This window comes from Micromonospora sp. NPDC049060, from assembly GCF_040649055.1.
Lineage (GTDB): Bacteria > Actinomycetota > Actinomycetes > Mycobacteriales > Micromonosporaceae > Micromonospora > Micromonospora reichwaldensis.
This window is the reverse complement of sequence record NZ_JBEZEV010000011.1, coordinates 55,152-102,651: the sequence shown is the minus strand read 5'-3', so window position 1 is coordinate 102,651 and position 47,500 is coordinate 55,152. Positions and strand designations below refer to the sequence as shown.

Genomic DNA, 47,500 nt, shown 5'->3' with positions numbered 1-47,500 from the left:
TGTAGCGGGCGGCCCCCCCGCGCGCGCGGCCCGGGGGCGCCCCCCCCGGGGGGGGGTGTCCCTATGGGTTTCGTCAAGCGGGGACGGGGCTGGTGGGGCGTGGTTGGTAGGGGATCTTGTCGCGGAGCATGGCGTAGAGGACGTCGCAGCGGCGTCGGGCGAGGCAGATGAGGGCGGCGTTGTGGCGTTTGCCTTCGGCGCGTTTGCGGTCGTAGTAGGCGCGGCTGACCGGGTCGGCGAGGGCAGCGAACGCGGCGAGGAAGAACGCCCGTTTGAGCCGCTTGTTGCCACCTCGGGGTGGATGCTCCCCACGGATGCTGCTGCCGGATCGTCGGGTGACGGGGGCGAGACCGGCGTAGGCGGCGAGGTGGCCAGGCGTGGCGAAGGCGGTGCCGTCGCCGACTTCGAGCAGGATCCGGGCTGCGGTCCTGACGCCGATGCCGGGCATCGAGGTCAGGACCGAGGCGAGAGGGTGCGCATCAAGCATCCTTTCGACCTCGCCGGCGACCTGGTCGCGTTGCCGCAGGACATCTCGGAGGCTGTCGGCGAGGCGAGGCAGAATCGTCTCCGCGGCCTGGGTGCCGGGGACGGTGACGGTCTGCTCGTCGAGTGCGGCCATGATCTGCTCGATGAGGCGGTCGCCCATGCGTGGGGCGTGAGGTCCGGCGATGGACAGCAGTTTGCGGCGGCCAGCCTTACGCAGCCCAGCCGGACCGCCGCAACGGGACAGCAATTCCAGGACTGCCTTGTGATGCACCTTCGGGCCGAGGACGCGCTCCAGGGCGGGGTGGATCTGAGTGAGCAGGCCACGGATCCGGTTGGACACGCGGGTCGCTTCGCCAGCGAGGTCGTCATCGAACCCGACCAAGACCTCCAGCTCCGCCAGCGCTTCGTCACCGACGTCGACCCGCCTGAGCGTGTGCGGCAGGGTGCGGGCGGCGTCGGCGATGACGTAGGCGTCCCGGGCATCGGTCTTCGCGTTGCCAGGGTGCAGGTCGGCGATGCGGCGCATCGCCAGCCCCGGCAGGTAGGCAACCTGATGACCGCACGCTCGGGCCACCGCGACCGGCAGGGCGCCGATCGAGGCAGGCTGGTCAACCACCACCAACACCGTGCCGTGACGGGACAACTTGTCGAACAACTGCCGAAGCCGGGCCTCGGTGTTCGGCAACGGCGCATCATGCAACCGTCTGCCGTCCGCAGCCAACCCGACCGCGTGGTGATCGCCCTTGCCGACGTCCAAGCCCAGGAAGACGCCGTAGCCGCCGTGCACCTGCCCGCCTCCACACCTCGTTGCCGCCTCGGCCGCAGTCAAGGGCGTCGGACTGCCGGCAGCCACGTTACGAAGAGACCTACTCCAACACGGGTGGCCGTGTCCCTATCAGCGGTCCGCCGACGCCACCCGACCCGGCGACAACACCCCCCGGATCATCCGAACGACAGGGGCAGGCAGTCATACCGGGCCGGGCGACCGAGGGTCCCCGGCTGGGGACGATCAAAAAGGTAACGGGCGGGCAGGCCGTCCGGTCCCGGCGCGACGGCCGCACGGCCTGCGCGGCCCCGTGCTCAGAAGTCGTCGTCGAAAGCCACCGTGCCGCTCACCCCGACCTGGTACGCCGACACGCGCCGCTCGAAGAAGTTCGACAGCTCCTGGACGTCCTGCAACTCCATGAACGCGAACGGGTTGGTCGACCCGTAGTGGGCGGGGATGCCGAGCTGCGCGAGCCGCCGGTCGGCGACATGTTGCAGGTACTCGCGCATGTCGGCCAGGGACAGCCCGGGCACACCCTGGCCGAGCAGGTCCTCGGCGAACTGGACCTCGCACTCGACGGCCTCGGCGAGCATCTGCCGCACCTGAGCGGCCAGCTCGTCGTCGAACAGGTCCGGCTCCTCCCTACGGACCGTCTCCACCACGTCGAAGGCGAAGGCCATGTGCATGGACTCGTCGCGGAACACCCAGTTGGTGCCGGACGCCAGGCCGTGCAGCAGCCCCCGGGAGCGCAGGAAGTAGACGTAGGCGAAGGCGCCGTAGAAGAACAGCCCCTCGATGCAGGCGGCGAAGCAGATCAGGTTGAGCAGGAAGGCCCGCCGGTCCTCCCGGGTACGCAGCTGGCGCAGCTCGCCCAGCGAGTCGATCCAGCGGAAGCAGAACTCGGCCTTGCGCCGGATCGACGGGATGTTCTCGATGGCGGCGAACGCGGCGAAGCGCTCGGCCTCGTCGGGCACGTACGTGTCGAGCAGGTTGAGGTAGAACTGGACGTGCACGGCCTCCTCAAACAGCTGCCGGGACAGGTAGAGCCGGCCCTCCGGGGAGTTGACGTGCTGGTAGAGGTTGAGCACGAGGTTGTTGGCGACGATGGTGTCGCCGGTGGCGAAGAACGCGACGAGGCGGCTGACCAGGTGCCGCTCGGCCGGGGAGAGCCGGTCGAGGTCGGCGAGGTCGGCGTGCAGGTCGACCTCCTCCACCGTCCACGTGTTGCGGATGGCGTCGCGGAACCGGTCGAAGAAGTGCGGGTAGCGCATCGGGCGCAGGGTGAGATCCATCCCCGGGTCGAGCAGCATGTGGACGGTCCTCGGTTCGCTGGTGGTCTGGGTGGTCACTGGCAGGCCTCGCACGACTCGGGGTTCTCCAGGGAGCAGGCCAGCGCCTCGTCGACGGTCGCCACCGGCGCGACGACGCCGGCGGCACGGGCCGGCCCGACGGGTGCGACGGTGGCCTGCTGGATCCGGGTGGCCGGCCGGGAACGCAGGTAGTACGTCGTCTTCAACCCGGCCTTCCAGGCGTACAGGTACATCGAGGAGAGCTTGCCGATCGTCGGCGCGGCCAGGAACAGGTTCAGCGACTGCGACTGGTCGATGTACGGGGCGCGGGCCGCGGCCAGGTCGATCAACGCCCGCTGCGGCAGCTCCCACGCGGTACGGAACAGCTCCCGCACCTCGGCTGGCAGTTCCGCGACGTCCTGCACGGAGCCCTCGGCGCGCTTGATCGCCGAACGGATCCGCTCCGTCCACAGGCCCCGGGCCTTCAACTCGCGTACGAGGGCGGTGTTGACCTGGAGGAACTCCCCCGACAGGGTCTCGCGCTTGAACAGGTTGGACACCTGCGGCTCGATGCACTCGTAACAGCCGGCGATCGAGGCGATGGTGGCGGTCGGCGCGATCGCCACGAGCAGCGAGTTGCGCAGCCCGTACGCGGCGACGCGCTCACGCAGCGCGGCCCACCGTGCCGTCTGGGTGCCCGTGACGCCCCACAGGTCGGGTTGCAGCTGCCCGCGCGCCGCCCGGGTCTGCCCGTACGCCGGGTGGGCGCCCGAGCGTCGCGCCAGGTCGGCGGAGGTCTCCAGGGCGGTCAGGTACAGCTCCTCGCTGATCCGGGTGGACAGCTCCCGGGCGGCCTGCGAGTCGAACGGCAGCCGCAGCGCGAAGAACACGTCCTGCAGGCCCATCAGGCCGAGTCCGACGGGCCGCCAGCGGGGGTTGCTCGCCGCCGCCTGCGCCGTCGGGTAGTAGTTGATGTCGATGACCCGGTCGAGGTACGTCACGGCGGTGCGGACGGTGGCGCGCAGCCGCTCCCAGTCGATGCCGTCCGCGCCCAGGTGGGCGGCGAGGTTGACCGAGCCGAGGTTGCACACGGCGGTCTCGGCGTCGCTGGAGACCTCGACGATCTCGGTGCACAGGTTGGACAGGTGCACCACGTTGCCCGCCTCGGCGGTCTGGTTGCACAGCCGGTTCGCGGCGTCCTTGAACGTCATCCACCCGTTGCCGGTCTGGGCGAGGGTGCGCATCATCCGCCCGTACAGCTCCCTTGCCGGGACCTGCCGCACGTAGCGGCCCTGCTCCTCGGCGGCCCGGTACGCCGCGTCGAACTCCTCGCCCCACAGGTCCGGCAACTCCGGCACCACGTCGGGGTCGAACAGCGACCACATCCCGTCGGACTCCACCCGCCGCATGAACTCGTCCGGGATCCAGTTGGCCAGGTTGAGGTTGTGGGTGCGCCGGGCGTCCTCGCCGGTGTTGTCGCGCAGTTGGAGGAACTCCTCGACGTCCGGGTGCCACGGCTCCAGGTAGACGCAGGCCGCGCCCTTGCGCCGGCCGCCCTGGTTGACCGCCGCCACCGAGGCGTCCAGCGTCCGCAGCCACGGCACGATCCCGTTGGACTGCCCGTTGGTGCCCCTGATCAGCGCGCCCCGGGAGCGCACCCGGGAGAACGCGATGCCGATGCCCCCGGCGAACTTCGACAGGTTCGCCACCTGCGCGTACCGCTGGTAGATCGAGTCGAGTTCGTCGCGCGGGGAGTCGACCAGGTAGCAGGAGGACATCTGGGTGTGCCGGGTGCCGGAGTTGAACAGCGTCGGCGAACTCGGCAGGTACGCCAGGCTCGACATCAACCGGTAGAACTCGATCGCCTCGTCCGGTGCCTGCGACAGGCCGCAGGACACGCGCAGCAGCCAGTACTGCGGGGTCTCCAGCACCAGCCGGCTCGTCGGGTGGCGCAGCAGGTAACGGTCGTAGACCGTACGCAGCCCGAAGTACTCGAAGCGCAGGTCGCCGCGCGGGTCGACGGCGGCGTCGAGGGCGCCGGCGTGGGCGGCGACGAAGGCCGCGGTGTCGTCGCCGATCAGGCCCTCGGCGTGCCCGTGCCGGATCGCCTCGCTGAAGGAGCCGATGCCCTGCCGGCGGACCTCCTTGTCGACGTACCCGGCCAGCAGGCGGGCGGCCAGCCGCGAGTACTGCGGCTCCTCACCGATCATCTCCGCAGCGGTCTGGATGGACAGCCGGTCCAGTTCGGCGGTCGTCGCCCCGTCGTACAGGCCGCTGATCGTCCTGGTCGCCACCCGCAGCGGGTCGACGTCGGCGAGGTCGTCGGCCCACCGCTCGACCGCGCGGACGATCCGGTTGACGTCGACCGCCTCGGTGCCGCCGTCGCGCTTGCGGACCCGCATCTGCGGTCGCCGCTGGCCCACCACGGCCGCATCGTCGGCCGGAAAAACCTCGGTGACTGTCACCACTCACTCCTCGCGAGCCTTGATCCCAGACGGATTTCCTGGGCACGCGGGGAGCGGACACCGACGACGACGCGCGGCAGGGCAACGCGTCGGGATGGCGTCGGCCGTCCCACGCGGCCTCGGACCGCCACACACCCGGAAGCGGGCGTACGGCGCACTGGCAGGTCTTCGGACTCGCGGGCGCGACCGGACTCGCCGGTCTCCTACTGGCCGTCGCTTCCCAGGCCGCTGGCGGCCCAGTGCTGATGACGGCGGTCGTTCCCACTCACCGCTGCGGGGCAGTCCCGGATTCCCACCGGGTTCCCTCTTGCCTCGACCACTCCGGATGAGCGGGCGAACCAGCTGCGCCGACACCATATATAGGGTTGGCGCCGTTGTCACACCCCACATGTCGGTCCCGGGCGTGTCGTCGGCGGCGCGGGTCACGCCCGTCGATCGCCAGCCAGAAGCCCACGTCGATGCACCGACCCGCGCACCGGCGCACCAGTGGCGCTCTCTGGCTGCGGCGCCCCGCAAACGGTGATCAGGACGCCATGGACCCTAAAGCCGCAGGGTCACGTCCATGGCGTCCTGATCACGTTCGGGTGGATCTGTCGCGCTGGTGGCGGTGGAGGAGGGCCGCGAGGCGTGGCGCGGCGACGCCTGCCGAACGCCCGGCCTCAGCCCGACCGCAGCTCAGCAGCGTTACTAGACCCGGGTGACCCGGACGGCGTCGGCCACCACGTAGCCGGTGGTGCTGGTCCAGCGGCTGACCGCGACCAGGTTCCGGTCCCCGGCGGCCAGCCCGAAGGTGCCCAGCGAGCGCCAGACGCCGCCGCTGGAGCGCTGGTCCACGTTGACCGTGCGGTTGCCCGAGGCGGTGACGACGACGTGCGGGGCCGAACTGTTGTAGCCGGGGTCGGCCGGGTGCCGCACCTCGACGCGGTAGTTGCCGGCCGCCGGAATGTTCACCTTGAACCAGGCGGAGTCGCTGGCCAGAGTGGGGTTGGCGAAGCGGTAGTCGGCCCCGTAGCGCTGGGCGGAGTACGAGGAGGTGCCCCAGTTGGTGCTCGCCGTGAACCGCCCCGCCGTGGTGTTGTCCACGATGGTGCTGAACGTGGGCGGGTTGGGCGCGCTCAGGCCGAGGTAGGCGGCGATGCCCTCGGCGTGGCCACGGGCGGTGGCGGTGATGAAGTCGGCGCGCTTGAGCAGGTTCGAGTCGGCGACGGAGTCGATGAAGAGGTTCTCGGTCAGCACCGCGGGCATGGCCGACTCGCGCAGCATGTGGAAGTTCGCGGTCTTCAGCCCCCGATCGGTGACCCCGCCGATCGTCCGCATGCCACCGATCACCCTCGGGTGCAGGGCGTTGTGCAGATTGACGGTGGCGGCGTCCGACGTCGGGTACCGGTAGCTCTCGAAGCCGGTGCCACCGCCGGAGTTGATGTGCACGCTCACCAGCAGGTTCGCGCCCCACGCGTTGGCGTCGTCGGTGCGGTACGCCAGGCTGCGGGTGATGTCGGTCGTGCGGGACATCCGGACGTCGACGGCCCAGTTGGCCAGCAGAATGTTGCGCAGTTGCAGGGAGATGTCGAGCGTCAGGGCCTTCTCCTGCAGCCCGTTGCCGACCGCGCCGGGGTCGGTGCCGCCGTGGCCCGGGTCGATGTAGACCTTCGGCAGCGCCGCCCACGCGGGGCCGGCGACCATGGGGACGGCCGCGGCACCGGCGACGGCCGCAAGGAGGGTACGCCGCCGCAGCGTCCGGTTGTCGAACATGTGCACCTCGTCATCGGGAGAGATCGACAGTGCCCGCAATATAGTGGCAGATCGATCCCTGATGAAAGATGTCTACGCTAACTGATCTGGACTTCGAAGGTTTCCTCCCCGAGGGTCGCCGCGCCGTCACCACCGGCGATCGAGGGTCCACGCCATCGTCGGACGCGCTCAGGTCAGGGCACAGCCGGACCCGCAGTACGGGCAGAACGCGCGCTTGGCGTTCGACGTCACCTCGACGTCGCACCGTGCACAACGGCCGTTCTCCCACAGCCCCTGGTCGATCCCGAGTCCACCGTCGTAGTAGTCACGGTCGGGCCAGGCGACCAGTTCCACGTCGAGACCCGGCTCGTCCTCGTAGTCGGTGACAGCGGCCAGGGTCAACGTCGTGCGTACGCCGTACTGGTCCTCGGTGAAGTGCGGCAGCACACGCCGCAGGACATCTACGAGTTCACGAACCGGCAGCGCCATCAGCTGCTCGGCGAGACGTTCACGATCCTCGTCGGTGGACACGCGACCGACCATACGTCTCCGCGCACCGCCGCCGCCGGCCGCGTAGATCCCGGTCCACCCAACAGACCGGACGACGAGAAGTGATCTACGGTGCCGCGGCTCAGCACACCGACGCCCGCCACTTGGCGTTGTATTGATCGAGAGTGAAAGGCATAGCAGGTCAACACGGAAGAGATACCCCTGAGCTGCCCTTTCGTTGATGGTCGGCGGTCAACGTTCGCTGCTTCTGGTCCACCTCTGACGACCTGGAAACGGCATGATTCTTGGGGCTCGCCCCAGGCTCCAACCCCTCGCCTGTAAGAAGTGAGCGCGTTGTCCGGCAGAGCCGTCCCCGTTTTCGGCCTCGGACGGCTGTCCGCGTTCGACAGTCGGTTGCCGCCCTCGTCTCGGCCCGTTGCTGTCAACAGCAACAGGGAGCCGGGCGCCCCCTATAATTGATCATGATTGAACCGGGATTCGAGGGTCCTGCCGTCCTGGCTGGCTCAGTAACCCCGGACCAGCCGACGGTACTTGCGGCGGACACGCCCGGTACCCTGGTCCGGTTGTGCTGGGCAATGGAGAACCAATGGAACTCGGTTCAGCCTGCGCAACTCGTCGGCGTCCAACCCGATCGTCATCCGGTTAGTCACTCAAGCGTTTGCTTGCGGCTCTGTTCCCTCACCTCTGCCGCGCAACTGAGCAACGACCTAGCCAGCGCCTCCGCCCGGTCCGCCGACAACCACAACGAGCCGTGTGGCACGTCGTCATCGGGACCGGCCAACCCTTCCGTCAGAGTCTCCGCTGGCACTTCGACGTCAAGTCGAACGAAATGATGCCCCCTGCTGTAGTCGACGAAGGCATCCAGGTACCGGTCATCATCGAAGGTCACCGCCGCATGCTGCCACGACAGCGATGCCACCTCACCCCTCAGCCTCGACCGCTTCGTCCGAAAGGTCGATGAGCTGCGAGAAAGCGAAACTCGCACTACGGCGTACCGGGTACGCGTCACTTGGCGTTGAAGTAGCTCGCCTCCGGGTGGTGCACCACGATCGCGTCCGTCGCCTGCTCCGGCATCAGCTGGAACTCCTCCGACAACTGCACACCGATCCGCTCCGCACCCAGCAGCTCCACGATCTTCGCCCGGTCCTCCAGGTCCGGGCAGGCCGGGTAGCCGAACGCGTACCGGCAGCCCCGGTAGTCGGTGCGCAGCAGACCCGCCAGGTCCGCCGGGTCGTCGTCGGCCACCGTACGGCCGCCCGGCAGGGTCAGCTCGGCGCGGATCCGGCGGTGCCAGTACTCCGCGAGGGCCTCGGTGAGCTGTACGGACAGCCCGTGCACCTCCAGGTAGTCGCGGTACTCGTTGCGGGCGAACATCTTCGCCGTGTACTCGCTGATCGGCTGCCCCACGGTGACCAGTTGCAACGCCACCACGTCCAGCTCGTCGCCGCGCGGGCGGAAGAAGTCGGCCAGGCAGAGCCGCCGCTCCTGCCGCTGCCGGGGGAAGGAGAACCGCGCCCGCTCGGAGTGCCCGTTCTCGTCCAGCACCACCAGGTCGTTGCCCTCGGCGTACGCCGGGAAGTAGCCGTACACCACGGCCGCCTCCAGCACCTGGTCGGCGATCAGCCGGTCCAGCCAGTAGCGCAGCCGGGGCCGGCCCTCGGTCTCCACCAGCTCCTCGTAGGACGGTCCCTGCCCGCTGCGGGCGCCCCGCAGGCCCCACTGCCCGAGGAAGGTGGCCCGCTCGTCGAGCAGCGCCGCGTAGTCGGCCAGCGGCACGCCCTTGACCACCCGGGTGCCCAGGAACGGCGCGGCGGGCACCTCCACGTCGGTGGCCACGTCGGAGCGCACCGAGGCGTCGTCCAGCTCCGGCAACGACTCGCTGACGATCGCCCGCTGCCGCTCGCGGCGCGCCCGCCGGGCCGCCAGGGCCGCCTCCCGCTCCGCGTCGATCACGGGCGCCCCGCCGCGCTTGGCCGTCATCACCCGGTCCATCAGCGACAGTCCCTCGAAGGCGTCCCGGGCGTAGTGCACCTGGCCGGGGAACATCGCCCGCAGGTCGTCCTCGACGTACGCCCGGGTCAGCGCCGCGCCGCCCAGCAGCACCGGCCAGCGCTCCGCGACCCCGCGCGACGCCATCTCGGCGAGGTTCTCCTTCATGATCACCGTGCTCTTGACCAGCAGGCCGGACATGCCGATCGCGTCGGCCCGGTGCTGCTCGGCGGCCTCCAGGATCGCGTTGATCGGCTGCTTGATGCCGATGTTGACGACCTCGTAGCCGTTGTTGGACAGGATGATGTCCACCAGGTTCTTGCCGATGTCGTGCACGTCCCCGCGCACCGTGGCCAGCACGATGCGGCCCTTGCCGCCGTCCTCGGCGGTCTCCATGTGCGGTTCCAGGTACGCCACGGCGGTCTTCATCACCTCGGCGGACTGGAGCACGAACGGCAGCTGCATCTGACCGGAGCCGAACAGCTCGCCGACGACCTTCATGCCGTCGAGCAGGATGTCGTTGATGATGGACAGCGGGCTGCGCCCCTGCGCCATCGCCGCGTCCAGGTCGGCCTCCAGGCCGTTGCGCTCGCCGTCGATGATCCGCCGCTTGAGCCGCTCCTCCAGCGGCAGCGCGGCCAGCTCCTCCGCCCGCCCGGCCCGCGCCGACGCCGCGTCCACGCCCTCGAAGATCTCGATGAACCTCTGCACCGGGTCGTAGCCCTCGCGGCGGCGGTCGTAGACGAGGTCCAGCGCCGCCTCCCGCTGCGCGTCGGGGATCTTGTTGAACGGCAGGATCTTGCTGGCGTGCACGATGGCGCTGGTCAGGCCGGCCTCGCGGCACTCGTGCAGGAAGACCGAGTTGAGCACCTGCCGGGCCGCCGGGTTGAGTCCGAACGAGACGTTGGAGATGCCGAGGGTGAAGTTGACGCCCGGCCAGCGGCGGGCGATCTCGCGGATCGCCTCGATGGTCTCGATGCCGTCGCGCCGGGTCTCCTCCTGGCCGGTGGCGATCGGGAAGGTCAGCGCGTCGATCAGGATGTCCGCACGGTCCATCCCCCACCGCCCGGTGAGGTCGTCGATCAGCCGCCCCGCGACCCGCACCTTCCAGTCGGCGGTACGCGCCTGCCCCTCCTCGTCGATGAGCAGCGCCACCACGGCGGCGCCGTGCTCGCGGACGATGGGCATCACCCGGGCGTAGCGGGACTCCGGCCCGTCGCCGTCCTCGAAGTTGACCGAGTTGACCACGCACCGGCCGCCGAGCATCTCCAGGCCCGCCTCGACCACCGCCGGCTCGGTCGAGTCCAGCATGATCGGCAGGGTGGAGGCGGTGGCGAAGCGGCCGGCGAGTTCCCGCATGTCCTGGGTGCCGTCGCGGCCGACGTAGTCGACGCACAGGTCCAGCAGGTGCGAGCCGTCGCGGGCCTGGCTACGGGCGATCTCGACGCAGGCCCGCCAGTCGCCGGCGAGCATGGCCTCGCGGAACGCCTTGGAGCCGTTGGCGTTGGTGCGCTCCCCCACCATCAGCAGGGAGGCGTCCTGGGCGAACGGCACCGGGTGGTAGACCGACGAGACGCCGGCCTCGTGCCGCGGCTCGCGGGGTGCCGGGCGCGTGCCGTGCAGGCGCTCCGAGAGGACCCGGATGTGCTCGGGGGTGGTGCCGCAGCAGCCGCCCACCAGCGAGACGCCGTACTCGGTGACGAAGCGCTCCAGCGCGTCGGCCAACTCCACGGGGGTCAGCGGGAAGTACGCCCCGTCGGCGGTCAGCACCGGCAGGCCCGCGTTCGGCATCACCGACAGCGGAATCCGGGAGTGCCGGGACAGGTAGCGCAGGTGCTCGCCCATCTCGGCCGGCCCGGTCGAGCAGTTCAGCCCGATCAGGTCGACGCCCAGCGGCTCGATGGCCGCCAGCGCCGCCCCGATCTCGCTGCCCACCAGCATGGTGCCGGTGGTCTCCACGGCGACGTGGCAGATGATCGGCACCGTCCGGCCGAGCCGGGCCATGGCCCGCTTCGAGCCGACGACGGCGGCCTTGACCTGGAGCAGGTCCTGGCAGGTCTCCACGATCAGCGCGTCCGACCCGCCCTCGATCAGGCCCTCGGCGTTCTCCTGGTACGCGTCGCGCAGGGTCGCGTAGTCGGCGTGCCCCAGGGTGGGCAGCTTGGTGCCCGGACCGATCGAGCCCAGCACGAAGCGGGGCCGCTCGGGAGTGGCGTACGCGTCGGCGGCCTCCCGGGCGAGGCGGGCCCCGGCCTCGGAGAGCTCGCGGATGCGGTGCTGGATGTCGTACTCACCCAGGTTGGCCAGGTTGGCCCCGAAGGTGTTGGTCTCGACGCAGTCCGCGCCAGCGGCCAGGTACGCCTCGTGCACCCCGCGCACGACGTCCGGTCGGGTGGCGTTGAGGACCTCGTTGCAGCCCTCGTAGCCCTCGAAGTCGTCCAGGGTGAGGTCGGCCGCCTGCAGCATCGTGCCCATCGCGCCGTCGGCGATGAGAATCCGGTCTGCCAGTACGTCGAGCAATGAGGTCCGCACAGGATCAGGTTAGTGCCGTCGCCGGCCGATGGATTCCCCCGCACGTGCCTTCCCACATTGTGTCAGCGGGATCACGCTGTCCGGTTCATCGTGGTATGGCCGGCCGGAGCCGGGCTCGACCGGCGCGGCCGACGGGCCGCATCCCGCCCCGACACGTAGGCTGACGGACGTGAAGGACAACAGCGACAGCACCACGCCCGGCGGGCGGACGACCGGGTCCGGTCCCGGCGCCGCCCCCGACGAGCAGGGTGAGGTGACGGCGTGACCGAGTTCGACGGACTGCCGGTGCTGCGGTCCCCCGTGGCGATCGCCGCGTTCGAGGGCTGGAACGACGCCGCCGACGCCTCCACCGCCGCCGTCGAGCACCTGGAGCAGGTGTGGCAGGCCCGGCAGGTCACGGAGCTCGACCCGGAGGACTTCTACGACTTCCAGGTCAGCCGCCCCACGATCACGATGGCCGAGGGCGAGACCCGCCGGGTGGAGTGGCCGACGACGCGCTTCATGGTGGCCAGCCCCGAGGGCACCGAACGGGACGTCGTGCTGATCCGGGGCATCGAGCCGAGCATGCGGTGGCGCACCTTCTGCGAGCAGGTGCTGGAGATCTGCCACAGCCTGGAGGTCGAGCGGGTCGTCGTGCTCGGCGCGCTGCTGGCCGACGTGCCGTACACCCGGCCGCTGCCGATCAGCGGCAGCGCCTCCGACGCGGAGGCCGCCCAGCGCTACCAGCTCACCCCCACCCGCTACGACGGGCCGACCGGGATCGTCGGCGTGCTGCACGACGCCTGCAACAAGGCCGAGGTCGACGCCGTCTCGTTCTGGGTGCACGTGCCGCACTACGCCAACAACCCGCCCTGCCCGAAGGCCACCCTCGCACTGCTGCACCGGGTCGAGGAGGTGCTCGACCTGCCGGTGCCCATGGCCGACCTGGCCGAGGAGGCCGCCGAGTGGGAGCAGCGGGTGCGCAGCGCCGCCGAACAGGACGCCGAGCTCGGCGAGTACGTGCGCGAGCTGGAGGAACGCGTCGGCGACGCGGGCATCACCCCGCTGACGGGTGACGAGATCGCCCAGGAGTTCGAGAAGTACCTGCGCCGCCGCGGCGGCTCCGCCGGTCCCACGGCCGGCTCCTGGTAGCACTCTCCCCTGCCGCACCGGCCCCGGACGCGTGTCGTCCGGGGCCGGTCTTTTGCGTGTCCGGGGTGGCGCGGTCACCACCCCTAAGGCATCCTAGGAACCTAGCTGTCATCGAGGAGGCGGGTATGCAGATCAACCCGGGGGCGGCCGAGTTCCCGCACCGGCAGATCGCCGCGCAGCTGAAGACCCAGATCCGGCGCGGCGACTGGGCACCGGGCGAGCGGCTGCCGTCCATCCCGGCCATCGCCGAGATGTTCGGCGTGGCGAAGCAGACCGTGCAGCGCGCCGTCGACCAGTTGCGGGTCGAGGGCATCCTGATCACCAAGCCCGGCTCCGGGACGTACGTCCGAGGCACCCGGCGGCGGCTCAACCGGCTCTCCCGGGGCCGCTACGGTGGCTTCCGCGGCTACCACACGGACCTGGCCGCGCGGTACCGGCAGCAGCTCGTCTCCGTCGGCAGGGCCCCCGCCCCGCCGGAGGTGGCCGACGCGTTCGGGGTCGCCGACGGCACCGAGCTACTCTGCCGCCGCCACCTCGTGCGCACCGAGGACTCCCCCGTCGAGGTGGGCGCCTCGTGGTTCCTGCCCGCCGACACCGCCGGCACCTCGCTGGAGCGCGCCGAGGCGTTCGGCCGGCCGCTCTACCAGGAGGCCGAGGAGGCCACCGGCCGGCGGTACGTCTCCGCCACCGACACCATCAGCGCCCGCCAGCCCAGCCGGGATGAGGCCGAGATCCTCCAGATCCGCCCCGACACCCCGGTGCTGCACCTGCTGCACGTGGCCTACGACGGCCACCGCAAGCCGATCGAGGTCGCCCAGGCCACCTGGCCCGGCCCGGTCACCACGCTGACCGAGGAGTACAAGATCCCCGCCCCGGCCCCCGACCCCACCCCGGACCCGGGCCTCGTCCTCGGCTGACTGTCCCCTCCGCCCCACCCTCGCACCCCGCCCCGTCGATCATGCACTTCAGGTGGGCAACTACCGCCGTTACGCACCTTTTGCGAGGCACCACAACTGCATGATCGACGTCGCGAGGGGCGGGCCCACGGCGGGGCGGCGGACGAGGGTGAGGGGCGAGGGGGCGAGGGCGGGCGGCTGTCAGAGGCGGAGGCCGAGGAGGGCGTCCAGGGTGGCGGCGAAGAGGGCGGGGGCGGCCGGGTCGTCGGCGGTGCCGGCGAGGGTAGCCTCGGCCCACTTGTCGGCCAGCGCCAGGGCGCCCGGCGAGTCCAGGTCGTCGGCGAGGCGGGCGCGTACGCCGGCCAGGAACTCCTCGCCCGACGGGCCGGCGGGCGCGGCGGCGGCCCGCCGCCAGCGGGCCAGCCGCTCCAGCGACGTCGCGAGCAGCTCGTCGGTCCAGGCGCGGTCGGTGCGGTAGTGCCCTGAGAGCAGGGCCAGCCGGACCGCCATCGGGTCGACCTGGTCGGCGCGCAGCCGGGAGACGAAGACCAGGTTGCCCCGGGACTTCGACATCTTCTCGCCGTCGAGGCCGATCATGCCGGCGTGCACGTAGTGCTGCGCGAAGGGCGCGGCGCCCGTGAGCCGCTCGGCATGCGCGGCGGAGCACTCGTGGTGGGGGAAGATCAGGTCGTTGCCGCCGCCCTGCACGTCGATCCGGTCGCCGAGCAGGTTGAGCGCGATGACCGTGCACTCGATGTGCCAGCCGGGACGGCCGGCCCCCAGCTCGCCGCCCGGCCAGGACGGCTCGCCCTCGCGGGCGCCCCGCCACAGCAGCGGGTCGAGCGGGTCGCGCTTGCCGGCCCGGTCCGGGTCGCCCCCGCGCTCGGGGAAGATCTCCAGCATCTGCTCCCGGGTCAGGTTGGACTCGTAGCCGAAGCGGGAGGTGGCGGCGATGTCGAAGTAGACGTCGCCGGTGCCGTCCTCCAGGCGGTACGCGGCCCCGTCCTTGAGCAGCAGGAGGACCTTGTCGGCGATGTCGGGGATCGACTCCACCGCGCCGACGTAGTGCGCCGGCGGGATGATCCGCAGCGCCTCCATGTCCTCGCGGAACAGCGCGGTCTCCCGCATCGCCAGGACCTTCCAGTCCTCGCCGTCCCGCTCGGCCCGCTCCAGCAGCGGGTCGTCGATGTCGGTGACGTTCTGCACGTAGTGCACGTCCCGGCCGGCGTCCCGCCACACCCGCTGCACCAGGTCGAACGCGATCATGGTGGCGGCGTGGCCCAGGTGCGTGGCGTCGTACGGGGTGATGCCGCAGACGTACATGGTCGCGGTGCCGGCCGGATCGCTCGGGTGGGCGCCCTGCCGCGCCGAGTCGAACAACGACAGCGGCTGGCCCCTGCCCGGCAGCCGCGGCACCTCATGTCCCGCCCAAGAGTCCATGACCGTCAGCCTAACCAGCCGGCGCGGCGCGGCAGGCCCGGCCCACAGTGATCAACATGACAGCGCCGCGGGACGGACCGGGCGCGCTCACATGGGGGGCCAGGGCACCGCCGGCCAGTCCTGCGAGGGCTGCGGGAACAGGCCGGTGTGCCGCAGCCGGTCGACCCGGGCCGCCAGCTCGGCGACCTCCCGGATGGTCAGGTGCTCGGCCAGCTCGTCGCCGAGTGCCCCGGAAAGCTGGCCGGCGAGCGCGTCGAGCATCTCCACGGCGTCCGCCGGCAGCTGCCGCCCGGCCCAGCCCCAGAGCACCGTGCGCAGCTTCTCCTCGACGTGGAAGCTCACCCCGTGGTCGACGCCGTAGATCCGGTCGTCCGGACCGACCAGCACGTGCCCGCCCTTGCGGTCCGCGTTGTTGATCACCGCGTCGAGCACCGCGAGCCGGGCAAGCCGCGGATCGTCGGCGTGCGCCAGCGCGTACGGTGTGCCGTCGTCGTCGCGGGCCGCCGCGATCGGGAACCACCGGGGCGGCAGCGCGTCGGCCGGCACGAACCCGACCAGGGGCTCGGCCTCCTCCGGCTCGTCGATCCAGAGCTGACACGATCCCGGGCCGAACGGGCCGTCGCGCAGCACAGTCGGCGGCACCAGGTCCCAGCCGGAGGCCCGGGAGACCACGTACGCCGAGACCTCCCGGCCGGCCAGCGTGCCGTCCGGAAAGTCCCACAGCGGGCGCTCGCCCCGCACCGGCTTGTAGACGCAGCGGGCCGTCACCCCCTCGAGGGTCAGGATGCCGCGCAGGGTGGTGTTGGAGGCGTCGACGAGCCGCCCCTCCAGGTCGAGGTGGCCGTCACGCAGCAAGCGGAGCGCGGCCTCGCCGTCCTGTCGGGGCTGGAGATCCGACGACGTCACCGGTGATAGCCGTTGTGGCGCGGACAGAGATGACCGGCGGGATCGAGGGGCTGGCCGCAGAGCGGGCAGGGCGGCCGACCGGCGTTGACGACCCGCCGGGCCCGCTCGATGAACTGTCGGGTCGCCTCGGGGGTCAGCCGCACCCGGAGCCGGTCGAGGTCCTCGTCCGGCTCCTCGTCCTCGTCCTCGGCGTCCTCATCGTCGTCGTCGTCGTCGGGCTCGCCGAGCTCGACCTCGACCTCCGCCTCGCCCACGGCGATGGCCTCGATCACCACGGTCGCGGTGTCGACGTCGAACGCCAGCCCGAGCGTGCCGACCCGGAACTCCTCGTCGACGGGCGTGTCCAGCGGGTCGTTGTCGCCGACGGCGGCCACCGGTTCGGGCAGCTCCACCCCGAAGCGGCGCTGCGCCTCGGAGAGCAGCTCCTCGAGCTTCTCGGCCAGCAACGACACCTGGACCTTCTCCAGCGCGACGCTGACCAGCCGGCCACCGCCGCGCGCCTGGAGGAAGAACGCGCGCTCCCCCGGCGGCCCGACCGTCCCGGCGACGAACCGCTCCGGCGGCTCGAAGGCGTGCACCTGGTGGGTCATACCCACGACCCTATCCGGCGCGCCACAGCGCCGTGCACCCCACCGACGCGAATCGCCGTACCCCCGCCGCGCCCGGCACACCGTGTGCCGCACCCGGGCGTGGCGGCCGGCGAGACCCCGGGCCCGCGCCGCCGCGTGGTCGCGGACGGGATGCTCGGCCCGCACCGGCGCGCGGACTCCTCGTCGGCCGGGGCCGGCGTCGCCGACGGGACGGGCGTCGCGGACGGCCAGCGCGCCGCCGGACGCGCCGCCTTGCCGCGAGGCCGTGGGTCGGGGCGCCGCCGGCCGGTCACCGGCCCGCCCCCGCGCCGCCGCCGACCGGCGCGTCGGAGTCGCCCGCGCCGGCCGGCTTCGCCGCCCCCCGGCGCCGCTTGCGCGGCGGCGGCACCAGCCCGGCCAGGTCGCCGCCGGTGTCGTTGAGCCGCATCAGGAAGGGCCGCAGCGGCGTGTAGCGGATCGCCGTCACCGAGGCCGGGTCGGCCACGATCCGCTGGAACAGATCCAGGTGCACGCCGAGCGCGTCGGCCACGATCGCCTTGATCACGTCGCCGTGGCTGCACGCCAACCAGACGGCCTCCGGGCCGTGCTCGGCGGTGATCCGCGCGTCCCAGGTGCGTACGGCGGCGACCGCCCGCGCCGCCATCGCCGCCATCGCCTCGCCCTGGGGGAAGACCGCGGCGCTCGGGTGCTGCTGGACGACGGGCCAGAGCGGGTCCTTGGCCAGTTTCTTCAGCGGCTGCCCCTCCCAGGCCCCGTAGCCGCACTCGATCAGCCCCTCCTCCACCACCGGGGCGACCCCGGGCAGCGCCAGCTCCAGGGTCTGCCGGCAGCGGATCAGCGGGCTGGTCACCACCGCCGCGAGCGGCACCGCCCGCAGCCGCTCGCCGACCGCGCTCGCCTGGGCCCGGCCCGTGTCGTCCAGCTCGACGGGCTGGCGGCCGGCCAGCCCACCGTCCGCGTTCGCGGTCGTCCGGCCGTGTCGCAGAAGCAGAAGGGTCGCCACGGGACCACCCTATGACCTGTGTCCGGCCACGGGTTGCCTCCCCGGGTGCGCGGTAAGACCCACGCTCCCCCATCTCGGCCTTAGCGTCGGCGTCGGCGTCGGCGTCGGCGTCGGCGTCGGCGTCGGCGTCGGCGTCGGCGTCGGCGTCGGCGTCGGCGTCGGCAGATCTTGGAACGAGAGTGCCCCAGGGGCCGATCCTCGCCAAGATCTCGCAACCGGGGTCGGTCCGACAGGCTCGGCTGACTGTTGACCATGGGTCGGGGCCACCAACGGACATCACCCACATGTCCGGTTCATTCCCTGGCGCGCGGCTTCGCCACCCCACCACCCCGAGCGGTCGGCCTGTCCGGAACGCTCAGCACAACCCGCGCCACACCCACCCGAGACGAGTCGACAACGAGACGCATGTCCGGTTTCGAGGTGTGACCGGGGGCATCGTGGGGGCGGAATCGTGGCCGGCCCCGGGTCGTTACACCATGCGTACGACCGAGTAAGGGTACGCCCCGCCTCGCGGGCAGGTGGCCGGCCCGGGCCGGCCCCGGAATGATGGCGGCCGGCCGGTCGTTACACATGGTCCCGGCCCACGTGCAGGGCATCCCCCTCCGCCCCACACGGCCGACTCTGATCTTTCCTCCGGCAGGACGCCGGAGGTTCCCCGTTGTTCATCGAGCGCCGGACGGTGCTTGCACCCGCACGCAGAGCCGATCCCCCTTCGGTGTGCGGTGCCAACCCCCGAATGGAGCGTCCCCATGAACACGTTCATCCGTAACAGCGTTCTCGGCATTGCTGGTCTCGCGTTCGCCGGTGGCGTGGCCGCCGGCCCGATGACCGACAGCACCCCGACGACTGTCGACACCACGCCCGTGGCGGCTGTGGCCGTGCAGGCTGACAAGCCGGCCGTGGACAAGGCCAAGCTGGTCCCGCACGGCGTGCAGGGCGCCCAGTCGCACGTCGACCTGTCCGACGAGCAGGTCGCCAACGTCAAGGCCATCATCGCCGCGACGAAGAAGGCCGGCATGGACGAGCGCGCCGCCGTCGTCTCCATCGCGACCGCGTTGCAGGAGTCGAAGCTGGAGAACCTGGGTCACCTCGGTGACCGCAACGACCACGACTCGCAGGGCCTGTTCCAGCAGCGCCCCTCCAGCGGATGGGGCACGATCGAGCAGATCACCGACCCCGAGTACTCCACCACCGCGTTCCTCAAGGGCCTCAAGCAGGTCGACGGCTGGCAGGACATGCCGCTGACCAAGGCCGCCCAGACGGTGCAGGTGTCGGCGTACCCGGACCACTACGCCCAGTGGGAGCAGCAGGCCGCCGACCTCGTCGCCGAGCACTGGAACAGCTGACACACAGACTTTCCACCACAAGGGGGATCGCTGGCCGGCACCCGAACACGGGGTGCCGGCCAGCGGCACATCCACCCCCGCACACCCCACGGCCGGCACCCCGACAGGGGCGCCGGCATCTCCGCCACCAGATCTTGGACAGTTGCCGCTCACACCCGACGGCAACCGTCCAAGATCTCGACGTATGGACCGCGAGCACGCGATCCGGCGAGACAAAATGCGCTCCTCGGCCCTTCGGATCGCCGGGGTTGTGGTCCGGGTGCGGATCGCGGTGCCAGACGCCACAGTGCCAAGGCGCCATGCAGGCAGCGGCGGCCGGCGGCGGATCGGACACGGGCCGGCCCCCGTCCGCTGCTGCGGAACGAGGGCCGGTGCGGAGGTGGGTGGCGGATCAGGTGGCGCTGATGGTGCCCGTCATCAGCAGGGCGAGCACGAGGGTGCCCACCGCGACCCGGTACAGCACGAAGACGTACAGGGTGTGGTGGGCGACGTAGCGCAGCAGCCAGGCGATGGCCGCGTACCCGACGCCGAAGGCGATGATCGTGGCGACGACCATCTGGACCACGGTCGGCACCGACGTGCCGGGCGCCGCCGGCTCGAAGACGTCGCCGACGCTGAAGATCCCGGACATCACCACCGCCGGGATGGCCAGCAGGAACGAGTAGCGCGCCGCCGCCTCCCGGGTGAGGTTGAGGAACAGCCCGGCGGTGAGCGTGCCGCCCGAGCGCGACACCCCGGGGATGAGCGCCATCGCCTGGGCGAAGCCCATCACCACGCCGTCGCGCATCTTGAAGTTCACCAGGGTGCGGGTCTGCCGCCCCCAGTATTCGGCGAACGCCAGCACGAACGCGAACACGATGAGCGTGGTCGCCACCAGCCACAAATTCCGGCCGGCGGTGCGGATCTGGTCCTTGAACAGGAAACCGAACAGCCCGATCGGGATCGAGCCGACGATGACGTACCAGCCCATCCGGTAGTCGAGGCTGGAGCGCACCGACCTGTCCCGGATGCCGACCAGCCACGTCCGGGTGATGCGCCAGATGTCCTTGGCGAAGTAGATCAGCACCGCCGCCTCGGTGCCCAGCTGGGTGACCGCGGTGAACGACGCGCCGGCGTCCTGGTCGAAGAAGATCGCGGAGGTGATCCGCAGGTGACCGGACGAGCTGACCGGAAGGAACTCGGTCAGTCCCTGGACGATGCCCAGGACGATGGCCTCGACCCAGGTCACTCGCCGACTCCCGAGAGGTCCAGCGCCTCGGCGACGGTACGCAGGGTGTGCACGCCGCTGTCCCGGTCGGCCGCGAACAGGGTCACGGACAGGGTGGTGACGCCGGCGGCGGCGTACTCCCGCATCCGCTCGGCGATGCGCTCCTTCGGGCCCAGCAGCGAGGTGCGGTCGATGAACTCCAGCGGCACCGCGGCGGCGGCGTCGCGCTGCCGCTTGGCCAGGTAGAGGTCCTGCACCTCGCGGGCGGCGTCGCCGTAGCCCATCCGGGTGGCGAGCTGGTTGTAGAAGTTCTGCTGGCGGCTGCCCATGCCGCCGACGTAGAGGGCCGCGTACCAGCGGACCAGCTCGGCGCAGGTGGCGACGTCGTCGCCGACCACCACGGGCACCGACGGGACGACGTCGAAGCCGGCGAGTTCCTTGCCGGCCTTCGCCCGCCCGGCGCGCACCGACGCGAGCTGCTCCTCGGCGAACTCGGGGGCGTAGAAGATCGCCAGCCAGCCGTCGGCGATCTCGCCTGCCAGTTCCAGGTTCTTCGGGCCCACGGCGGCGAGGTAGATCGGGATGTGCTCGCGCGGCGGGTGGAAGCCCAGCTTCAGCGCCTTGCCCGGGCCGTCGGGCAGCGGCAGCGTGTAGAACTCGCCGTCGTACGCGACGGACTTGCGGGCGACGGCCAGCTTCACGATGTCCACGAACTCGCGGGTCCGCGCCAGCGGCTTGGCGAACCGTACGCCGTGCCAGCCCTCGGAGACCTGCGGGCCGGACACGCCGAGGCCCAGCCGGAACCGGCCGCCGGACAGCGCGTCGATGGTCGCCGCGGTCATCGCGGTCATCGCCGGGGTACGGGCGGGGATCTGCATCACCGCGCTGCCCAGGTCGATCCGCTCCGTCTGCCCGGCCATCCAGGCGAGCATGCTCGGCGAGTCGGAGCCGTAGGCCTCCGCCGCCCACACCACCGAGTAGCCGAGCCGGTCCGCCTCCTGGGCGAAAGCCAGGTGATCGGCCGGTGTGCTCCACGCCGTCTGGTATCCGAGGCTGAGCCCGAGTCGCACTAGGTCCTCCTCCATCCGCACCACAGGTCGCATCAGGTTACGCAATGCCGCAAGTCGACCCGTTCACCGGTCGCCACCACCGGGGGCGGTGCCCGGACGGTCGGAAACGCGACGCGCCCGGCACACTTGACGGGAGCGAGGATATCGGCGGGCCCTCGTTCGAAATAAGGTTCACCCATGCAACAGCGACCGCTCGGCCGAAGCGGGCTGGCGGTTTCGCGGCTCGCGCTCGGCACCATGACGTGGGGCCGGGACACCGACGCCGACGATGCGGCCGCCCAGCTGAAGAGTTTCCTCGACGCGGGCGGCAACCTGATCGACACCGCCGACGTCTACGGCGACGGCGACGCCGAGTCGGTGATCGGGTCGCTGCTGGGCTCCCTGGTGCCGCGCGAGGAGCTGCTGATCGCCACCAAGGCGGGCCTGCGACCGGGCAGCGGTCGGCGTCGGGACGGTTCCCGGGGGCACCTGTTGCGCACGCTGGACGCCTCGCTGCGCCGGCTCGGCACGGACCACGTCGACCTCTTCCAACTGCACGGCTACGACCCCGACACGCCGCTGGAGGAGACGCTCGCGGCGCTCGACCACGCGGTGGCCAGCGGCCGGGTCCGCTACGTCGGGGTGTCGAACTTCGCCGGCTGGCAGACCGCGCGGGCGGCGGCCTGGCAGACCGCCTGGCCGGGGCGCGCCCCGGTGGTGGCGGCGCAGGTGGAGTACTCGCTGCTGGAGCGGGGCGTGGAGCGGGAGGTGCTGCCCGCGTGCGAGGCCCTCGGGCTGGGGGTGCTGCCGTGGTCGCCGCTGGGCCGCGGGGTGCTCACCGGCAAGTACCGGCACGGCCGGCCCGCCGACTCGCGGGCGGCCTCGCCGCACTTCGAGCGCTTCGTCGCCACCTACCTGGAGCCCCGCTGCTCCAGCATCGTGGAGGCGGTCGCCATCGCCGCGGGCGGGCTGGGCGTCTCCCCGACGGAGGTGGCGCTGGCCTGGATCCGCGACCGGCCCGGGGTGGTGGCCCCGATCCTCGGCGCGCGGACGGTCGGGCAGCTGCTCGGCGCGCTCCAGGTCGAGCGGATGACCCTGCCGGAGGAGATCGTCACGGCACTGGACGACGTGTCGGCCGTGCCGGTGGGCTACCCCGAGCGCGACGGCTGACCCGCGCCGCGCGGCGCGAGCGCGCGGTCAGGCCGTGGGGCGCTGGCCGGGCAGGTCGCGTACGGCGGCGAGGAAGCGGGACTGGTCGTCGCGGGTGGCCGGGTTGACGATCCGGATCCAGGACCCGTCGTCGAACACGATGGTGGACGGGAACTGCATGAGGCGGGCCCCGTGCTCGGACTCGATGCGGGCGATGCGCCGCCGCGGCACGCTCCACAGCACCTGGGGGCGCCGCCGGTCCTCGCGGTCGGGGTCGGGGCGGCGGCCCATCCGCAGCAGGTGCAGGTGGGTGTCGGTGACCGCCAGCGGAGTGCCGGTGTAGCGCTCCAGGAAGAGCAGGAGGCTGCCGGCGAGGGTGGCCAGGTCGCCGCTGAAGACGTACCGCCGCCGGTAGGCGATCTCGGCGAGCTGGTCGGCCAGCGGGCGGTAGCGGCTGAGCCGGAACAGCGCCCGGAAGGCCTCCTGCTCGTCGGTGAGCGGCAGCGGCTCCCGGGGCGCGCCGCCCGGCGCCGGTTCCGGCTCGGCCGTCTCCGGGGTGCCCGCGGCGAGCACGGCGGCCTTCCCGGGCAGCAGCAGGACGCCCGCGGCGATGCGTACGGGCGTCAGCACCGCGTCCACCCAGGCGACCGGGTTGACGATGTTGAGCAGCCCGAACAGCGCGCGCGGATCGAGCGCCTCGGCCAGCTCGGCGTTGACCCGGTCGGCGAGCTGGCTGCCGGCCCGGTGGTTCTCCGGGGCCCGCACCGGCGCCAGGCCGACGTAGCGGATCTCCTCGTCGGGCAGCAGGGGCGCCACCAGGGCGCGCTCGGGCTCGTCGGTGGTGCGGAACTCGTCGCGCAGCTCACGGGCCTTGTCCCGGGCGGCCCGCGCACCGCCCAGCACCGCGTCGGTCAGCCGGCCCAGCCGACTGCGCCCCTCGGACACGCCCCACCCCCTCGAACGACCGTCACCTGCCGGCCGGCTGCTGCGCCGGCGGCTGCCCGAAGACATTCTGGTCGATCCACTCGGCGCCGCCCTGCACCGCCGCGTCGACCTTGTCGCCGACCTGGTCCATGCCGGGCACCGACAGGCCGGAGACCATCGCGACGGTGCCCCAGGTGACGCCGTGCACGACGGAGTTCGGGATGTTCCACGGCAGGTTGGTGGCCCAGTCCCGGCCGATCATCCGCGCCCCGTCGGCCATCCCGTGCGCCCGCAGCGCCCCGAGGCGCTCGAACGTGCTCATGTCGAACGGCGAACCGGACTTGCCGAGCTTCCAGGTGCCCTTCGCCGGGTCCATGAACTTGTGGTGCCACTTGTCGGCGGCGCCGGCGGCACGGCGCTTGTCGGCGTACTTCTGGCCGGCGCGCAGCGCCTTCTGCTTGTCGACCAGCTTGTCCAGGTGGTTGCGCAGCTTGCGCAGGTGGAGCAGGACCCGTTGCAGCAGCCGGATGACCTTCTGCAGGTGCGTCGCCAGCGGCCGGATGATCTTCAACATCCGGGTCAGCGCGATCATGCCCCGGGTGACCCCCAGCGCCACGCCGGCCGCCCAGGACGCCCCGGCGGTGAACGGGGCCATCAGCAGCGCGGTGACCAGCGTCACCAGCAGGAAGTTGACGAACTCGACGCAGATGTCGACCAGGACGTCGTGCACCGTCTGGAGCGCGTCGGCCACCCCGCGCAGGTACTCGGCCGTGGCGGCGAACTGCTCGGCGACGTCCAGCAGCTGCTGCTCGACCTCGGCCAACCGCCGCCCGTACGCCTGGCCGGACGGGGAGCGCCAGCCGGCCTGCTCGGCCTCGCGCACGCTGCGGTGGCCCATCGCCAGCTCCCGCACCTGCGCGGCCAGCGCGTCCCACTCCGTGGCCTTGGCGCGCAGCGCGGCCGGCTCGCCGTCGACGAGGTCGACGAGCTGGATCAGCGGCCAGGCGAGGGTGCGGCAGACGCTGTCGACCACCTTGTCCACGCTGGACAGGGCGTTGTCGATGCCGTTCCAGAGCTCGACGGCGGTGCCCGCGGGCCCACTCACCGGGGCATCCCGGCGCCGATGGCGCGGAAGGAGGAGTCGATGTCCTGCTCGTTGCGCTCGTAGGCCTCGGCCGTCCCGCCCAGCGCGCCACCGACCCGCTCGAACGCGTCGTGGCCGGACCGGAACAGCTCCATCCCCCCGGTGACCTGCTCGGCGTACTTCTCGCGGAGCATGTCGCTGACGAACGGCAGGTGCCCGAAGGCCCCGTCCGGTATGTCGCCCGCAGACGTGATCCGGCTCTCCAGCGCGGTCAGCGAGGTGGCCACCCGCTTCGCCGCCGCCTCCAGCCGACGCACCGCCTGCACGTCGACGTCGATGTCAGGCACGCCGTTCCTCCCCCACTCGCCCGGCGGGACGACGATACGATCATGCCGCCGCCGGGCGCCACCCCGGACGGCCCGTGCACGGGAGGTTCTCATGTCTGACCCGCTGTCCGCGTTCGACGCACTCGCCGGACGGCTCGCCGACATCGAACGCCGCTTCGCCGGGCTCACCGACGACCTGGACGAGCTGAGCGCCACCGCCACCGACGACAGCGGCCTGGTCACCGCGACCGTCGACGCCACCGGCGAGCTGGCCGACCTGAGCCTCGCCCCGACCGCGCTGCGGGTGGGCACCGAGGACCTCGCGGCCATGGTGCTGCAGGCGTACCGGCAGGCCCGCTCGGCGGCGACCGCGCAGCTCGAAGAGCGCACCGGGGGTCTCGACGCGACGCTCGGCGCGGGCCTGAACGGGATCTTCGGCACCCCCGGCGACTTCGCCTCGCTGGGCCGCCTGGAGGAGGCGATGGGACGGCTCGGCCGGCTCGACGGCCGCCTGCCGGGGCCGCCGGCATGACGTCGCCGGGCTGGCCAGACATCGTCGCCCGGCTCCACGACACGCTGTCGGGCTGCGACCGCGACACCGACCTGGAGCTCGCCGCCGGCCCCCGCCGGCTGCACCTGATGGTGCGCCGGGACACCGTCCGCGGGGTCTGCCCGCCCTACGACGAGCGACGCCTGGCCGAACTCGGCTGGCAGGCGCCGCGCGGGGCCGGCGGTTGGTGGTACGAGACGCCGCGCACCGCCGAGGGCCTGCGCTGGTGGAGCGGGTTCGCGGCGCAGACCGCCGCCACGGTGCTCACCACGGAGCCCCGAGCGCTGTCCTGCCAGATCCTTCCGCCCACCGGTCCCCGGGTGCGCCCGGAGCCGACCGTGCCCCGCGTCCGGGCCGCGGAACCCGTCGCCGGGACCGGGCACGCCGCGGCCGAAGCCGGGCAGCCCGCTGTCGAAGCCGGGCACGCCGCGGCCGGAGCCGAGCGGCCCGTCGCCGGAGCCGGGCAGCCCGTGGCCGGGGTCGAGCAGCCCGCTGCCGGGGCCGGGGACGGGGACGCGCGCGTGCCCGACCCGTCGCCTGCGGAACTGCCCGCGGATTCGCCCGCGGGCCCCGCCGCGGACGGGGCGCGGAGCGGGGCGGACCCGGGCGGGCCGTCCGTGCTCGACCTGCTCAGCGAGGCCGGCGCGCGGCGGGACCTGCCCGGCTACCTCGGCATCCTCGCCGCCGCGGCGGTCTGCGTACCGCTGGCGGCGGAGCCGGGGCCGGACCGCGAGGTGCCGTGGACGATCGTCACCGACCCGACCGGCGCGCCGCTGCTGCCGGTCTTCACCTCCCCCGACGCGCTGACCGCGTTCGCCGGGGAGGGCGTGCCGTTCGTCGCCGTGCCCTGCGCGGACCTGCTCGCGGACTGGCCCGACCCGGCGTGGGGGCTGGTGGTGGACGCGGGCACCCCGCGCGCCCTGGCCCTGGGGGCGGCGTCGCTGGCCGCCCTGCTGGCGGCGAACCCGCCCACCGGCTGACCGCCGGTCGGCGGCCTACCGCTACCGGCCGCGCCGCGCCTGCCGCACGGCGAACACGACCGCGCCGACGACGAGCACGACGCCCAGGAGTTGGAGGCCGGGCGAGTCGTCGGCCTCCCCGAGCACGACGCCGGCGACGCCGAGCGCGGCGGCGAGGAGGGCGAGCAGGTACGTCATGGCGTCTCCCTGGTGGCGGCCGGGGTCTCGGACCTGCCGGCGGGTGGTTCGTGGTCGGTGGGCCGGGGCGTGGCGCGCGGGTTCACTCGTCGACCCACTCGAGCAGGTCACCGGGCTGGCAGTCGAGCACCCGGCACATGGCCTCCAGGGTGCTGAACCGGACGGCCTTGGCCCGGCCGTTCTTCAGCACCGCCACGTTCGCCGGTGTGAGTCCGACGCGCTCGGCGAACTCGCCGACGCTCATCTTGCGTTTGGCCAGTTCGACGTCGATGCGTACGACGATGGGCATCAGATCACCGCCTCCATGTCGGTCCGCAGCGTCGTGGCCTGCCGCAGCAGCGCGCGCATCACCACCATCAGCAGACCCAGCACGGCGACGCCCACCAGCAGGAGGAACAGCAGGAGCGGCAGCCCGGGGTCCGTGGCGTTGAAGCCGACGTAGAGGAAGACGCCCAGCAGCACGACCCAGGCGGCGACGATCGCCCAGACGATCGCGTCCACCCACGCCAGCGAGGCGTCGGTGAAGATGCGGTCGCGCTTGACCAGGGTGAGCAGCTTCCAGGTGGACACGACCACCACCTGGACGCACAGCACCCAGAACACCGCCACGGCGGTCATCGGCCACCTGAGGTAGGCCTGCTCCGGGGACTCCTCGGCCATGTGGGCGAACTGCCCGGGCAGCGAGAAGGTCTGGAGCATGACCAGGATCCCGAACAGCACGACGAGGAAGACTCTGAGCGGGGCTACCGCTCGATGCTCGTTGAACATGCATCGACTATCGCTCTTAACCTATCGAAAGTCAATCGGTTCGCCGATGGTCGGGAAGCCGGACGGCCGTGCCTCGCAGCGGCGCGGGTCACCGGTGAGGGGGTGGCGAAGGCCTCCCGGGCTGGGCAGCATGGAGGTCATGGACTACGAGTACGCGCCGCTGCGGCTGCCGCCGAACGTCGACCGGTTGACCGCCGCGGCGCAGTTGGCGATCCAGGCGGAGTTCTCCGGGTGGGAGTTGGCGCGGGTACGGCTGTACCGCGACGGCACGCGGCAGGTGGTGCTGCGCCGCCGCCGGGTCAACCAGCCGCAGCCGGGACTGTCGTACTGACCACGACAGCAAGGCCCGGGGCCGACCGTCCGGTCGGGCCCCGGGCCTGCGCCGCCTGACTGGCGGGCCGTCACCGCCTAGTGGGCGTGGTCGTGCTCCTCGTCGAGCTCCATGAAGGGGTGCTCGTCGAGCCGGCCGACCAGCCGGTCGTCGGCGGCCGGCTGGAACGGGCCCACCGGGTCGTCGTCGTCGAACGACTCCAGGTCGACCGGGGTGCCGACCTCGCTGACCATCACCACGCCGTCGAGCGGCTCCAGCTCCGGCACGTCCAGCGCGCCCAGCGAGCCGTCACCGCTCTGGAGCAGCTCCAGCACCGCCTCGCCGACCCCCTCGACGGGCTCCGGCTCGTCCTCGGCCGGGGTGCCCTCCCGCCGGGCGGCCTCGGCGATGCGGATCAGCGCCGACACGCTCGGCACCCGGTAGTCGCGCCGCTGCCGCACCGAGATCACCCGCGGGTGCGGGTCGGTGGGCTCCACGCCCTCCGCGGCCCCGAAGCGCTGGTCGGCCTCCTCCGGGTCGATCGACTCGACGTCCCACGGGGTGACCTCGCCGAAGGCGTCCAGGAGTTGCTCGTCGTACGCGAAGGACGCGTTGTTGAGCGCGACGTACGCCTGCCAGACGTCGTCGTCGTCGACGCGGCCCTGTGCGGCGCGGACGGCGGCCAGGTGGTGGCGGGCCGCATCGATCACGCGCTCGAGGGCGGCGTCCAGCTCACCGTGCTGGTCGGTCATGTGGGTCAGTCCCTTCACGATCAGTGGTTCCCGCCGGGACACCGGGGTTCCTGGCGGGGGCTAGCAGGTGCGGAGGAACCGGTCGAGAACCCGCACGCCGAACTGTAGTCCGTCCACCGGAACCCGCTCGTCGATGCCGTGGAACAGCGCGGAGAAGTTCAGGTCGGCCGGCAGCCGCAGCGGCGCGAAGCCGAAGCAGCGGATGCCGAGCTGCGAGAACGCCTTCGCGTCGGTGCCGCCGGAGAGCATGTACGGCACCGGCCGCGCCCCCGGGTCCTCCGCGCGCAGCGCGGCGGACATCGCGTCGACCAGGTCGCCGTCGAACGTCGTCTCCAGCGCCGGCTGGCGCTGGAGGTACTCGATGACGATGTCCGGACCGACCAGCTCGCGCAGCTGCCGCTCCAGCAGCTCCGACTGCCCCGGCAGGCTGCGGCAGTCGATGGTGGCGGTGGCCCGGCCGGGGATGACGTTGTCCTTGTACCCGGCGGCGAGCCGGGTCGGGTTGGCGGTGTTGCGGATCGTCGCGCCGATGATGTTGGCGATCGGCCCGAGCTTGGCGATGGCGGTCTCCGGGTCCTCCGGGTCCAGCTCGACGCCGAGCAGGTCGGAGACCTCCTCCAGGAACGCCCGGACGGTGTCGGTGACCACCACGGGGAAGCGGTGCCGGCCGACCCGGGCCACCGCCTCGGCGAGCGCCGTGACCGCGTTGTCGTCGTGGATCATCGAGCCGTGCCCGGGCCGGCCCTTCGCGTGCAGGCGCAGCCAGTCGATGCCCTTCTCGGCGGTCTCGATCAGATAGAGCCGCTGGCTGTCGTTTACCGAGTACGAGAAGCCGCCGACCTCACCGATGGCCTCGGTGCAGCCGTCGAGCAGACCGCGGTGCCGCTCGACCAGGAAGTGCGCGCCGTAGTCGCTGCCCGCCTCCTCGTCGGCGGTGTACGCGAGCACGATGTCCCGGGGCGGGCGGACCCCGGTGCGCTGCCAGTGCCGCACCACCGCCAGCACCATCGCGTCGAAGTCCTTCATGTCGATGGCGCCCCGGCCCCACAGGTAGCCGTCGCGCAGCTCACCGGAGAACGGGTGCACCGACCACTCGTCGGCGTCGGCGGGGACGACGTCGAGGTGGCCGTGCACCAGCAGCGCCCCGCGGCTCGGGTCGGTGCCGGGGATGCGGGCGACCAGGTTGGCCCGGCCGGGCGCCGACTCGTGGATGACGGACTCGACGCCCACCTCGGCCAGCTTCTCCGCCACGTACTCGGCGGCGAGGCGTTCCCCGGCGCTGGTGTCGTTGTCCCCGGTGTTGGTGGTGTCGATCCGCAGCAGGTCACGGCAGAGGTCGACGACCTCGTCGGTGGGGTCGGGTCGGGCGGAGGCGGCGTCGCTCGTCATCGCATCTTCATACCAGCCCACGAGCCCGCCGCGGTCGCCCCGCCCCGGCGTATCGACGCCGACGACGTGGCACGGGCGGCGACCGGGCCCGGTTTCGCCGCCGACGCCGCCGGGTACCGCCGCTCGCGACCCGCTCCCCACCACCTGCACCGCCCGCCACAGAGGAGGGCACCATGACCGTTCCCCTGCCACCGCTGCCGCCGACCGGAGAGGATGAGGGCTTCCGGCCGGGCGGCCGCAGCATCGCCGACATCCTCGACGCCGAGCACCGGCAACTGCGGGAGCTGCTGCGGCGGCTCACCGACCCGGGCCCGGAGCCCGCCCCCGAGCGCGGCCTGGAGGTGCTCACGGCGGCGCTGTCGCGGCACCTGTCCGCCGAGGAGCAGTACCTGCTGCCCGCCGTCCGGGCCGCCCTGCCCGACGCGGCGGAGCGGATCGACCGGGCCATCGCGGACGACCGGGCCCTGCTGACCGCCCTGAAGACGCTCGCCGACGAGGGGCTCGCCGACGTCGCCGCGCGGGTCCACCGCCACGTCGAGGAGGCGGGCGCGCTCGTCGCGGCGCTGCGCGAGGTGGCCAGCGCCGAGGAGCTGATCCGCCTCGGCAACCGGCTGGAGATCGCCGAGGAGGCGGCCCCGACGCGCCCGCACCCCGGCACCCCGGCGACGCCGCCGTGGAACCGGGTCGTCGAGCCCGCGGTGGGCGTCGTCGACAAGGTCCGCGACGCCGTCACCGGCCGACCCACCTACCTGGCCGACCTCACCGAGCGGCCGCCGGCCTGAGCCGGCGGCGGGCGCGGGCGCGGCGCGCCGGAGCAGATCGGGCACACATTGGGGAGCGTTGATCCGTCCAGGGCCTTCCGTCGGCCGCTACGGGGTCATACCGTCACGGTATGAATCTGGAGCTGCGACACCTGAGGGTGGTCTGCGCGATCGCGGAGACGGGGAGCGTGACCAAGGCGGCATCGACGCTCGGCCTGGCCCAGCCGGCACTCACCGCCCAGCTCCAGCGCATCGAGCGGACCCTGGGCGGGCCGCTGTTCGAGCGGGACCGCCGCGGCGCCCGCCCGACCGCCCTGGGCGAGCTGGTGCTCGCCCGGGCGCGGGTGCTGCTGCCGGCGATGAAGGGCCTGCAGGACGAGGCGGCGCGGCTGGCCGGGGCCGGGAACGTGCCCCGCCGCTACCGGTTCGGCGGGGTGAACAGCCCCATCCTCGGCCGGCTCGTGCACCGGCTCGCCGCGGAGCCCCCACCGGCCCAGATCACCACCCACGCCTCCTGGTCGGCCGACGAGCTGGCCCAGCTCGTCGCGGGCGGCCGGCTGGACTTCGCGCTGATCGGGGTGTGCGGCGACGCGGCGCCGCCCGCCGAGCTCGGGTTGAGCTGGCGGGAGGTGGCCGTCGACCCGGTGCTGGTGCTGCTGCCCGAGCAGCACCCGCTGGCCGGGCACGCCGAGGTGAGCCTGGTGGACCTGAGCCACGAGCAGTGGGTCGCCGCGCCCGGCGACGGCTGCTTCGGCGACTGCTTCGCCGCCGCCTGCGCCCGCGCCGGCTTCACCCCCCGCAAGGTGTACGAGACCGACGTGCGCTGCTGCATCGACATGGTGGACTCCGGCGAGGCGATCGCGCTCTGCCAGGCCACCTTCCGCCCGGTCGCCGGGTTGGTCACCCGGATGCTGGCCGGGACGCCGCTGCGCTGGCGGCTGATGCTGGGCTGGCATCCCGACTCCCCCGCCGCCCGCGACGCCGAACTGGTGCTGGAGTTCGCGCTGGCCGCGTACACCGACTCGCTGGCGGCGCACCCGGAATACCTGGCCTGGCTGCTGCGCAACCCGAGCTACGGGGCGCGGCGGCTGACGGCCGCCGGGGCCGACGGGGTGCGAACGGCGTAGCGCCGGGTATCAGGCGGACATGACCGATGCCTACCCCGCCGCCGACGACCGGGAGATCCTCCGGCAGGCCGCCGCCACGCACACCGCCGCCGCCCGCGACGTGGAGGCGTTCCTGCGTCGCCTGCCCGAGGTGCCCGACCCGGCGGACGTCACGGAGTACGCCAACCTGCTGACCCGCGAGGAGCGGGCGCGCGCCGACCGCGAGGCGGCGGCCGACGCCGCGGGTCTGACGATCGGCAGCCTGGAGAGCGACCACGGTTGACCACGGACGGGCGGCGCCCGGTCCTCCCGGACGCCGCCCGACCGCCGGCTCAGCGTTCGACGAGGACGTCATGGCCCAGGTCGAGCAGGGCGTGCCGCCACTCGTCGTCGGCGTTGCCGCGGGGCGGCTTCTCGTCCAGCAGGGACTGGATCTCGTCGATCGCGTCCCGCATCACCCGGATGTCCTCCGGCGTGAGGTCCACCTTGCGTTTGGCCAGCACCCGCAGGATCCGCCGGCCCATCCCGGGCAGGTCGAGGTCCGGGTCGGGCCCGAACGACTCCTCCCCGGAGCCGCGGGTGAGCAACCACTGCCGCAACTGCTCCGACGGGACGTTCACCTGGGCGTGGAAGTCGTCCCAGAGCACCTCCACCTCGGGTTCGAGCCGCTGCTCGCGTACCATCAGCCCTCCTCTCGACGGCGGCGGTCGGACTCCGCCGGCTCCGGGTCGTCGCCCTGCTGGCCCACGCCCTCCGGCGGCACCCGCACCCGGGCGGGGTTGGCGGTCGGCGGGGCCACGATCGGATCGGTGCGCTCGCTCTCGTCCCGGGTCTCCTGGGGTTCGCTCATGTCCGCCCTCCGGTCATCGGGGATGGGACGTCGTGGCCGGGGTGTAGCCGCGCTCGCCGGCCGTCACGTCGAAGGCGAGCCGCCCGTCGCGGGCGTCCACGGTGATCTTCTGGCCGGGTGAGACCGCCGACTCCAGCAGCATCCGGGACAGCTGGTTGTCCACCTCCCGCTGGATGACCCGGCGCAACGGCCGGGCGCCGAACTCCGGCTGGTAGCCGTGCTCGGCGATCCAGTCGACGGCGGGGGTGGTGAAGTGGACCTGGATGTCCTGCGCGTGCAGCCGGCGGCGGGTCTCCTCCAGCAGCAGGCCGGTGATCTGGCGCAGCTGCTCGGCCTCCAGCCGGCGGAAGATGATCACCTCGTCGATGCGGTTGAGGAACTCCGGCCGGAAGTTCTCCTGGAGCCGGCGCATGAGCCGCTCGCGCAGCTCGTCGCGCTCCTGCTCGCCGCCCTCCGCGCCGGTGCCGAACCCGACGGCGCGCTGGGCGCCGGTGATCAGTTCCGAGCCGAGGTTGCTCGTCATGATCAGTACGGTGTTCTTGAAGTTGACCGTCCGGCCCTGGCTGTCGGTGAGCCGCCCCTCGTCGAGCACCTGGAGCAGGATGTTGAACACGTCGGCGTGGGCCTTCTCGATCTCGTCGAGCAGCACCACCGCGTACGGGCGGCGGCGGACCGCCTCAGTGAGCTGACCGGCCTCCTCGTAGCCGACGTACCCGGGCGGGGCGCCGACGAGCCGGCTGACCGTGTGCCGCTCCTGGAACTCGCTCATGTCCACCCGGACCATCCGGTCGGCCTCGCCGAACAGCGCCTCCGCGAGGGCCCGGGCCAGCTCGGTCTTGCCGACGCCGGTGGGCCCGAGGAAGAGGAAGCTGCCCATCGGGCGGTCCGGGTCGGCCAGCCCGGCACGCGAGCGGCGAACCGCCTCGGCGACCGCGGTGACCGCGTCCTCCTGGCCGACCACCTTCTCGTGCAGGTGGCCTTCCAGGCGCAGCAGCCGGTCGCGTTCCTCCTCGGTGAGCTGGCTGATCGGAATGCCGGTGGCGCGGGAGACCACCTCCGCGATCTCCTGCGGCCCGACGGCCGGCACCTGCGACGGGCCGCCCTCGTCGCCCCGGGCCCGACGGATCTGCTCCTCCAGCTCCGCGAGCTGGTCGCGCAGCGCGGACGCCTTCTCGTACTGCTCGTCGGCGACGGCCTGCTCCTTGTCCCGGCGTACCTCCTCGAGCTGTGTCTCCAGCTCCCGCACGTCGGACGCCGGGGTGCGGGTGCGCAGCCGGACCCGGGCGCCTGCCTGGTCGATCAGGTCGATCGCCTTGTCCGGCAGGAACCGGTCGGTCACGTACCGGTCGGACAGCTCGGCCGCGGCGACCAGCGCCTCGTCGGTGAACCGCACCTGGTGGTGGGCCTCGTAGCGGTCGCGCAGCCCGCGCAGGATCGCCACGGTGTCGTCGACGGTGGGCTCCGGCACGAACACCGGCTGGAACCGGCGGGCCAGCGCCGCGTCCTTCTCGATGCTCTTGCGGTACTCGTCCAGCGTGGTCGCGCCGATCACCCGCAGTTCGCCCCGGGCCAGCGCCGGCTTGAGCATGTTCGAGGCGTCCATGCCGCCCTCGCTGCCCGCCCCGCCCGCGCCGACCAGGGTGTGGATCTCGTCCAGGAAGACGATCAGCTCGTCGCGGTGCGCCCGGATCTCGTCGATGACCTTCTTCAGCCGCTCCTCGAAGTCGCCCCGGTAGCGGGTTCCCGCCACCAGGCCGGCCAGGTCGAGCTGGATCACCCGCTTGCCGAGCAGCGTCTGCGGCACGTCGCCGTCACAGATCCGCTCCGCCAGGCCCTCCACGATCGCGGTCTTGCCGACGCCGGCCTCGCCGATCAGCACCGGGTTGTTCTTCGTCCGCCGGGACAGGATCTCGACGGCCTGCTCGATCTCGTCGGCCCGGCCGATCACCGGGTCGATCTGGTCGTTGCGGGCCAGGTCGGTCAGGTCCTGGCCGTACTGGTCGAGGGTGGGCGTGCCGCGGTCGGGCTTCGGCCCGGTCATCGGCCCGCGCTCGGCGCTGGCCGCCTGCAACGACTCGGGCTGGATCCGGCCGGCGGCGAGCATCCGGCCGGCCGGGGACTCCGGGTTCAGCGGCAGCGCCATCAGGATGTGCTCGGGGCCGATGTAGTTGGCGCCCATCGCCCGGGACAGCTGGTGGGCGTCGAGCAGCGCCCGCTTGGCCGCCGGGGTGAGCGACAGGTTGGGCGGCACCTCGCCCTTGGGTGCGCCGTCGCCGCGCCCACCGAGCGCGTTGAGCAGCGTGTCCGGGTCGGCGCCGGCGCGCCGGACGAGGTCGCGCAGCGGTTCGCGTTGCAGCGCGGCCCAGAGCAGATGGTCCGTGTCGAGGTCGGTGCTCTTGCGTTGGGCGGCCCGGCGGGCCGCGTCGGCCAGCATCTCCCTGGCGTCGGCGGTCATCAGCCGGGTGATGTCGACCCGGTGCGCGGGTCGGCGCCCACCCTCGCCCCGGCCGAAGTACCGGGCCAGGAACTCGTCCCAGGGGTCGGAGCCGAAGTCACCGGGTCCCATCATGTCTGTCCTCCGCAGTCGGGCGCGACGGTCGCCAGGGGCTACCCGGCGGTCCGCCCGACAAACGCCACCACCGCGCCGCGCCCCGCCACGATGGCCCTCGGGCGAGGTGTGAGGACGGGCCCCTTGTCAACGGGTCCCTTCCTTGCACCTCAGGCCGGGGGTGGGAGGCTGGCGGGATGGAGCCGACGATGCCGCTGCTGATCGTGGACGCCGCCAACGTGGTGGGGTCCCGCCCGGACGGTTGGTGGCGGGACCGCGCGGGCGCGACCGCCCGGCTACGCGACTCGCTGGCCCCGGTGGCCGCCGCCGGGCTGCCCCCGCAGCTGCCGCCCCCGGTGGAGGTGGTGCTGGTGGTGGAGGGCCGGGCGCGGGACGTGCCGGGCACTGCCGAGGTCCGGGTGGTGGCCGCGCCCGGGTCCGGCGACGACGCCGTCGTCGACCTGGTCGCCGCCGCGCCGCGGCGCCGGCGGCTGGTCGTCACCGCCGATCGTGAGCTGCGGGAACGCGTCGTCGCGCAGGGTGCCGAGGTGTACGGGCCGCGCTGGCTGCGGGACCGGCCGGCCCCGCCCGGGTAGTCCCGTCAATCGGACTAGCGGCGCTTCCGGTCGACAACCGGTCAGCGGGGCAGGAACACTGACAGGGCGGATGTTCTCTCACCGTGAGGGATAGGCTCTAATGGAGGCCTCCCCGCCCCCAGGAGGTTTCGCCGTGGCGAGCGTCGCCGAGCTCAAGGCAGCCATCGATGTCGCGCTCCAACAGATCGGCGACGGCCAGAGCGCCGTGCAGGCGGCCGGGGAGAAGCTGGCCGAGGCGCAGCAGACCCTGGCCGGCGCGCTGGAGGGCAGCGGGCACGAGACCGTCGAGGCGGCCCAGTCCTCGCTGACCCAGGCCAGCCAGGAGCTGGAGGAGTGCCTCGCCGCGACACTCGTCGCCGTCGAGCAGGCGCAACTCTACGTCGCGACGCTCTGAGGCTCGGCCGTGTCCATCGTCGAGGACGTCGGCGCGCAGGTCCGCGCCGCCGCCGATGACCTGCCGCTCGCGCAGCTGGCCCTGGCGCTCGAGAAGTTCGGGCTGGCCGCCGAGCGGCTGCGCTGGGTCCGCCAGGAGTCGGCCGACCCGATGGGGGTGCCGGAGCTCTCCGCCGCCACCGAGCACGCCGAGACCGCCGGCTACGCGCTGCGCGTCGCGCAGGAGCAGCTCTCGGCGTACCTCGCCGCGATCGGGCTGGCCGCCGACGGCTCCCCCGCCCCCAGGCCGCAGGAGCAACGGCGCCGGCCCGCGCACGACGCGCCGCGGGAGGCGGCCCCCGGGGGCCCGGCGCCGGAGCCGGCCGCCGACGCGACGCCCCGCCGCTGGTGGGCGGTACGGGTGGCCGAGCTGACGGGCGGCCGGGAGGGTGCGCCCGAGCAGCCCGACGAGAAGGTCGACGACGCCCGGGAGCTGCTGCGCCGGGTCGTCGGCGGGGTCCGCGCCGGCGACCGCGACCGGCTGCACACCGAGCTGCGTCGCGCGCACGCCGACGTCGGCCTCGGCCTCGCGGCGGTCGCCCCGCCGCTGCTGCGCGAGCTGGCCGGTGAGCTGCTCGGGCACCCGCCGCGCGCCGAGGACCTCGGACGGCTGCACCGCGAGTTGGACGGCCGGATGCGGGACCTGCTGCCCGGCCTGCCACCCGCGGTGCTGGACACGCTGCTGACCCGGATCTGCCGGATGCCCCCGCCCCGGCGCGGCGAGGCGGAGCAGCCGCACGCCGCCGACCCGGCCGTCACCGCTGGGGTGCTCACCGGGGTGCTGCTGGCCCGGCTCGGCCGGGACCTGCCCACCGACGACGAGCGGGCCCGGCAGGCCGAGACGGCCCGGGAGCGACGCGCCGCCGCCGAGCGGGACCGGCAGGCGGAGACGGCCCGCGACCGGGCCGACGACGCCGAGTGGCAGCGACGCGCCGCCGCCGCGAAGGGCCGGGTGGCCGCCGCGCGGGAGCGGGTCGCGGCGGCCCGGGACCGGGCGGAGGCGGCACACGACCAGGCGAGCGCGGCCCGGGCGCGGGCGGCGACCGCCGGCCAGGCCACCCCGAAGCCGGACCGGACGACGACACCCGGCCAGTCCGGCTCGGCACCGGACCGGGCGGCGGCCGGCCGGCCCGGCGGGTCGACGGGCAACGGCGGGTCGACGGGCGATGGCGGCGCGTCCGCGCGCCGCGGTGGACCGGCCGCCGACGGCGCCGCGGGACGGCCCGGATCGGCCGGCCGCGTCTGGTCGAGCCCGCCCGCGGGCCGGCCGGCGTCGGGTGGCACCCCGGGCCCGCGCGGGCGGGGCGTCGATGGCTGACCGGCGGAGCCAGCTGGTCACCCGGGTCAGGGGCATGCTGGGCGAGGCCCTCGGCGCCACCCGGACCCGGCTGTCCAGCGCGCAGGCCGAGCTGACCACGGCCCGGGAGCGGCTGGCGAAGGTCCGGCGGGCCGCGTCGGTCGTACCGGAGCGGGTGGGCGCGCAGCGCGACCGGCGGCTGGCCGAGATCGACGATCGGCACGCCGCGCGGATCGCGGAGCTGGCCCGGCGGGCGGCCGACGCGGCGCAGCGGGAGGCCCCCGGGGCGGCCTCCGCGGACTGGACGCGGTGGCGCCCGACCCCGACCCGGCGGGCCGAACCGCCGGGCGCGCTGCGCATCGGCACGGTACGCATCCCCGGCGCCGAACCGGTGCCGGCGCTGGTGCCGCTGCTCGACGCCGGTCACGTCGAGCTGACCGGGGACGACCGGGAGGGCTGCGACGCGGTGGTGTCGGCGCTGCTGCTGCGCGGCGTCGGGCGCGCCGATCCGGGCGCCGTACGGCTGGTCGGCTACGACCCCGAGCACCTGGGCGGCGGCCTGGCCGGTTTCGCCCCCCTCGGCACGGCCGGGCTGCTCACCTTCGTCGGCCCGGGCGGGCTGGCCCGGCTCCTCGACGATCTGGTGGAGCAGATCCGCCGGATCAACGAGACGGTGCTGGCCGGGGAGTACGTCTCGCTGCGCGAGCTGGCCGCCGCCACCGGTCGCCGGCCCGAGCCGTGGCGGGTGGCGGTGCTGCTGGGCGGGGACGAGCTGTCGCGGCACGAACGCGGCCAACTCGACCGGGTGGTCCGCACCGGGGCGGCCTGCGGCGTGCACCTGGTGGTGCGGGGCGTGTCGCTGCCCGAGGATCCCACCGTGACCCGGGTGGGCGCGTACGCCGACGGCGCCCGGATCGGCGGGCCGAACGGCCTGCCCGTACGCCTCGATCCGCCGCCCCCGCCGGTCCTGGTCACCGAGACCTGCCGGGAGGTGGCGGCGCGGGTCAACGCCGGCCCCGCCCCGACCCCGTTCACCGACCTGCTGCCGCCGGTGGAGCAGATGTGGCGGGAGGACTCCGCCACCGGGCTGACCGCCCCGATCGGCGAGGGCCCGCACGGCCGGCCGGTGCTGCTCACCCTGGGCGACTACCCGCCGCACGCGTTGATCGGCGGCCCATCCGGTACCGGCAAGACGAACCTGATCTTCGCCTGGATCGGCGCGCTGGCGGCCCGCTACTCCCCCGCCGAGCTGGAGTTCTACCTGCTGGACTTCAAGGAGGGGGTCTCCTTCGCCCGGTTCGCCAAGGGCCGGCGGGACCCGAGCTGGCTGCCGCACATGCGGCTCGTCGGGATCAACGTCAACACCGACCGGGAGTTCGGCCTGGCGTTGCTGCGCTTCCTCGCCGAGGAGCTGCGGCGGCGGGCCGACGCCGCGAAGAAGCACGAGGTCACCAAGCTCGCCGAGCTGCGCGCGGTCGACCCCACGGGGCACTGGCCGCGGATCGTCGCGGTGGTCGACGAGTTCCAGATGCTGCTGGCCGGGCGGGACGTGGTCGCCCGGGAGGCCGCCGACCTGCTGGAGGACCTGGCCCGGCGCGGCCGGTCCCAGGGCATCCACCTGGTGCTCGCCTCGCAGGACGTACGCGGCATCGAGGCGCTGTGGGGACGGCCGGCCCTGGTCGCGCAGTTCACGTTGCGCATCGCGCTGCCGAAGGCGCTGCGGATCCTCGCCGAGCGCAACGACGCCGCCCAGTCCCTGCCGCGCCACCACGCGGTGGTCAACGCGGAGTCCGGCATGGCGGAGGGCAACCAGGTGGCCCGGATCCCGTCGGCCAGCGACTGGGAGACGTGGAGCGAGTTGCAGCACCGGCTGTGGCGGATGCGCCCGCAGGACGCCGCGCCGGCCCGGCTCTTCGACGGCGACGCGATCCCCCGCCTCGCCGACGCGCCGGACTTCCGGGCCCTGGCCGCGCCGGAGACGGGGCATCCGCGTACGCCGGTCGCGCTGCTCGGCGAGATCATCGACGTGCAGTCCCGCTCGGCGGCGTTGCGGCTGCCCCGGGCTCCGGGCCGCAACCTGGCGGTGCTCGGCACCCGGGTGGACGAGGCGTGCGCGGTGCTCGACGCGGCGGCCCGCTCCCTGGCCCGCCAGCACCGCCCCGGCACGGCCCGGTTCTCGATCGCCTGCCTCGACCCGGACGCCGACCCGGCCGCCCGGTCCCTCTACGAGGATCTCGCCGACGACGCCGCCTGGTACGACGAGGAGACGGTAGGCGAGCTGATGGCCGAGACCGCCGAGGGGCTCGGTGCGCCGGGCATGCCGCACTACCTGCTGCTGTTCGCCGTCGACGCGGCGTCCGGGGCGTTGGCCACGCGGATCGGCCGGCGCACCGGGCTGGAGGAACTGCGGCGGATCCTGCACGACGGGCCGGAGCGGCGCACCCACGTGCTGGCCTGGTGGCGGGGCGTCGCCCGGATGCGGGCCGACCTGGGCGGGCCGGCGGCCCGGACGGACCAGATCGGCGCCTGGGTGGCGCTGGACGCGCACGGCGGCGAGCTGGGTTCGTCGCTGTATCCGGGCACCGGTGGCCCGGACTGGTATCCCCGCCCCTGGCGGGGGCTGTTCTTCGATCGGGCGGTGCACCGCACCGGCCAGGTGATCATCCCCTACGGGCCGGCGCGATGAACGAGCCGGTGACCAGTGAGTCGTACGCGGCCCAGATCCGTCGGCTGGCCGAGCTGAGCACGCGGGTGCGCGTCCAGCGGGCCGAGGCGCACACCTGGCACGCCCAGCAGTGCGCGGCGGCCGAGCGGGCCGTCGCCGAGGCGGAGGCCGAGCTGCGGCGCGCGGAGCGGGAGCTGGTGGACGCGCGCGAGGAGCAGGAACGGGTCGACGCCGAGGTCGCCGACCTGTGGCAACTGCTGCGCGGCCGGCTCGGCGGCTCGGGACGCCGGGCGGGCGGGCCACCGGCGCCGGTACCCGGCGCTACGGGCGACCCGGCTCCGCTGCTGGCCGGCGTGCGGGACCTGCTCAACCGCACCCGCCAGCCGGGTGACCTGCCGGGCTCGGTCCACCCGCTGCTGGCGTTGTGCGGGGTGGCGGGCGCGGTGCTCGCGTACGCCCTCGGTGGCGCGGCCCGGGCGGCGGGCGAGCGGTACGGCGGCGAGCTCGGCGTCGGGCTGCCGGTGCTGGCCCTGGTGGTGACGCTGCTGGGCCCGCTGGTCGGTCTGGTGCCGGCGAAGGTCCTCGCCGACCGTCGGCACGCCGTGCTCGGCCCCCGGCCGATGACCGTCGTGCTTGTCGCCGGGCTGGTGACCACGGTCGCGTTGCTCGTCGCCGGCCGCTGACCCACCGTTCCCCGATCGGCCGGAAGGTTGCCGCAGCGCGTCGTCGATCCGGCCGCCCGCCGTTCGTGTAGATGGAGGAGGCCGGGTCACGCCGGCCGTTCGACGAGAGGGAGTGTGCGATGCGGAACTTCGTGCTCAACGTGATCCAGCCCGACGGGGACGCCCCGCCCCCGCCGGAGTTCCTCGAGCCGATCATGCGGGACGTCGAGGCCGTCAACCAGGAGATGCGCCGCAGCGGTGTCTGGGTCTTCGGCGCCGGGCTGGAGCTGGCGCACACCGCGCGGGTGGTCCGGGTCCGCGACGACGAGACGCTCCTGACGGACGGCCCGTTCGCCGAGGGCAAGGAGCACGTCGGCGGGTTCACCGTGATCGCGGTGCCGGATCTCGACGCGGCGTTGGGCTGGGCGGAGAAGCTGTCCCGGGCGACCACCCTGCCGATCGAGGTCCGTCCGGCGGCCGCCATCGACCCTGCCTGAGCCGGATCTCCCTCGGCGCGTGCCGGAGCCGTGCGGGACGACTCGCGGTGGCGACCCGTGCCGCCGGACGACCCGCCCCCGCAGGCCGGGCCGTGCCGCAGGTGGCACGGCCCGGCCACTCGTACGGGAGCCACGCACCGCCCCGGCCGGTCAGGCGGGGACCAGCACCGCCTCGCGCAGGAGGCGGCGGGCCAGGGTGATCCGGTCGGCGTCGTCGTCCAGGCCCGGCAGGTCGCCGACCCGGACGGACCCGGCGCCGAGCAGGGCGTGCACGGCCGGCGCGCAGGACGCGGGCAGGGTGATCGTGCGGTCGAACAGCACCAGCGCGACCTTCTCGCCCCGTGGGGTGAGCCGCCAGCGCAGGCCGGGTCGCGGGGCGAGCCGGGTGTCGGCGTCCAGCGCCGCCAGCGCCGCGGCCTGGGCCAGGGGTCGGATGGGCGCGGGCCGGGCGGCCGGCCAGGCGCGCTGCCGCAGCCGGGCGGCGACGGCCGCCGGGTCGGCCCGCAGCAGCCAGTCCCGCAGCGCCTCCACCGTCTCGGTCAGCTCCGGCTCGATCGCGTCCGGATCGGCGACGTCGGTGCCGAACGGCAGCGTGGCGCGCAGCCGCGGGTCCTCGGCGGCGAGGGCGAGCAGCTCCTCGACCAGGGCGTAGCGGGTCAGCGCCCGGACGCCGACGGTCAGGTGCAGCGAGCTGGACTCCTGGGCCTGCGCGCTGTGCAGCCAGCCGCGCGGCAGGTAGAGCGCGTCACCGGGGGCGAGCACGACGTCCAGCGCGGCGGGCCCGTCGGCGGTGGCGGCGACCTCGTCGGCCCGGCCACCCCACGGCTGCTTCTCCAGCGGGTCCGGCAGCACCGGCGGGTGGATCCGCCAGTGCTTGCGGCCGTCGACCTGGAGGACGAAGACGTCATGGGTGTCGTAGTGGGTGGCGAAACCCTGGCTGCCGGCGGGGGTCAGGTAGGCGTTTACCTGCAACGGCTGCCCGACGGCGGTGCCGAGTTCGCGGGTGAAGTCGGTCAGGGCCGGCCAGGTGCGGTGCAGACCCTGCAGGACGAGGGTGGCGCCGCCGGCGTACAGCTCCAGCACCCGCTCGTCGAGGACCTGGTCGGCGATCTCGGCGCCGGCACCACCGCCGCCGGTGAAGCGGGCCGCCGGCACGAGCTGGCCGTCCTTGGCGATGCGCAGGAACGGCGTACGCAGGCCGCGGCGGCTGAGCAGCTCGTCGGCGTCGGCGGGGCTGAGCAGGTCGGTGAAGCCGGCCCGGTTGGGCAGTTCGTCGGCGCGGGACAGCAGCGGGGTGCGTCCCCAGTGGGCGGCGGCGAACTTCGCCGGCTCGACCGACACGCAGCGGGCGAGCGCGGCCGCGGCCTCGGACGGGACCGCCGGGCGGCCGTCGCCGCCCGGCGGGTCGATGTCGGTCACGGCGATCCGTCAGGCGCTGCCGTCGGCGCCACCGTCGTGCTGGCCCGGGGTGGCACCGCCGTCGGCGGGACCCTCCGCACCACCGTCGGCGCCACCATCCTGCTGGCCCGGAGTCGCACCGCCGTCGGCGGGACCCTCCGCGCCCTGGTCGGCGCCCTGGTCGGCGCCACGCTCGGCACCGCGGTCGGCACCGCCGTCGGCGCCACCGTCCTGCTGGCCCGGGGTCGCGCCGCCGTCGGCCGGGCCCTCGGGGCCGCCACCGCTGCTGGTCTGCATGTCGTCGTCGTTGAGTGCCATCGGTGCTCCCTAGGGATGTGCCGCCCCGCCGTTACGCCGGGGTCCGTCGTGCAGCGGGTGGTACCCCACACGCGATCTTCTCTAACCCCACCGTAGACGCCCGTTCCGGTTCACACCGGCCGTTCGCCACGCCCGGTCAGGGCCGCCAGCAGGCACGTCGCGGCGCGCGCCGGGGTTCGCGCCGCCCGGCGCGGCGGCGCCCACGGTGACAGGATGGTGCTGCCCGAGCAGGAGGTGGCGATGACCGAGCCGACCGGGCCGCGCCCGCTGGAACCGGTGACGGAGCAGTGGCAGCGCGCGCTGGCGATCGTGGCGCACCCCGACGACCTGGAGTTCGGCGCCGCCGCCGCGGTCGCCCGCTGGACGGCGCAGGGCAAGCAGATCGTCTACTGCCTCGTCACCAGCGGCGAGGCCGGCATCGACGCGATGCCCCCGCCGCGGGCGAGGGAGGTCCGGGAGCGGGAGCAACGCGAGTCCGCCGCCCTGGTCGGGGTGGAGACCGTGGAGTTCCTCGGCCTGCCCGACGGTGTCCTGGAGTACGGCGTGCCGCTGCGTCGCGCCCTGGCCGGGGCCGTCCGCCGGCACCGCCCCGAGATCGTGATCACCAACAACTTCCGGGACACCTGGGACGGTGCGTACGCCCTCAACCAGGCCGACCACATCGCCACCGGCCGGGCGGTGCTGGACGCCGTCCGCGACGCAGGCAACCGGTGGGTGTTCCCGGAGCAGCTCGCCGACGGGATCGAGCCGTGGAACGGGGTGCGCCAGGTCTGGGCCGCCTCCTCGCCGCTGGCCGCGCACGGGGTGGACGTCACCGACACCTTCGCGCGGGGCGTGGCCTCGCTACGGGCGCACGACGCGTACCTGAGCGGGCTGGGCGACGGCAGCTTCGACCCCGAGGAGTTCCTCGAAGGGCTCTGCCGCCCCGTCGGCACCCGACTGGGCGTCCGCCACGGCACCGCCTTCGAGGTCTTCCACTTCGACCTCTGGTGAGGGACCGCGTGCCCGGATCTCCGCTGGACCGGGGCACGGGCGCGGTGACGCCGAGCGGGCCGGCGTGAAACGGCACGCGGCCCGCCCCACCGCTGGGTGGCGCGGACCGTCGCGCACGTGCGGCGGGTCAGGGAATGATCTTCGCCAGGTCCCGGGGCATCGTGGCCTTCACGTCCTCCCACTCGCCCTGGGTCACGTGGCGGCGCAGGGTGTCCAGCACCACCTGCACCACGCGCTCCGGGCCGCCCTCGGCGTCGTACGGGAAGCCCTGCCGGACCTCCAGCAGGAAGTCGTCCCGGTTGAGCTTGATCGGCACGTCCGACGGCTTCCAGCCGTCGAAGTAGATCCCGCGCACCAGCACCGGGAGCTGCGCGGCGAACTCCACGCTCTCCTGCACCGGCATCCGGTCGCGCAGCAGGTGCAGCACCGTGCGCAGCGCGCAGTAGGACTGGTTGCGTTGCTCCTTGGGCCAGCCGTAGGCCTGCTCGATGTCCTTGAGGATGATGTTGGTCTTGTCCATCGAGGACTCGAACGCGGAATGCAGCTGCTCAGCCATCTGTCCACCCCCGTACGTCGGTCTCCCACCGTCGGTCGTCGTCACGTCGCGGCGGCCCCACCGGGCCGCGCGGCTGCCGGGTCGGCCTGACCCGGGCGGGGCGCGGGGCACCCCGGGCCTCGCCGGACGACCCGACGACGCGCAACACGGCGCCGCGTCGCCGATCCGGTACCACCCGAACCGTCATCTCCCGCCACCTCCGTGGGGTCGCCTGCCGCGGCCACGGTGACCGCACACACCGCCCATGCTGCGCGGCGTCGGGGTGAGCGGCCCTCACCCCGACGGAGTGAACCGCCCGGCTCAGTCCGCGTCGAGCAGCCCGGCGAGGGTCGCGGCGTTGGTCTGCGCGTAGTCCCGGTAGCAATTGTTCATCAGGACGTGAGTCTCCCCGGCGGAGTCGGCCAGCTCGCGCAGCTTCGGCGCCCAGTCGCGCAGCTCCCGGTCGGCGTAGCGGTAGCCGAACTTCTCGTGGATGTCCTTGCTGGTCCACTTGTCGCTGTGCCCGTGGAAGCGGACCACCGCGAGGTCCGCGGTGGCGGCCAGCACCGGGGGCACCGACGAGCGGTGCCCCTGCGGCATGTCCACGCAGACGTACGCCAGCCGGTGCTCGCGCAGGAAGGCGAGGGTCTCGTCGGCGTTGTCGCCGTCGAACCAGGAGGCGTGCCGGAACTCGTAGACCGGGCGCAGCGGGGCGCAGCGCTTCGCCACCTCCAGCAGGTACTGCTTGTTGTCCCGCTTGATGGTGAACCAGGGTGGGAACTGGAACAGCAGCGCGCCGAGCTTGCCCGCCTCGACCAGCGGGTCCAGCGCGGCGAGGAAGCGCGTCCACACCTCCTCGTACGCCTGCGGCGGCAGGTCGTCCGGGTAGAGGTTCTTCTTCCCCGTGTCCGGCCGGAGGTCCTTGTAGAGCGCGCCGACCCGGGTCGGGTGCCCGGTGAGCAGGCTGAACGCCTTGACGTTGAAGGTGAAGCCGGCCGGGGTGCGCTCGGCCCACAGCCTCGCCGTCCGCTCGGCGGGTGGCGAGTAGTAGGTGGCGTCGACCTCGACCAGCGGGAACTGGCGGGCGTAGTACGCCAGCCGCTTCTCCGGGGTGTCGGCGGTCTGCGGGTACCAGCCGGAGTCCAACAAGGTCCGGTCGGTCCAGGAGGCGGTGCCGACCTTGATCTCACCCATCGGTCGACCTCGCCGCGGTCCGGACCGACCGGCAACCGCTGGCGGGGATCAGGCCGCCCGACGTTCCCGGTTCTGCTTGCACTGCACGCAGGTGGTGGCGGAGGGGAAGATCTCCAGCCGCTCGACGGGGATCGCCGAGGTGCAGCCCTCGCAGAAGCCGTAGGTGCCCTCCTCCAGCCGGGTGAGGGCGTGCTCGTACTGGGCGCGGCGGTCGAGGATGGTCCGCAGCAGGGACTGCGCGGTGTCCCGCTCCGCCGTCTTGGTGCCGCTGTCGGCCTGGTCGTCACCGGCGGTGTCACCCACCTCCACCAGCCGCAGCACCTGGCTCTGCAGCACCGCCTGCTCGTACTCCGCGGACAGCTCGTCGTAGCGGGCCTGCAGGGAGCGCCGGATCTGGTCGATCTCCGCCTGGGATCGGCCCGTACCGATCGTGTCGTGGACGAGCATCGCTGCCTGCCTTTCTGGCCTGGAAGATCCGCCGGGGCCCCGGGTAGGTGCGCCCGGCGCCGTGGTGGTCTGCGCGCGGGCGGATCACCCGCGCCTTGTGAGCCGGGCGAATACCCCGGCACGTCGACCGTCAAACCGACGACTTTTCGCCGTGCCACGGCGTCAGGACGACACCGGGGACTCCACCAGCGCCGGGTGCCGGGGATCGTCGGCGCGGACCACGACGTCGGCGAAGGAGGCCGGTGCGACCTCGTCGGCGTACCGGGCGAAGGCGGGCAGCGTCCACCGCTGCGCGGGGTCGGTGCGCCGGTCCAGGGCGGCCGGGGAGAGCACCAGGTGGACCGTGACGTCGAAGGGCAGGCTCCCGCCGAGCAGCAGTGCCCCGCTGACCAGCACGACTCCCCCGGGCGGCAGGTCGACGTACGCGGCGCGGCTGGCCCGGTCGGTGGTGGCGTCCCACAGCGAGGGCAGCACCCGTCCCGAGCCGCCGGGCCCCGCCGGGTCGAGCACCTCCCGGCGCAGCCCCGGCTCGTCGACCCAGCCCTCGTAGAACGCGTCCGGGTTGGTCCGGCCGAACTCGAGGCGCACCGACGCGGGGCGGAGGAAGTCGGCGGCGCGTACGTGCAGCGCGGGCCGGCCGAGCGCGCGCAGCGGGTCGACCAGCGCGGCGGCGAGTTCGTCCGGGCCGGCCGCCGGGGCGCCGTCGACGGCCACCCGCAGCCGGCCGGGGGCGTCGGTGCCGGCGAGGCGCTCGGTCAGCTCGGCGACGAGCAGCTCCGGGGAGATGGGTCGGATCCGCATCCGACCATGGTGCCCCGCCGGCCGCCCCGGACGGGACGCGGCGGCCCCTGCTCGCCCGGCCGGTGCCCGCGCGGCCGGAACGCGCGCGGTGGACGGCGCTCGCGCGGCCGGAACGCGCGCGGTGGACGATGCTCGCGCGGCCGGAACGCGCGCGGTGGACGATGCTCGCGCGGCCGGAACGCGCGCGGTGGACGATGCTCGCGCGGTGAGCGGTGCTCGTGCAGCCGGCGGTGTCAGCCGTTGCGGTCGATGGTGACGCGGGCGTCGTCGGCGAGCCGGTAGCCGACGCCGTAGACGGTGGTGACCAGCGGGACGTCGACGCCGACCTTGCCGCGCAGCCGGCGGACGTGCACGTCCACGGTGCGCACGCCGGCGTGCTCGTAGCCCCAGACCGCGTTGAGCAGCTGCAACCGGGTGAAGACCCGGCGGGGGTGGGCGACGAGGTGCAGCAGCAGGTCGAACTCCAGCCGGGTCAGGGGCAACGGCTCGCCGTCGCGCAGCACCGACCGGGACGAGGCGAGGATGTGCAGGGTCGGGATGGTGGCGGCGACCGGGCGCGACGGCGTGCGGCCGGCGGGCACCGGGTCGGGGCGGCGTTCGACGGTGGCGGTGATGACGGTGCCCTCGCCGCGCTCCAGCATCTCCCGGGCGGCCT

Annotated in this window: 47 protein-coding genes, 1 pseudogene and 1 riboswitch (1 of these 49 running past the window's edge); of the genes and pseudogenes, 17 read left to right on the top strand and 31 right to left on the bottom strand. The window is 73.4% G+C overall.

All coding sequences use genetic code 11. The features are described 5' to 3' along the window. Positions 1–73: 73 nt before the first annotated feature. From AB0B83_RS07805 to metH, 7 genes are all read right to left on the bottom strand, one after another. On the bottom strand, positions 74–1,273 hold the full coding sequence (locus AB0B83_RS07805) for an IS110 family transposase (protein ID WP_357577504.1): 1,200 nt from the start codon (positions 1,271–1,273) through the stop codon (positions 74–76). 293 nt (positions 1,274–1,566) lie between these two features. After that, complete coding sequence (locus AB0B83_RS07800; RefSeq protein WP_357577512.1) at positions 1,567–2,562, bottom strand: ribonucleotide-diphosphate reductase subunit beta; 996 nt, start codon at positions 2,560–2,562, stop codon at positions 1,567–1,569. 35 nt (positions 2,563–2,597) lie between these two features. Then, positions 2,598–4,943, bottom strand: a complete 2,346-nt coding sequence (locus AB0B83_RS07795; protein ID WP_357577511.1) for a ribonucleoside-diphosphate reductase subunit alpha — start codon at positions 4,941–4,943, stop codon at positions 2,598–2,600. A 204-nt stretch (positions 4,944–5,147) separates the two neighbouring features. Continuing rightward, a riboswitch (cobalamin riboswitch) is annotated at positions 5,148–5,364 on the bottom strand. Positions 5,365–5,693: 329 nt separating this feature from the next. Continuing rightward, a complete protein-coding gene (locus AB0B83_RS07790; RefSeq protein ID WP_357577503.1) occupies positions 5,694–6,758 on the bottom strand; it encodes an N-acetylmuramoyl-L-alanine amidase in 1,065 nt (354 codons plus the stop codon). A gap of 168 nt (positions 6,759–6,926) precedes the next feature. Next, positions 6,927–7,268, bottom strand: coding sequence for a hypothetical protein (locus AB0B83_RS07785; protein ID WP_357577502.1), 342 nt, complete (start codon positions 7,266–7,268; stop codon positions 6,927–6,929). 625 nt (positions 7,269–7,893) lie between these two features. After that, entirely contained in the window at positions 7,894–8,136 is a 243-nt protein-coding gene (locus AB0B83_RS07780; RefSeq protein WP_357577501.1) for a hypothetical protein, read from the bottom strand. A gap of 116 nt (positions 8,137–8,252) precedes the next feature. Further along, complete coding sequence (gene metH, locus AB0B83_RS07775) at positions 8,253–11,768, bottom strand: methionine synthase (protein WP_357577500.1); 3,516 nt, start codon at positions 11,766–11,768, stop codon at positions 8,253–8,255. A 261-nt stretch (positions 11,769–12,029) separates the two neighbouring features. Between metH and AB0B83_RS07770 the strand changes: the two genes are divergently transcribed. Continuing rightward, positions 12,030–12,899 (top strand): PAC2 family protein, encoded by an 870-nt coding sequence (locus AB0B83_RS07770; protein WP_101409578.1) that lies wholly within the window; start codon positions 12,030–12,032, stop codon positions 12,897–12,899. A 125-nt stretch (positions 12,900–13,024) separates the two neighbouring features. Next, on the top strand, positions 13,025–13,816 hold the full coding sequence (locus tag AB0B83_RS07765) for a GntR family transcriptional regulator (protein WP_357577499.1): 792 nt from the start codon (positions 13,025–13,027) through the stop codon (positions 13,814–13,816). Positions 13,817–13,996: 180 nt separating this feature from the next. Here AB0B83_RS07765 and mshC read toward each other — a convergent pair whose 3' ends face one another. From mshC to AB0B83_RS07745, 4 genes are all read right to left on the bottom strand, one after another. Beyond that, complete coding sequence (gene mshC / locus AB0B83_RS07760; RefSeq protein WP_357577498.1) at positions 13,997–15,235, bottom strand: cysteine--1-D-myo-inosityl 2-amino-2-deoxy-alpha-D-glucopyranoside ligase; 1,239 nt, start codon at positions 15,233–15,235, stop codon at positions 13,997–13,999. Positions 15,236–15,322: 87 nt separating this feature from the next. Beyond that, positions 15,323–16,141: an SCO1664 family protein gene (locus tag AB0B83_RS07755; protein WP_357577497.1), complete on the bottom strand. Its 819-nt coding sequence runs from the start codon at positions 16,139–16,141 to the stop codon at positions 15,323–15,325. Further along, positions 16,138–16,731, bottom strand: coding sequence for a DUF3090 domain-containing protein (locus AB0B83_RS07750; protein WP_357577496.1), 594 nt, complete (start codon positions 16,729–16,731; stop codon positions 16,138–16,140). Before AB0B83_RS07750 ends, AB0B83_RS07755 begins: the two co-directional genes overlap by 4 nt. A gap of 289 nt (positions 16,732–17,020) precedes the next feature. Continuing rightward, the gene (locus tag AB0B83_RS07745; RefSeq protein ID WP_357577495.1) at positions 17,021–17,734 is read right to left on the bottom strand and encodes an MSMEG_4193 family putative phosphomutase; all 714 of its coding nucleotides are present in this window, start codon (positions 17,732–17,734) and stop codon (positions 17,021–17,023) included. 749 nt (positions 17,735–18,483) lie between these two features. Here AB0B83_RS07745 and AB0B83_RS07740 point away from each other — a divergent pair. Beyond that, positions 18,484–19,080, top strand: a complete 597-nt coding sequence (locus tag AB0B83_RS07740; protein WP_357577494.1) for a hypothetical protein — start codon at positions 18,484–18,486, stop codon at positions 19,078–19,080. Between the two features lie 391 nt (positions 19,081–19,471). Here the strand turns inward: AB0B83_RS07740 and AB0B83_RS07735 are convergent, their stop codons facing one another. Continuing rightward, positions 19,472–20,308 carry an undecaprenyl-diphosphate phosphatase gene (locus tag AB0B83_RS07735; RefSeq protein ID WP_357577493.1) on the bottom strand — a complete coding sequence of 279 codons (837 nt, stop codon included), beginning with the start codon at positions 20,306–20,308 and terminating at the stop codon, positions 19,472–19,474. Further along, positions 20,305–21,357 (bottom strand): LLM class F420-dependent oxidoreductase, encoded by a 1,053-nt coding sequence (locus AB0B83_RS07730; protein ID WP_357577510.1) that lies wholly within the window; start codon positions 21,355–21,357, stop codon positions 20,305–20,307. Before AB0B83_RS07730 ends, AB0B83_RS07735 begins: the two co-directional genes overlap by 4 nt. 177 nt (positions 21,358–21,534) lie before the next feature. Between AB0B83_RS07730 and AB0B83_RS07725 the strand changes: the two genes are divergently transcribed. Next, positions 21,535–22,506, top strand: coding sequence for an aldo/keto reductase (locus tag AB0B83_RS07725; RefSeq protein WP_311414926.1), 972 nt, complete (start codon positions 21,535–21,537; stop codon positions 22,504–22,506). Between the two features lie 27 nt (positions 22,507–22,533). Here AB0B83_RS07725 and AB0B83_RS07720 read toward each other — a convergent pair whose 3' ends face one another. From AB0B83_RS07720 to AB0B83_RS07710, 3 genes are read right to left on the bottom strand one after another with little or no spacing between them, the layout of a single operon-like run. Further along, the gene (locus tag AB0B83_RS07720; RefSeq protein WP_357577492.1) at positions 22,534–23,430 is read right to left on the bottom strand and encodes a hypothetical protein; all 897 of its coding nucleotides are present in this window, start codon (positions 23,428–23,430) and stop codon (positions 22,534–22,536) included. Positions 23,431–23,452: 22 nt separating this feature from the next. Continuing rightward, positions 23,453–24,514, bottom strand: coding sequence for a hypothetical protein (locus AB0B83_RS07715; protein ID WP_357577491.1), 1,062 nt, complete (start codon positions 24,512–24,514; stop codon positions 23,453–23,455). Next, positions 24,511–24,840 carry a hypothetical protein gene (locus AB0B83_RS07710; protein ID WP_132237895.1) on the bottom strand — a complete coding sequence of 110 codons (330 nt, stop codon included), beginning with the start codon at positions 24,838–24,840 and terminating at the stop codon, positions 24,511–24,513. The genes AB0B83_RS07715 and AB0B83_RS07710 overlap by 4 nt, the downstream gene beginning before the upstream one ends. Before the next feature lie 91 nt (positions 24,841–24,931). Between AB0B83_RS07710 and AB0B83_RS07705 the strand changes: the two genes are divergently transcribed. Next, the gene (locus AB0B83_RS07705) at positions 24,932–25,351 is read left to right on the top strand and encodes a YbaB/EbfC family nucleoid-associated protein (protein ID WP_357577490.1); all 420 of its coding nucleotides are present in this window, start codon (positions 24,932–24,934) and stop codon (positions 25,349–25,351) included. Continuing rightward, positions 25,348–26,349, top strand: a complete 1,002-nt coding sequence (locus tag AB0B83_RS07700) for an SseB family protein (RefSeq protein WP_357577489.1) — start codon at positions 25,348–25,350, stop codon at positions 26,347–26,349. The genes AB0B83_RS07705 and AB0B83_RS07700 overlap by 4 nt, the downstream gene beginning before the upstream one ends. Before the next feature lie 21 nt (positions 26,350–26,370). On the opposite strand, the gene AB0B83_RS07695 is transcribed toward AB0B83_RS07700, so the two are convergent. From AB0B83_RS07695 to AB0B83_RS07685, 3 genes are all read right to left on the bottom strand, one after another. Continuing rightward, positions 26,371–26,526: a hypothetical protein gene (locus tag AB0B83_RS07695; RefSeq protein ID WP_357577488.1), complete on the bottom strand. Its 156-nt coding sequence runs from the start codon at positions 26,524–26,526 to the stop codon at positions 26,371–26,373. Positions 26,527–26,608: 82 nt separating this feature from the next. Next, positions 26,609–26,815 carry a helix-turn-helix transcriptional regulator gene (locus AB0B83_RS07690; protein WP_026874506.1) on the bottom strand — a complete coding sequence of 69 codons (207 nt, stop codon included), beginning with the start codon at positions 26,813–26,815 and terminating at the stop codon, positions 26,609–26,611. Then, positions 26,815–27,294 (bottom strand): DUF2975 domain-containing protein, encoded by a 480-nt coding sequence (locus tag AB0B83_RS07685; protein WP_357577487.1) that lies wholly within the window; start codon positions 27,292–27,294, stop codon positions 26,815–26,817. Before AB0B83_RS07685 ends, AB0B83_RS07690 begins: the two co-directional genes overlap by 1 nt. Before the next feature lie 139 nt (positions 27,295–27,433). Between AB0B83_RS07685 and AB0B83_RS07680 the strand changes: the two genes are divergently transcribed. Beyond that, on the top strand, positions 27,434–27,625 hold the full coding sequence (locus AB0B83_RS07680) for a DUF5703 family protein (RefSeq protein ID WP_013734349.1): 192 nt from the start codon (positions 27,434–27,436) through the stop codon (positions 27,623–27,625). 77 nt (positions 27,626–27,702) lie between these two features. Here the strand turns inward: AB0B83_RS07680 and AB0B83_RS07675 are convergent, their stop codons facing one another. Together AB0B83_RS07675 and AB0B83_RS07670 are read right to left on the bottom strand one after the other, a co-directional pair. Further along, entirely contained in the window at positions 27,703–28,356 is a 654-nt protein-coding gene (locus AB0B83_RS07675; RefSeq protein ID WP_357577486.1) for a hypothetical protein, read from the bottom strand. Positions 28,357–28,416: 60 nt separating this feature from the next. Next, the gene (locus AB0B83_RS07670) at positions 28,417–29,745 is read right to left on the bottom strand and encodes a M20/M25/M40 family metallo-hydrolase (RefSeq protein ID WP_357577485.1); all 1,329 of its coding nucleotides are present in this window, start codon (positions 29,743–29,745) and stop codon (positions 28,417–28,419) included. A gap of 173 nt (positions 29,746–29,918) precedes the next feature. Here AB0B83_RS07670 and AB0B83_RS07665 point away from each other — a divergent pair, with 173 nt between their 5' ends. The 3 genes from AB0B83_RS07665 to AB0B83_RS07655 all read left to right on the top strand — a co-directional run bounded on the left by AB0B83_RS07665 (position 29,919) and on the right by AB0B83_RS07655 (position 31,895). Next, complete coding sequence (locus AB0B83_RS07665) at positions 29,919–30,527, top strand: hemerythrin domain-containing protein (RefSeq protein ID WP_357577484.1); 609 nt, start codon at positions 29,919–29,921, stop codon at positions 30,525–30,527. 110 nt (positions 30,528–30,637) lie between these two features. Next, positions 30,638–31,633, top strand: coding sequence for a LysR family transcriptional regulator (locus AB0B83_RS07660; RefSeq protein WP_357577483.1), 996 nt, complete (start codon positions 30,638–30,640; stop codon positions 31,631–31,633). Positions 31,634–31,652: 19 nt separating this feature from the next. After that, positions 31,653–31,895 (top strand): hypothetical protein, encoded by a 243-nt coding sequence (locus AB0B83_RS07655; protein ID WP_132237913.1) that lies wholly within the window; start codon positions 31,653–31,655, stop codon positions 31,893–31,895. A 49-nt stretch (positions 31,896–31,944) separates the two neighbouring features. On the opposite strand, the gene AB0B83_RS07650 is transcribed toward AB0B83_RS07655, so the two are convergent. The 3 genes from AB0B83_RS07650 to AB0B83_RS07640 are packed head-to-tail and all read right to left on the bottom strand — an operon-like array spanning position 31,945 to position 35,031. Then, positions 31,945–32,295, bottom strand: a complete 351-nt coding sequence (locus AB0B83_RS07650) for a DUF3140 domain-containing protein (RefSeq protein ID WP_132237915.1) — start codon at positions 32,293–32,295, stop codon at positions 31,945–31,947. Then, complete coding sequence (locus AB0B83_RS07645; protein ID WP_357577482.1) at positions 32,295–32,462, bottom strand: hypothetical protein; 168 nt, start codon at positions 32,460–32,462, stop codon at positions 32,295–32,297. Before AB0B83_RS07645 ends, AB0B83_RS07650 begins: the two co-directional genes overlap by 1 nt. 13 nt (positions 32,463–32,475) lie before the next feature. Beyond that, positions 32,476–35,031, bottom strand: coding sequence for an ATP-dependent Clp protease ATP-binding subunit (locus tag AB0B83_RS07640; RefSeq protein ID WP_357577481.1), 2,556 nt, complete (start codon positions 35,029–35,031; stop codon positions 32,476–32,478). A 176-nt stretch (positions 35,032–35,207) separates the two neighbouring features. On the opposite strand from AB0B83_RS07640, the gene AB0B83_RS07635 reads away from it, so the two are divergent. The 6 genes and pseudogenes from AB0B83_RS07635 to AB0B83_RS07610 all read left to right on the top strand — a co-directional run bounded on the left by AB0B83_RS07635 (position 35,208) and on the right by AB0B83_RS07610 (position 41,159). After that, a complete protein-coding gene (locus tag AB0B83_RS07635; protein WP_357577480.1) occupies positions 35,208–35,606 on the top strand; it encodes a hypothetical protein in 399 nt (132 codons plus the stop codon). Positions 35,607–35,739: 133 nt separating this feature from the next. Continuing rightward, positions 35,740–36,000, top strand: a complete 261-nt coding sequence (locus AB0B83_RS07630; RefSeq protein WP_089000636.1) for a hypothetical protein — start codon at positions 35,740–35,742, stop codon at positions 35,998–36,000. 9 nt (positions 36,001–36,009) lie between these two features. Then, positions 36,010–37,023, top strand: a pseudogene (locus AB0B83_RS07625) (hypothetical protein); the annotation flags it as partial. Between the two features lie 325 nt (positions 37,024–37,348). Beyond that, complete coding sequence (locus AB0B83_RS07620; RefSeq protein WP_357577479.1) at positions 37,349–40,021, top strand: FtsK/SpoIIIE domain-containing protein; 2,673 nt, start codon at positions 37,349–37,351, stop codon at positions 40,019–40,021. Next, positions 40,018–40,683, top strand: coding sequence for a hypothetical protein (locus AB0B83_RS07615; protein ID WP_357577478.1), 666 nt, complete (start codon positions 40,018–40,020; stop codon positions 40,681–40,683). The genes AB0B83_RS07620 and AB0B83_RS07615 overlap by 4 nt, the downstream gene beginning before the upstream one ends. Positions 40,684–40,802: 119 nt before the next feature. After that, positions 40,803–41,159 carry a YciI family protein gene (locus AB0B83_RS07610; protein ID WP_357577477.1) on the top strand — a complete coding sequence of 119 codons (357 nt, stop codon included), beginning with the start codon at positions 40,803–40,805 and terminating at the stop codon, positions 41,157–41,159. 150 nt (positions 41,160–41,309) lie between these two features. On the opposite strand, the gene AB0B83_RS07605 is transcribed toward AB0B83_RS07610, so the two are convergent. Then, the gene (locus AB0B83_RS07605) at positions 41,310–42,578 is read right to left on the bottom strand and encodes a cupin domain-containing protein (protein ID WP_357577476.1); all 1,269 of its coding nucleotides are present in this window, start codon (positions 42,576–42,578) and stop codon (positions 41,310–41,312) included. Between the two features lie 9 nt (positions 42,579–42,587). Further along, positions 42,588–42,875, bottom strand: coding sequence for a hypothetical protein (locus tag AB0B83_RS07600; RefSeq protein WP_357577475.1), 288 nt, complete (start codon positions 42,873–42,875; stop codon positions 42,588–42,590). Positions 42,876–43,088: 213 nt separating this feature from the next. Here AB0B83_RS07600 and AB0B83_RS07595 point away from each other — a divergent pair, with 213 nt between their 5' ends. Beyond that, positions 43,089–43,868 carry a PIG-L deacetylase family protein gene (locus tag AB0B83_RS07595; RefSeq protein ID WP_357577474.1) on the top strand — a complete coding sequence of 260 codons (780 nt, stop codon included), beginning with the start codon at positions 43,089–43,091 and terminating at the stop codon, positions 43,866–43,868. Positions 43,869–43,995: 127 nt separating this feature from the next. On the opposite strand, the gene AB0B83_RS07590 is transcribed toward AB0B83_RS07595, so the two are convergent. The 5 genes from AB0B83_RS07590 to AB0B83_RS07570 all read right to left on the bottom strand — a co-directional run. After that, complete coding sequence (locus tag AB0B83_RS07590; protein WP_357577473.1) at positions 43,996–44,424, bottom strand: DUF2267 domain-containing protein; 429 nt, start codon at positions 44,422–44,424, stop codon at positions 43,996–43,998. Positions 44,425–44,724: 300 nt separating this feature from the next. After that, positions 44,725–45,597, bottom strand: coding sequence for a DUF72 domain-containing protein (locus tag AB0B83_RS07585; protein WP_357577472.1), 873 nt, complete (start codon positions 45,595–45,597; stop codon positions 44,725–44,727). Between the two features lie 48 nt (positions 45,598–45,645). Continuing rightward, positions 45,646–46,044, bottom strand: a complete 399-nt coding sequence (locus AB0B83_RS07580) for a TraR/DksA C4-type zinc finger protein (protein WP_089000644.1) — start codon at positions 46,042–46,044, stop codon at positions 45,646–45,648. A gap of 162 nt (positions 46,045–46,206) precedes the next feature. After that, positions 46,207–46,845 carry a uridine kinase gene (locus AB0B83_RS07575; RefSeq protein WP_357577471.1) on the bottom strand — a complete coding sequence of 213 codons (639 nt, stop codon included), beginning with the start codon at positions 46,843–46,845 and terminating at the stop codon, positions 46,207–46,209. Positions 46,846–47,078: 233 nt separating this feature from the next. Continuing rightward, positions 47,079–47,500, bottom strand: the 3' portion of a protein-coding gene (locus tag AB0B83_RS07570; protein WP_357577470.1) for a winged helix-turn-helix domain-containing protein. The gene runs 181 nt beyond the window's last position; the window shows 422 of its 603 coding nt (coding positions 182–603); its start codon lies off the right edge, out of view; its stop codon occupies positions 47,079–47,081.

Bases quoted from the DNA above. Each gene is read 5' to 3' on its own strand.
- AB0B83_RS07800 (WP_357577512.1), bottom strand. From the start codon at position 2,562: ATGCTGCTCGACCCGGGGATGGATCTCACCCTGCGCCCGATGCGCTAC.
- AB0B83_RS07795 (WP_357577511.1), bottom strand. From the start codon at position 4,943: ATGCGGGTCCGCAAGCGCGACGGCGGCACCGAGGCGGTCGACGTCAAC.
- AB0B83_RS07790 (WP_357577503.1), bottom strand. From the start codon at position 6,758: ATGTTCGACAACCGGACGCTGCGGCGGCGTACCCTCCTTGCGGCCGTC.
- AB0B83_RS07765 (WP_357577499.1), top strand. From the start codon at position 13,025: ATGCAGATCAACCCGGGGGCGGCCGAGTTCCCGCACCGGCAGATCGCC.
- mshC (WP_357577498.1), bottom strand. From the start codon at position 15,235: ATGGACTCTTGGGCGGGACATGAGGTGCCGCGGCTGCCGGGCAGGGGC.
- AB0B83_RS07750 (WP_357577496.1), bottom strand. From the start codon at position 16,731: ATGACCCACCAGGTGCACGCCTTCGAGCCGCCGGAGCGGTTCGTCGCC.
- AB0B83_RS07740 (WP_357577494.1), top strand. From the start codon at position 18,484: ATGAACACGTTCATCCGTAACAGCGTTCTCGGCATTGCTGGTCTCGCG.
- AB0B83_RS07725 (WP_311414926.1), top strand. From the start codon at position 21,535: ATGCAACAGCGACCGCTCGGCCGAAGCGGGCTGGCGGTTTCGCGGCTC.
- AB0B83_RS07705 (WP_357577490.1), top strand. From the start codon at position 24,932: ATGTCTGACCCGCTGTCCGCGTTCGACGCACTCGCCGGACGGCTCGCC.
- AB0B83_RS07700 (WP_357577489.1), top strand. From the start codon at position 25,348: ATGACGTCGCCGGGCTGGCCAGACATCGTCGCCCGGCTCCACGACACG.
- AB0B83_RS07695 (WP_357577488.1), bottom strand. From the start codon at position 26,526: ATGACGTACCTGCTCGCCCTCCTCGCCGCCGCGCTCGGCGTCGCCGGC.
- AB0B83_RS07690 (WP_026874506.1), bottom strand. From the start codon at position 26,815: ATGCCCATCGTCGTACGCATCGACGTCGAACTGGCCAAACGCAAGATG.
- AB0B83_RS07685 (WP_357577487.1), bottom strand. From the start codon at position 27,294: ATGTTCAACGAGCATCGAGCGGTAGCCCCGCTCAGAGTCTTCCTCGTC.
- AB0B83_RS07680 (WP_013734349.1), top strand. From the start codon at position 27,434: ATGGACTACGAGTACGCGCCGCTGCGGCTGCCGCCGAACGTCGACCGG.
- AB0B83_RS07675 (WP_357577486.1), bottom strand. From the start codon at position 28,356: ATGACCGACCAGCACGGTGAGCTGGACGCCGCCCTCGAGCGCGTGATC.
- AB0B83_RS07670 (WP_357577485.1), bottom strand. From the start codon at position 29,745: ATGACGAGCGACGCCGCCTCCGCCCGACCCGACCCCACCGACGAGGTC.
- AB0B83_RS07665 (WP_357577484.1), top strand. From the start codon at position 29,919: ATGACCGTTCCCCTGCCACCGCTGCCGCCGACCGGAGAGGATGAGGGC.
- AB0B83_RS07660 (WP_357577483.1), top strand. From the start codon at position 30,638: ATGAATCTGGAGCTGCGACACCTGAGGGTGGTCTGCGCGATCGCGGAG.
- AB0B83_RS07655 (WP_132237913.1), top strand. From the start codon at position 31,653: ATGACCGATGCCTACCCCGCCGCCGACGACCGGGAGATCCTCCGGCAG.
- AB0B83_RS07650 (WP_132237915.1), bottom strand. From the start codon at position 32,295: ATGGTACGCGAGCAGCGGCTCGAACCCGAGGTGGAGGTGCTCTGGGAC.
- AB0B83_RS07645 (WP_357577482.1), bottom strand. From the start codon at position 32,462: ATGAGCGAACCCCAGGAGACCCGGGACGAGAGCGAGCGCACCGATCCG.
- AB0B83_RS07640 (WP_357577481.1), bottom strand. From the start codon at position 35,031: ATGATGGGACCCGGTGACTTCGGCTCCGACCCCTGGGACGAGTTCCTG.
- AB0B83_RS07635 (WP_357577480.1), top strand. From the start codon at position 35,208: ATGGAGCCGACGATGCCGCTGCTGATCGTGGACGCCGCCAACGTGGTG.
- AB0B83_RS07620 (WP_357577479.1), top strand. From the start codon at position 37,349: ATGGCTGACCGGCGGAGCCAGCTGGTCACCCGGGTCAGGGGCATGCTG.
- AB0B83_RS07615 (WP_357577478.1), top strand. From the start codon at position 40,018: ATGAACGAGCCGGTGACCAGTGAGTCGTACGCGGCCCAGATCCGTCGG.
- AB0B83_RS07610 (WP_357577477.1), top strand. From the start codon at position 40,803: ATGCGGAACTTCGTGCTCAACGTGATCCAGCCCGACGGGGACGCCCCG.
- AB0B83_RS07600 (WP_357577475.1), bottom strand. From the start codon at position 42,875: ATGGCACTCAACGACGACGACATGCAGACCAGCAGCGGTGGCGGCCCC.
- AB0B83_RS07595 (WP_357577474.1), top strand. From the start codon at position 43,089: ATGGTGCTGCCCGAGCAGGAGGTGGCGATGACCGAGCCGACCGGGCCG.
- AB0B83_RS07590 (WP_357577473.1), bottom strand. From the start codon at position 44,424: ATGGCTGAGCAGCTGCATTCCGCGTTCGAGTCCTCGATGGACAAGACC.
- AB0B83_RS07585 (WP_357577472.1), bottom strand. From the start codon at position 45,597: ATGGGTGAGATCAAGGTCGGCACCGCCTCCTGGACCGACCGGACCTTG.
- AB0B83_RS07580 (WP_089000644.1), bottom strand. From the start codon at position 46,044: ATGCTCGTCCACGACACGATCGGTACGGGCCGATCCCAGGCGGAGATC.
- AB0B83_RS07575 (WP_357577471.1), bottom strand. From the start codon at position 46,845: ATGCGGATCCGACCCATCTCCCCGGAGCTGCTCGTCGCCGAGCTGACC.